The organism is Vibrio scophthalmi LMG 19158, from assembly GCF_000222585.1.
Lineage (GTDB): Bacteria > Pseudomonadota > Gammaproteobacteria > Enterobacterales > Vibrionaceae > Vibrio > Vibrio scophthalmi.
The window spans coordinates 1-57,671 of sequence record NZ_AFWE01000093.1; the positions used below are offsets into that span (position 1 = coordinate 1).

Below are 57,671 nucleotides of genomic sequence, written 5' to 3' on the forward strand. Positions count from 1 at the left end.
ACACAATTACAGTTTTTACAACACAGAGAGGGAGCGCGTGATTGTGTCAAATGACCTCTCTGCTTCAATATTTATTTCTCAATCGTCATTAGAAAAAATAAACAGTACGAATTTAGCGTCATTCTTCCCAGCAATTCCAACTCGGGAGGATTATGAAGAATCTTATCAGCGTCAATTTAAGGATTATCTTGCGTCGTTGAAGCAGGCAGGTCTGTCTCTTGCTGAAGAATAAACATTGTCGAGCACAGTCGTTGATATTGAGAAAATAAAAATGAAAAAAATTATAGTGGTTATGTTGGTCGCGCTTATATCAGTGGGGGGCTTGGCGTATTTGCTAGCAAACTATGGTAAGGAAACGCCTACGACGCGAGAGCAGCAAGTTGACGATATTGTGAAATATCAGGAGTTTACCGATCGTGCTGGCCAGGTTATTTGGGATATTAATATGACAATTCCAGAAAACCCTAGCTTAGAGGCTTGGAATGCGAACCATACAGAGCCACAACAAATGTTTGGTTTTAATAAAAATTATTACATTGCAAATATGGATGGCAGTGACGTTCGTATTTTAGTCTATGGCTTGGAAATTCCCAAGAATACCTACCGTTTAGAAGATGCGAGTATCGTTCGTTCCTATGATGGTCGTTATGTAAAATTAAGACGTAATAATAGTGACTGTTTTATTTTTGACCTAAAAACGCGTGAGAAAATAAAGACGAAATACTGTGGTCACTTTATGCCAAGTCGCAATGAAACCTATATGGAGCTATCAGACCCTCATAGAATGATCGCTAAATATGACCTTGCGACGGGCGAAAAAATTGAATTGGCAAATACATCCACTCTAGAAGGCGTTCCCGTTGCGAAAGGTAAATTTTTTCGCTCAACGGGCAGCATGTTAGTTGATGTAAACAATGATCGACTTTTTTGGCGAGTCTATATATTAAACAATGATGAGAGAGATGCGCCGCTATGGGGCGATGAAGAAAAAGTAACGCTGGAATTCCAATTATCCGATATGACGTATATTGGACGAAATACACGATTGCCTATCAACTGTTTTGAACGAGCGCAAGATGAAGATTATCTTGTTTGCGAGGGTCGTTCTCAAAACAATGGGCACGAAAAGAATGATACGGCTTATTCTTGGCTAGACCCTGAAAAGTCACTTGATGTCTTTCCGCAGGACCACATAAAAGCGTTACAGTTTGGCAAGTGGTATTTCAGTGAGCGTGACGGTGTCACTCGTTTGCGTCAGCCTTATGAACATAGCCAATTTGATCGGATGGAATATCGATATTATGTGATTACTGAGGGCCAAAAACGCAATACATTGGCTTACGAAGACGTCGCAGTGAATTACTACATTGCGCCAGCTTTGCGAGAAGGATTTGACAGCGTTGATTTGCGTCCATTTATGCCAGATATGATCACTCGTCAAGAATATGAACAGTCGGTTCCGAGAGTGAAAGAGAAGCTGCGCATAAGCTGTACACGTAGCGATGATAAATTTGACAGGTGCAGAAGATTCTACGAGTTAAATCGTGTGTTTGATGATGTAAACCAAGTTCGAGAGTATATGAATAAGTAAATTTATCAATGATATAGTGATATTTGAGCATCAACATGCGCAATCACAATTTTAGATTGCGCTAATAACTCTACCTCTAGGGTAAGAGCATGAGCGAAGACTTGAATAACGAAGTATCAACACATTACTTATTACTCAACCTATCAAATTAATTGGGTGTAAGTCGTTTACATTGCAGCACTGCCGAGACGAAACTGGGCAGTGCTTTATTGCTAATTGATAGAGAGTGGGGATAATGCTAACCAATTCCTGTTAACCAATTAAACTTCTCATGCGCCTTGATAAATTCATTTGTAAAAGCACTCAACTGACCAAGCCTCAAGCCCATCAAGCTATTCACCAAGGGGAAGTATGCGTTAACGGTGAAACCCCATTTAATGAAGCGATGCAGGTACATGAGAATAATATCGTTACGCTTAATGGTCTGCGTTTGCTCCCTCGTCCTTTTCGCTACATTTTGATGCATAAACCGGCCGGCACTATTTGCTCAAATATTGATGAGCTTTACCCGTCGTTATTTAATTATGTTGAGGTAGAGAATGTTTCTGAACTGCATATTGTCGGGCGTTTAGATGCCGATACAACCGGCTTGGTACTGATCACTGATGATGGTCGTTGGTCGTACAATATTACGGTTCCAACCAAAGAGTGCGAAAAAGTTTATCGTGTGGGTTTATCCCGCCCAATAGCGGAAGATGTTGAAGACCGCTTTAAACAAGGAATACACCTGCAAGGTGAAACGGAACTGACGCGACCTGCCAAATTAGAAGTTGTTGAGCCAAAAGAGGTGTTACTAACCATTACCGAAGGTAAGTTCCATCAAGTGAAACGGATGTTTTCAGCGGTGGGCAATCGCGTCGTCTCTTTGCATCGGGAGAAAATAGGTAAGATTCAGTTGGATGTTGCCGAAGGGAAATGGCGTTATCTAACCGACGATGAAGTCACGTCGTTCGGTGATAAATAAAGGGCTTTTTAACGTGTAATGTTAACCCCTGCCCAAACCATTGTGGGTTGAGCAGGGTAAAAATTTAGTCTTCGTTTGGATCTACCATAAACGATTCTTCAATTCTTTTTAGCTCTTCTTGCTCTTTGAGTTTGAGTTCTTCTTGTAGAGCCGCTTTACGTTCATTCAGTGCTTTCTTTTCTGACTTAGTCAAAAATTTCACCGCTTTTTTATTCGTAAGCGCATACGCAACGATATCTTCACCTTTTTCGCGACGTTCACTCACTCGTTGTGAAAAACGTTCGTTATCACGCGCTTTGCGTTCAGCTGAACTTAATTTGCTCATGTTTTTATAACCTCATTAGATAATCAAGACAGGACAAATTCACTGCCGTCAGGTAAACAAATGAGATGTCATTTATATAGCTGATGGGGCTATTTTAGCATAAGAGTCGCCCAGAGCGGCTATGCTATCGTATGCCTTGAGTTTTTTGCCTTAAAAAGGAATGTTAGTGGTGACGGGAATCGGGGAGGAAATGCCGAACAGCATAACTCTCTGTTTGGTAGAAGGCGTTTTGGTTAAGATATGTACCAGCCATCTTGCATATGATGATGCAGGTCAATAATTGATGTCGTGAATGTTAATTTGGTGTGCGATAACGGTGGTTTTCAGGTACATTCTAGTGTCTTGAACGGTTGGATTATGCCGCGTAATGTATCGATTAACATTGATTGTGTTTCGAACAGCGCGATTACTAAAGATGAAGTTGAAAAATAGTATTGGAGCACGGATAGCCATCTTGGTTGTATCGCTCACTTTATTTGGCTGTAATAGCTCATATAAAATCACGGAAGATGACGTCACCTTCGATCGACATACTGGCACGATAACGCACTATCATGCTGAATTTAAAAATATCACCATCCCGGATGAGTTGATGGGCGTTGCCGTTAAACGTATTGGCGCGGAAGCCTTTTACAACCGTGAATTAACGGATGTGAATCTTCCTAACACGGTTGTGCACATTGGCGAGCAAGCGTTTCGTCGCAACCGACTAACGAAAATCACAATCCCTCAGTCAGTAACTCGAATAGAAGAGAGTGCATTTTCGAAAAATTTACTCACGCATGTCACCATTCCGTCATCCCTCACGACAATTGAAACAAAAACCTTTGCTTATAATCAGTTAACCAGTGTGATGATTCCAGATTCGGTGAGCGTGATTGGTCCACTCGCGTTTGTGGAAAATAAACTCACTCACGTGGTTATCCCGTCATCCGTTAAAAACATTGAACAAAAAGCGTTTGCTTATAATCGACTAACTAGCTTGGTGATCCCTGATACGGTACAAGTCATTAAGTTGGGTGCTTTTTTGGATAATAAACTCACCAGCTTGACTCTTTCTCGCTCTCTCTTAACGCTACCTACCCGTGCTTTTGCGGAGAATAAGCTCACCTATGTGGCGATTCCCAATTCAGTGACCAGTATTCGCGAGGAAGCGTTTCATGATAATCAGCTGAAAACGATCGTGATTCCTGATGGTGTTGATCGCATTGGTAAAAGGGCTTTTGCTAATAATAAGCTTGAGAATGTAACGCTACCAGATGAAGTGAAAGTCATTGCAAGATCGGCGTTTTCGAATAACCGACTGACTCATGTTGATATTCCGACTTCAGTGGCTCGTATCGAACGCGGTGCATTTTCATGTAATCAACTGACTAAAGTTGCATTGCCGCATGCATTTGATGGCTTAGAACCGCTGGCTTTTGATCAAGGTACTTTACTCGAAAAAAAGGGCTGTAGAAAAACAAACTAAGATAGGAACTTGCCGTACCTATCTTAGCTTGGCGAAAACCTTAATTTGGTGAAAACCTTAGCTTGCCGTAAATGTCGCAAAAACCAGTGATGAAAGGTTGTCACTCTATTTAGTTGAGCAAGCTGATGTTCATCAAGCCAGCTAGTCAAGCAAACTACACAGACCTTGCTCACCAAGGATCTCTACCTCTGAGGGCAGCGCGTAGATGCGGTTTAGCCCGCATTTTACTTGTACCGCTTCTTTGGCATCAACCACTGCATCGGTGTAGTACTCGTGATCTAAGATAAAAGCCACTGAGCCAAAATTAAGGGCAACCGATGCAATTGCGCAGGTAATCACGCTGCTCTTTTTGTGGAAATAACTTGGCCAAGAGCGCCACATTATTTCACTACACCGCACTTTACGATAATAATCTAAACTCGCTAGCATCGAGCAAAGTGCCCCTGGTCCAATCCAGTAAGTCGAATCGGGAATTTGAATTCCGACAAAGAAATCAATCAAGCCTAAAGCCATCGCCCACAACATTGTGAAGGTCAGGATCATCGCGCCTTTGTAATGCATGCCCTTGATGAAGTAATAGATAAATCCGCCAAAGAATGCCCAAAGGTTGCTGGTTATGCTGTATTTCTCGCGCCACGTAAATTGTTTAAAGGTGTCGGTTTTAACAAAGGTGTCGCGGCCTTGGCTATCAGCATTGAGCTTTTCATACAGCTTAAAGCGGCGTTTCCATTTGTCGCTGATATTAAGATCATCGATGTTTTGCGGTTGTTCCGTCATTTCCGTCATAGTCGTTATCTAGCTTTTAGTAGGAGAGTTCAGTTTATTTAGGCGTCTATTACACACTCATATGCAATGGTGGTAATCATGCCACAAAAAAGGTAGTTAGTTGGGATTTTATGATTATTTAAGTGATTGTTTATATTTCAAATATCGATGATGTTAACTTGATCCAATGGTTGTTCTTCTACTGAGCTTCTCTGCTGATAAAAACAACCGCTTCGTTAAATAATGGTTGTCGCTTATGCAACGTTATTAATTTGAATTATTGAAAATCGCTATTGCCTTAACTAGGTTTGATATGAGTTACCTCCATAATATAAGGATGAATTATGCTGCGTTTCACCATTTCGCTCGTGGCGATGGTTATATCGACAGGGGCTTTTTCTACCGAGTCTAAGCCTGCAACTCAAGCGACCATTGAAACCAATCAAGCGTTGTATAAAAGCTTGCCATTCGATGATACCAAAGACTTTGAACGCGCCCAGAAAGGGCTGATTGCCACGCGAGATGTGGTGACGATAAAGAATGAACAGGGCGACGTTGTTTGGGATCTAGAAGAATACAAAAAATTTATTACCTTAGATGCCAAAGCGCCGGACAGTGTTAACCCTAGTTTGTGGCGTAATGCTCAACTTAACGTCATCAATGGTTTGTTTAAGGTCACCGATGGTATCTATCAAGTTAGAGGTTATGACTTATCGAATATTACTTTTGTTGAAGGTAAGACAGGCTGGATTGTTTTTGATCCGTTGATCTCTCAAGAAACCGCGAAAGCAGCATTAGCATTTATCAATGAGCAATTGGGTGAGCGCCCTGTCACTGCCGTGATTTATAGCCACAGTCATATTGACCATTTTGGTGGTGTAAGGGGGATTGTCGATGAGGCGGATGTTGAAGCGGGCAAGGTGGAAATTGTCGCTTCGCATGGTTTTACCGAGCATGCCGTATCTGAAAATGTGATTGCTGGTAACGCGATGGGGCGAAGAGCCATTTATATGTATGGCGCGTTACTGCCCAGAAATGAACAAGGTGGTGTGAATGGCGGGTTAGGGCAAACCACTTCAACAGGTCTGCCTACTTTAATTCGACCAACACTGATCATCGAAAAAACCGGTGAAGAGCATATTATCGATGGCGTGAAAATGGTGTTTCAATACACGCCAGGTACGGAAGCTCCCACGGAAATCAATACTTGGATACCAGAGAAAAAAGCACTGTGGATGGCAGAGAACAGCACCAATACCATGCACAACATTTTGACGCTACGAGGCGCTCAGGTTCGTGATGCATTGAAGTGGTCATCTTATTTGAATGAGACCATCGAAATGTGGGGCAATGACGTTGAAGTGAAATTCCAAAGCCACCATTGGCCAATGTGGGGGCAAGAAGAGATCGTTGAATACTTTAAACGTCAGCGAGATATGTACAAATATACCCATGATCAAACGGTGCGCTTAATGAACCAAGGTTATATCGGGTCTGAAATTTCAGAGATGATCCAATTCCCAGCGGAGATCGAACAAAATTGGAGTACTCGTGGATACTACGGCACGCTTCGCCATAATAGCCGTGCTGTTTATCAGCGTTACATGGGGTGGTATAGCGGCAACCCTTCAGACCTTAATAATTTACCACCAACGGAAGCCGCAATTAAATATGTGCAATATATGGGTGGCGAAGAGGCCGTTTTAGAAAAGGCTAAGCAAGATTTTGCTAAAGGGGAGTATCGTTGGGTTGCGGAAGTGATGAAGCATGCCGTGTTTGCCAATCCAAACAATGAAAAAGCCAAAGCACTACTTGCCGATAGCTATGAGCAGTTAGGTTATCAAGCCGAGTCAGGCCCTTGGCGTTCGGTCTATTTACAAGGTGCCTATGAGTTAAGAAATGGTACGCCGTCAGCAGGGGGAACCAATACGGCCTCTCCAGATATCATCAAAAATATGCCTCCAGAAATGTTGTTTGATTACTTGGCTGTACGACTATTACCTGAAAAAGCGGCGGGTAAAGATTACACCATCAACATCGATTTTAGTGACCTTGATGAGCAATACACGCTCTATATTGAAAACTCAGTACTTAATCACACCACCAAATTGAGCGACGATCCGGATGTCACAATCACTCTAACCAAGCAAGCGCTTGATAATGTTCAATTGGGTGTTATTACCCTTGAAAAAGCGATAGCGGATGGTCAGATCCAGATAAAAGGAGACAAAGAAGTGTTCCAGAATTTTGTTGGTATGCTGGATACGTTTAACTTCTGGTTCAATATTGTGACGCCATAGCGGATGACTAATTACGGTTGTATTCAATATGATTTGAGATGAAGCCATGATGAAATCGAAACTGACTGCAAGGATGTTAAGTCTGATAATCTTGGGAGTAAGCTTAGGCGCAAGTTTTCCTCTGTCTGCTTGCTCCTATGATGGTCAATTTATCAATCCTTTTAGTGAAAGTGTTCCGGGCTCGTTGGACGTCGCGTTTGCGACGTCTTCGGCGTTAAATAGCCAACAGTTAAAACGAGTGGAAACATTAAATGGTCAGCAAGGCTTAAGGCGAGCGAGTTGGTGGCTACAGCTGATGGTTAAGCAGCATAGTGACTCACTTGAGGCGGTTCAATATATATACTTAACCGATAGCCATCTTTGGTCTCGGATTGAGCAAGGAGAAAAGATTGAAGTTCACACTTCTCCTGCAGATGACGCAGAATCCGTATTGCTATTAAGTGAAGCGGCTTTATTCGCGTTAGTGAGTGATCAACTCGATATGAAAACCGCTCTGAATCTTGGCATTGCCAAGAGCTCTCGTTTTACTTTAAATGAGAACTAACGATTTAGGGCTATCCAGCCATCTTTGAGTGTTGTCTTATCGCGCTTAAATGGAATAGCGCTCAAATAAAAAAGTCCGCTCTTTGATAGGCGGACTTTTCTTTTAGAGGCTTTTCTTTTAAAGACTTTGTTGAAGACGCGTTCGTTATAGCGTTATTTCTTCATCATCTTGGCGAGATCAGCAAATGGGTTATGCGTTGCGCCAACATGGTCATCAAGACGTGCAGTTGCTTCGACGCCGTAACGGTCATGATCAAGGTATTTCGAATGCTCATGGTCATGGCAATATAGGCACAAGAGTTCCCAGTTACTGCCATCTTCAGGGTTATTGGTATGGTCATGATCAACATGGTGAACGGTTAGTTCACGTAAGTTTGAGTAGACAAATTCACGAGCACATTTACCACAAACCCAAGGGTAAAGTTTTAACGCTTTTTCACGGTAACCTTGTTCTTGGCGAGCATACGCAGCGCTCGAACCATTGTAATCAGACGACATTTATTAACCTATATCATAGTTGTTCTAATCCAGTTAGCCGCACTTTATCACAAACGATAATCACAGCACTACACGTGTGTCACAGGCTTTATCTTCGTTTGGGAAATTATGGGATTTACCTTGAATGAGAATAAAAGAGAGAGTAGGTAGAAGAGAGTGAAGTGGGTCAATACGCAGAGGTTCAGTATGAGAAAACTCAAACATAATTGAGCCTCTAAGCGAATCAATAGAGGCTCACAAAAGCTAACTGGCAGCGCTATTCGTCGTCAAATAGCGCCATTGCGGTTTGCGATAGCACAAAATAGTTAGCGCCTGATTTCGCATCTACAAAATCCAATAAGCGGTCGTAGTCACCGTTCTCATCGGCGTACATCATTTGACGCAGAGAGGTTTCAATTACATTGGAGTCAGCAGCAAAACCGATAAACATGGTGCCATGTTCGAGGGCATTACCAAAAGGTCGATTCTGACGCAGCATTTTGATCTCTTGATCATCAATCACCACTTTGCTTTTGTTGTTGTGAGCCCATGCAGGTTTCTCATCGTCATCGAGCTCAATATTATCGAACTTGGTACGACCAATGACTTGCTCTTGGTAGTGTTGCGGCTGCTCATGCCAAGACATTTCTCTGTCTACGTAGCGTTGTACGGTGAGGTAGCTACCGCCAAGATGGATTTCAGCTTCATCTTGCACTAAAACAGCATTCACACGCGCTTGGTGTTTTGGATTCTCTGTTCCATCAACAAAATCAATCAAGTCACGGTTGTCTAAATATTTGAAGCCTTGGATATCTTCAACCAGCTCTGCGGAATCTTTAAAGGCCGCTAAAAGATATTTAGCGGCTTGGTAGTTCAAATCAATACGCTCTGATTTGATCATTAGGAAGATGTCACCAGCGGTACTAGGAAAATGGCGCTCGCCATCTTTCATTTCAGTAAATGTAGTGAGGTGTTTAGGCATGACAACATCAGGCAGCGCAGTAGTCCATGCATTTTTAGCAATACCGACGGTAATACTCAAATTTGCACTGGGATCTTTTTGAGCAATGGATTTTTCAATACCAGAGATTTGCGAAAGGGCATCTTGAACCGATTCGGTGTCAGCGGTACTTTTGAGGACAAAAGTAAGGTACTCAGCAAATGTAGAAGGATCCGATAGCACACCCATTTGTGCGCGTTCTGCAATGTTATTTGTCATATAAGAAGCCTTTATAATCATCCGTTCCTAAACATCATTTCATTTCTTTCAAGTTCTTTAAAAGAATGAATCTCTTAAAGAACTATATACCAAACTTCGCAACTGCGTGTTCCTGCATGCTTAATTTGCAACATTGACTTATGCGTTACTCCGGTGTCCATTTTTAAGTGATTAAGGAGTGGGGGAGTACGTGAACAGGGGGGATTATAATGGAAGATAGAAAAAGCGAGCTGTGAGGCTCGCTTAGCGGCGTTGCTGTTTATAGATAAAGCAGATTTAATTACGCTTAGTTGTATTTGATGTTTACCATTGCCATCACCGCCAGATCATCAATATCTTTATCAGCCCAGCTCATCTGCACAGTAAAATCTGTGAATTTGCTCCATTGATATTGTGTGCTGAGATCTAAGAAGGTGGCTTCTAAATCGGTATCACTACCGAGGTTGTGGTCAATATTCATTTGTCCGCCAGCAAATTTAATGTTCCACAGCTCAGAGGCTTGCCAATCGATGCGCGCCGCATAGAGTTGACCATCGTTATTCTCATGACCTAAACCACCAAAGAATTGACGTGAAATAGGATTAGGATCGTTACGGTCATTGTTGTTAATCAGGCCTGAATAGGTATCAAAACCTCGTCCGACTAAACCACCATCTACAAAACCAATGGCTTGTGCTTGTAGCTTCACGGTAGGCGTTAACTGATAGCTTGTTTCAACAAAACCAGCCAAGCCATCTGCCCCCCATGTTGTGTGATAGCCATTTTTATCGGTAGAGTCTGATAAAATAACGTTTGCAGCGGCTTTGACTGAAAAGTCATTCATTACTACGTTGACGAAAGGCGAGATGTTATGGAAGTAATCGATACCATAACCTGCTTGCGGAATACCGGTGGACGAATCACCAATATTACCTTCACCACCGTCAAAGTAGGCCCAAAGCATGCCCCAGTCGACGATGCCGTGGCTACCCACAGCGGCTAGTGCGTACATATGCACATCATCATAAACATCTAGGTCCGTTGCGTATTCACTTTCCGCAAAACGTAAATCATAGATGCCGAGTAAACTAATTTGATCATTGTTGCCATATTGGTAGGATTTCATCGCCAATAAACGATCACGGCGGTCGTTTTCAATATTAAAACCGTAGGCCCAATCGGCACGTTGGCGACCCGCGCGAACCACTAAACCTTGGTCTGCATATTGTACAAAGCCGAGATCGATTGATAGGCCGTCTGAGTTGCTACCATCGGTATAGTTAGTGCCAGCGCCACCGCTGTGTCGACGGTCACCTGACCAATCATAATAACCTTGCCAGCGCGTGTTGATCGACCAACCGTCAGAGAGAATAAGATTGGTTTTTACGCGAAATCGACTGGTATAACCGTTGCTGCTTTCCTCACCTGAGGCATCGATAGCGTGGCCACGCACATAGGCGTCCATTCCCCAGTCTAATTTGATGTCATCATTGAGCTCAACAACAGCGGCGTGGGTAGCAAAAGACGAACAAAGCCCCGCCACCGTTAAAAATAACGTCTGCGCTTTCATATTCATTTCCGTGTAAATAGGGTGCTTACTTCAAGGAGTTACCCACTAGAGGGGCAGAAGTAAGCACCAAGTTATAAGAGGGTACTTATTTGGGTGTGTGCTTAATTTAGGAATGCACTGATTTTTTGGTAAACGGTATCGCACTCTTCTTTGACCAGATCTTCCATATTTAGGAAGGTATGGATCATGTCATTGAAGTGGTAGTGCTCAACATGTGCACCTGCACTTTGTGCCATCTCTGCGTAAGCAATGCCCTCGTCACGCAGTGGGCAGAATTCTGCAGTCATCATCAATGTCGCTGGTAATTGTGCCGACATTGGTTGATACAGTGGTGATGCTTCGCGGCGATCTTCGTTGTTATGGAAGTAATTGTCGAAGTACCAAGCTATCTTACCTTTTTGCAGTAGGTAGCCCGTCGCGTTTTCTTCCATTGACGCACTGTCCATCGTGTAATCGAGGCTAGGGTAAAGCATGACTTGCTTGGCAATGTTCACCTTGTCATCGAATTGTGCTTTAGCACTCACCGTCGCCACTAAAGCGCCACCACCTGAATCACCAGCAATCGATAGCGTTGGCAAGTAGTTCAACTCACGGCCATCTAGCGTTGCCCATAGGTTGCTAACCACTGTGTATGCGTCAATGACGCCGGCAGGGTAAGGGCACTCAGGTGCAAGGCGGTAATCTACAGCAACAACAATGTGTTTGGTTGCGAGCGCTAGCTTACGACAGATAGGGTCGTAAACCGTTACGCTGCCCGCCATATGACCGCCGCCATGGTAATAGACTAATACTGGTAGCGCAGTTTCTGGTTCTGGGTGATAGATACGCACTGGAACGTTGTAAGCTTCACCGATGACCAAGTCATCTTGTACCCATGCGACGGCAGGGATATCAGTCACTAAACCTTTGGTTAAATTCGCTAAACCTTCACGAGCATTGGTCGCTGTTGGTTTAAATCCATTTTCAATTAATTGGCCCACAGCAATGTTAAAGTTCTCTAACCATGCTTGTAATTTGGGACTTACTTGGCGCATAACGCCTCCTTAAGCAGTTTTGGTAGTGTGATTAACAAGCTCTGGCTTTTTACCTGTTTCAGGCAAGAAGAAGCTCGCAAGGAAGAAAGTTGAAGAACAGATAACAGCGAACGTTGCAGCGTAAGCAATGTTGCCAGTCATATCTGCAAGTACACCTGCTAAGAACATCAGTACGGTTTCAATCATGTAAGAGATTGACCAGAACATACCGAAGATCACCGTGATACGAGCAGGTGTCATATTTGGCAGCTCTTGTGGTAGTGTCACCAGTGCCGTCATCGGCATGAACATGAAGAAGCCAGCCATAAACGCAGCTGCGTAAGCGATAGTGGCATTGCTGGTGGTGATCATCACAGCAGCGAACAGCGTCATTGCCAAACCACAGCCACGGATAACAGGTACACGTAGTGGGTAGCGTTTAACAATCATGATGCCGGCAATCGTGCCCACCATACCTGCGCCAATCATGATTGAAGAAAGGTATTTAGCTTCGGCTGCAAATGTTGGGACTAATGGGAAAAGCGCAAAAACAGAGATGTAGCAGAATAGAAGACCAGAATAAGCAATCGGTAGCCACCAGTTTACTGACTCTTTTACGCCATCTTTTAGCGTGTAAGTCACTTGTGGTTTGTCACCTGTCGAGCTTGTAGATAGAGAGAAGTCGTCACTAATGAACCACCACACCACAAGAACTGCGAGGCTGACCGCTGAGATAGCTAAGATAACATTCTGCCAGTTGCCCAAAGTAGAAAGTAGTGAACCGGTGAATAACAAGGCTAGCAGGTTACCCATATTGAAAGCCGCCGCGTTGATACCGTTGATCATTGGGCGCTCTTCAGCATTAAAGTAGTTAATCACGATTGGGTTGAAGTAAACAATGGCAAATGCACCACCAAAACCCATCACCAAACGAGAAACCACATACAGAGAGTAGTTTCCGGCAAATACGCCAGCAGCACCGGCAGCGATTAATAGTGAAGCAATCGCAAAGGCTTTCTTTGGTCCCATTTTAACCAGTAGCCAAGCTGCTGCGAGGTTACCAATAATTTTGGCGATGGTAATAGCATTGTTCATCCATGTAGCGGCGGCCATGCCTTCAATATTGTAGAAGGCCATGATGTTTGGCGTCATCATTGAACCAGCAACCCAAGACATAGCAAAGAGGGCGTAGGTGAGAAATATCGTTATTTCAATAAGATGTTTCTTGTTCATATTATGTACCTTGTAGGGTGATACTTGAATTATTTTTCATCCTTATAATACCCCATTAAAAGTGCGGTATTATCCTGATTTTGCAAGAATGAATTGTGTGAAGTCAGTCGGATGATGTTTTTTAAGTTCTTATAAATCAATTGAATACAAATGAAGCTCTGCCGTAAAGGTAGAGCTTCCATCAATGGCTATGACGTGTTTATGGTGTTAATAATGCCAATTCTTGCATATTGACTGGCGTGGAATAATCCACCTCAGAAAAGCCAAACCCATTCAGTTGCATAAAGTCGAGCTTATAGCCTTGATAATCGCCAATTTGTTGGAAGTTATCATTATCCATTGTCGCCATCATTGCTTTGACTTCAGATTGTGTTTGCTCTTCTAATTCCCAGTCATCGATACGAATGAGACGCGCGTCATCAACAGGTACGGCAGTAAAATTACTGTAAAGACGTTGAGCGAATAAACGTTGCATTTGCTCAATACAACCCTCGTGCGTGCCTTTTTCTTTCATCACTTTAAACAGTGAAAGAATGTAAGGTGAAAATGCAGGAATAAAGACGCTGGCTTTGGTGACAAGCGCTTTACAGACAGAGACATAAGCCTCGCCACCAATGGCGCCGAGTTGCTCATTGAGTGTGTCTGCAGTGTTATGCAGGTGTGCTTTCGCGCGGCCAAGCGTGCCTTGGTGATAAATCGGGTAGGTGACCTCTGGACCAACGTAAGAGTAAGCAACGGTTTTGCATCCTTGAGCTAATACACCCGCATCAGAAAGCATGTTGATCCAACTTTGCCAATCTTCACCGCCCATCACTTTGATGGTCGCATCCAGTTCTGCCTCTGAGGCAGTCTCGACTTGCATGGTTTCAAGCGCATCCATCTCAATGTTGATGGTTGGCCCTGAAACAGGCTCACCGACGGTTTTGATGGATGAGCGCCATAACTCGCCCGTTTCTGGATTGGGACGAACACCAGTTGCTAGGCTATAAACCACCAAGTCGACTGAGCCACCAAATTCATTTTGAATGTAGTCCAAAACATCCTGGCGAGTGTGTGCAGAGAAAGCGTCACCAACAAAGTTTTTAGCAATCAAGCCCTGTTTTTCAGCTTCTTGGCGGAAGTAAATGTTGTTATACCAACCCGCAGTACCCACGCCTTTATCACTTGGGCCACGTTCAAATGATACCCCAATAGTGTCGGCATTTGAGCCGCCAAAAGCGAGGCTAATACGTGAAGCCAAACCAAAACCAGAAGATGCCCCAAGAATCAGTACTTTTTTTGGACCACCTTGGATAGCGGGAGCATTTTTTACGTAGTCGATTTGGTTTAATACCGCTTGACGGCAACCGATAGGGTGAGCTGAACGCGCAACCACACCTTGAACAATAGGTTCAATAATCATAACAATACCTTATATATAGAATTAGTGTTTTGGGGGCATAACGGTGGCGACGCCTTGAATCACGATTTTGTCATGTTGATTCACGCTACGGGTCGCCAACTTTGCGATGTTTTTTTCTGCGTTGATTTCGATCACTTCCACTTCTGCGCGGATGGTATCGCCAATAAAAACTGGAGCAGTAAATTTGAGCTCTTGGCCAAGATAAATCGTTCCCGGCCCCGGTAGCTGCATGCCGAGTACTGCCGATGTCAGGCCTGACACCATGATGCCGTGGGCAACGCGATTACCAAAAATGCTATTTTGACCAGCGATTTGGCTAACATGCACTGGATTGATGTCGCCACTAATGCCGCAAAAAAGCTGAATGTCAGATTCACTGATGGTTTTTTCAAAATGCGCTCGTTGACCAACAACGAGCTGTTCTATGGAGTAACTCATGGTTTCTATCTCTAAAATAACTTTGCGATACAGCCAATGTCGAAAACACGAGTGCTGCTGTATGGCAAAGCAATTTCCCTCTCACACCATTTGCGAGGCGTGAGAGGGCATAGGATTACGCTGCGACGGTTTGCTTTGTTGTCACTTCAGTCGGCATTTGTGATGGTGATGACAGAGTGAGCCCCATCGGTTCATCATGGAAAATGCGTGTATCCATGGTTTTCAAATCACGGCTTATGATCGGGTTAAAGTCCATTCTCGCGAGTATGTCGCGGTCTAAATCGACGCCCGGTGCGATTTCAATCAACTCTAATGTGGTTGCACCCAAACGGAATACCGCGCGCTCAGTGATATAAAGCACGGGTTTGTGGTTACGTCTCGCAATGTCTGCTGAGAAGGTAATTTGCTGCACTTCTTTGATTAGCTTGTTGATGTGGCCATCATTGATAATCGTCAGCTCGCCGTTACCGGTTTCGATTTCAAGTTTACCTGCGGTAAATGTGCCGCAGAAAAACACCTGCTTTGCATTTTGAGTAATGTTGATGAAACCGCCACAACCAGCAATTTTGCTACCAAACTTAGATACATTCAGGTTGCCGTGTTGGTCACATTCCGCTAATCCAAGAAAGGCTTGGTCAATACCGCCGCCATCATAAAAATCGAACATTTGGTCTTGAGTGATCACCGCTTCAGGAAAAGCCGATGCGCCAAAGCTCAAACCGCCTGCTGGTGTACCGCCGATTGCGCCTGGCTCAACCGTTGCGATCATTTGATCGGTAATGCCTTCTTCATCCGTGACCTCTGCGATCACTTCCGGCACGCCAATGCCATAATTAAGAATGGCGCCATGTTGCAGTTCCATCGCTGCGCGACGAGCAATGATTTTTTTTGCATCGAGTGGACGCGCTTTACCCGTTTTTTGTTCGGACTCTTCGCATCCTTTGTCTCCTCGACCGCAGTAGGCCGGGTTCATTGGTTCCGCGAAGGTTTGCATGTGCAATGACTCTTCAGCAATCACAATCGCGTTGACGAAAATGCCCGGGATGCGCACTTGCTGAGGATCCAACTCGCCGTTTTTTACCACGCGTTTTACTTGCACAATTACCTTGCCACCCATGTTGGTGACCAATTGTGCCGCCGCGAGGTTTTCCAAAAACAGACATTCATCTTCCATGGTGACGTTGCCGTTTTCGTCTGCAGTGGTGCCGCGTAAAAGGGCAACCGTTGGGTTAAGGCGTTTGTAAAATAAGAACTCTTCGCCTTCAATTTCCATCACTGAAACACGGTCTTCAGATGTAGAGGTATTGATTTTTCCGCCACCTAAACGAGGATCCACAAAAGTGCCTAAACCAACGTGAGATAGCGTGCCAGGTTTACCAGCCGCTGAATCACGAAGTAGCTGAGCAATCACACCTTGTGGGAAGTTATAACCTTGAATTTGGTTGTCGTTGGCCAATTTTTGTAGGCGAGGAATTAATCCCCAGTGACCGCCACATGCCATGCTGACCATGCCCGGGTGCGCTAAGTGGTTTGTCGCTTTATCAACACCATCACCTTGGCCTGCGGTAAAATAGAGTTCGAGATCATTCGGTTGACCGGTCGCAAGGAAGCGTTCGCCAATGGCACGTTCAATGGCTTCTGGCACGACTGCGCCGATGAAACCGCCTAAGATCACCTTGTCACCATTTTCTATCAAAGCTGCTGCTTGTAGGGCAGTTAACACTTTTGTTTTCATTCTGCTTTCCTTCTGGAAATTTATTGTGGCCTGGGCATCGCTATCCAGAGCTAATGAAAAAAGTGTATTCATTTCTGATTAATGAAAAAATAGACAATAAAAGGAAAGATAATTGCGAATTCGGGATAATAAAAAGAGCAGCTTCAGGCTGCTCTCAATTATATGTGGCTGGGAAAAGGTGGAGGCTATTCTTGGCCAGAGATCTCTCGTACACGGCGAATAAGGTAATCTTTAAAATTGACGCAACGCATGGGCATCTGTCGGCGAGGGCGATAGTAAAGGCTAAATTCAAATTCACTGTTGGTGTATTGCTGTAGCACTTGTACTAGTTGCCCATCATCAAGCTCGTCTTGGATTAGACGCACAGGTAGGTAGCTAATGCCACCGCCATTTAATGCGACGGTTTTAATAAATTGGCTATCTTCTACCTCAACGGTCTGAGAAATATTGACCGTTGTCATTTCACCATCACGTTCAAATACCCATTTGTTTCCACCCACCAAGGTTGAGGCGTATAAGCAGTTGTGACGACGCAGATCCTCGGGGTATTCGGGTTGGCCGTATTTGTTGATGTATTCAGGGGAGCAACATGCCATCAGAGGATATTTCAATAATGAACGTTTCACTAATAAGCTGTCTTTCTCTTGAAAGCCCTGATAAACCGCACTGGCGCGGATAGCAAAGTCGATTTCATCAAGGTGATCCATATCGAAAGCCGTTTCGAGAATACGGAAGGTGACATGAGGGTATTGCTGTAAATATTCTCCGACAATTTGTCCAAGGAAATCGCGTGCAAACAGAGGCGTAGAGGCGATGCGAATAATACCTCGGTCATCATTTCCTAAGTTTTGTATTTCAGTGAAAATGTCATCAATTTCACTGTTTACTTGATTGAAGCGTTCAAATAGTCGTAAACCGGCTTGGGTTGGTACCACTTTGCGTGTCGAACGTTTTAACAGGCTGATGCCCATGCTTTCTTCAAGTTCAATGATCCAGCGACTGCCTGCAGAGGCGGAAATACCGTATTGTTTTGCTGCGAGACTAAATGATCCAGTGCGTACAACATGCAGAAAATAAACAATTTTATCTAACATGATGCATCCTTAATTATTGCAAAATTCGTGTAATCACAGTTATAGCGGAACTGAAATAGAGATTAAACCGAATTTGCTCTGTTTGTTAATGCAGGTCAAAAACTCTCCGTAACATATGAGAAATAGACACTTTTAGTGGTTGATATACAAATTACACCTTCGATAGCAACCTAATATTATCCCGAATTTGCAATAGTGTTTTGTTGTTAAATCAATCTACAACTTGCAAATTAGTCCATAGAATTATTTCACCTACTGCGAAAATTTAAACTATGCCAAGACATAGTTTCGCATCCCTCCTGATTAAGGTGAAAACTATGCTTACTGATAAAATCTGTATCGTTACTGGTGGCGCTCAAGGAATTGGCCGCTGCATCGTAGAAACATTCGCTAAGCAAAATGCGGCGATGGTGTACGCTTGCGACATGAATGCTCAAGCGGCGGAAGATCTGCAAAGCCAATATGACAATGTGCGCGTGAAACAACTAAACGTCTGTGAACGTGCAGGCATTCACGCTCTTGTTGAAGAGATCATTCAAGAACATGGCAAAGTTGACGTGTTGGTTAATAACGCTGGTATTACCCGAGATAATCTACTTGATCGTATGAGCGAAGACGATTGGGACATGGTGATTAACGTCAATCTTAAAGGCGTGTTCAATATGACACAGGCGGTTGCGCCGAGCATGATAGAAAATGGTGTCGGCTCAATCATCACCATGTCTTCGGTTGTCGGTACTGATGGCAACGTAGGCCAAAGTAACTATGGCGCAACCAAAGGTGGTGTGATTGCTATGACCAAAGGTTGGGCGAAAGAGTTTTCGCGTAAAGGCGCACAAGTGCGTGCTAACTGTGTCGCTCCGGGCTTTATCGAAACCCCAATGACGGTCGATTTGCCAGAAAAAGTTCTTGATTACATGAAAACTAAAACGCCACTTGGTCGCATGGGCAAGCCAGAAGATATTGCCAACGGCGTGTTGTTTCTTGCCAGTGATAATGCCTGCTTCATTACTGGGCAAACACTAAAAATCGACGGCGGCTTGGTGATCTAAGGAGTAACTGATGAGCAAAGTTTATATTGTAGGTGCAAAACGTACAGCTTTAGGCGCATTTGGCGGCTCTTTATCATTAGTGCCTGCGTTTGAATTAGGCGGCCATGCCATCAAGGCGGCTTTAGAACAAGCGAGGGTCTCTCCTGATTTACTGGATGAAGTGATTGTCGGTAATGTGCTAACCGCAGGCCAAGGTATGGGGCCGGGGCGTCAGGCTGCAAAATTCGCTGATGTGCCAGATTCGGTGCCTGCTTATACGCTCAATATGATTTGCGGTAGTGGCATGAAAACCGTGATGGAAGCGGCGACGAAGATCAAAGCAGGCGATGCAGACCTTGTTGTGGCGGCTGGCATGGAAAACATGTCAAGTACGCCATATTTGGTTAGTGCGCAGAACCGATTCGGCAGCAAAATGGGCAATCAACAGTTGGTTGATACCATGATCCATGATGGTTTAACGGATGCGTTCAATAGTTATCACATGGGGATGACTGCGGAAAACGTCGCTGAAAAATACCAAATTAATCGTGACAGCCAAGATGCTTTTGCTTTGCGTAGCCAGCAACGCGCCGTTGCCGCGATTGACCAAGGGCGTTTTGTCGATGAAATCGTGCCAGTGGAAGTGCATCAGCGCCGCACCACCTCACTGTTTACGCAAGATGAATACCCACGCGCAGACGCATCACTTGAGAGCCTTGGCAAGCTCAGACCTGCCTTTAAGAAAGAGGGTTCTGTCACGGCGGGTAATGCTTCGGGTATCAATGACGGTGGGGTTGCGTTTGTCGTCGCCTCTGAAAAAGCGGTCAAAGAACATGGCTTAAAACCACTGGCTGAAATTGTCAGTTACGGTCAGGGTGGTTTAGATCCTGCCTTTATGGGGTTAGGGCCTGTACCGGCAATTGAACAAGCCTTGGAAAGAGCGAACATGACGCTAGCTGATGTGCAGTTGCTAGAGCTCAATGAAGCGTTTGCCGCGCAAGCTTTAGGTGTGATGCACGGCCTAAGTGAAAAATATGACCTTCCATTAGATTGGTTCGATGATAAGACCAATGTTAACGGCGGTGCGATTGCACTAGGTCATCCACTTGGCGCATCTGGTGGCCGTATATTGACGACACTGATTTATGAAATGGAGAAGAGAGAAGTTCAATTTGGCCTGGCTTCACTCTGTATTGGCGGTGGGATGGGAACCGCTGTCCTTATCAAAAAGATCTGATTTAAACGTTAGATAAAAGCCCCCCAACAGAAACACAACTGAAATGAGCTGTTAGAGAAAAACAAAGCCACCGTAATGGTGGCTTTGTCATATCAGAACGGTGAATCGCAAGATCAAAGCGTTGCTTGGAACTGCGTTAGAATTGCTTTCTGTTCATCGGTAAGGTTGGTTGGGGTATCAACTTGGATGACCACCAATAAATCACCTGTCACGCCTTTACGGTTGGTCACGCCTTTACCAGTGATTTTAAACTTACGGCCACTTTGTGTACCCGCTGGGATTTTCAGTTTAAAACGGCTATCCAACACATTCACTTCAGTCTCACCACCCAATGCTGCGGTGATCATATCAACATGGTTAGTGCAGATAAGGTTATCTTCATCGCGCTTTAGAAACGCGTGTGAACGGGTGGCAATTACCAGCAGTAAATCACCGGCTGGACCGCCGTTGATACCTGGGCCACCTTTGCCGCCGAAGCGAATTTTTTCACCGTCTTTGATGCCCGCTGGGATCTTAACGTTGATTTTCTTCTGTTCGCCATTAATTGGCAGTTCAACGACCTTTTCGGCGCCTTGTACCGCATCGACAAAATCAACGGTAAAGGTAAATTCACGATCTTGGCCTTTTTGTGGGCGCGCTTGTCGGCCACGACCTTGATTGAAGATGTCTTCAAAGCCGCCAAAGCCGCCACCAAAGCCACCTTGTTGTCTAAAGCCACCGCCAAATATATCTTCAAAACCGCCGTGACCATGTTGAGATTGACCACCAAAACCACCATGGCTGCCATCAAAAGCGGCATGACCAAATTGATCGTATTGGCGACGTTTATCTGCGTCAGTCAGAATTTCGTAGGCTTCTTTAATTTCTTTGAATTTGTCTTCAGCCGTTGCATCACCCGGATTCTTATCTGGGTGGTATTTCATCGCGAGCTTTTTGTACGCTTTCTTAATATCTTTAACGTCGTCTCCTTTAGAGACGCCTAGCACGCTGTAATAATCTCGTTTGGACATGTCAGCCTCTTGCTTTATTCCTGACTAAAACTGGAAAAGGGCGTACGAGAAATCTCTTACGCCCTTAATGCCATTGCTAATATGATATCGCTCAACCACCTAAGATGGTATAGATAGTTGAGCTAAAGCGTTATTTCACTTCTTCAAATTCAGCATCAACCACATCATCATCTTTCGATTGTGAGTCATTGCCTTGAGCTTGTTGCGCTTGAGCTTGCTGTTGAGCAATCTCCATCAGTTTTTGCGCCGCTGCTGCGAGAGCTTGAACCTTGGTATCAATCGCTTCTTTGTCATCGCCCTTACGAGCCACTTCAACCTCATTGATTGCTACTTCAATTTTTGCTTTCTCTTCAGCTGGCAGAGCTTCACCCACTTCTTCGATTTGTTTACGAGTACCGTGAATCATCTGATCCGCTTGGTTACGTGCGGTGGCTAACTCTTCGAACTTTTTGTCCGCGTCTTTGTTTGCTTCCGCTTCTTGTACCATTTTCTCAATCTCAGCATCGCTCAAACCGCCTGACGCTTGGATAGTGATTTTCTGTTCTTTGCCGGTGGTTTTATCCTTAGCAGAGACATTCAAGATACCATCAGCATCTAGGTCGAAAGTCACTTCAATTTGCGCCATACCACGTGGTGCAGGCTGAATACCTTCAAGGTTGAACTGACCAAGAGACTTGTTGAAAGTCGCTTGTTTACGCTCACCTTGCAGAACGTGAATCGTTACTGCACTTTGGTTATCTTCTGCGGTTGAGAACGTTTGGTTCGCCTTGGTTGGAATAGTGGTGTTTTTCTCAACCAATTTGGTCATTACACCGCCCATCGTCTCGATACCGAGAGAGAGTGGGGTAACATCCAATAGCAACACATCTTTTACTTCACCCGCTAGCACACCACCTTGAACGGCTGCACCCATCGCAACTGCTTCGTCAGGGTTAACATCACGGCGTGCTTCTTTACCAAAGAACTCCGCAACTTTCGCTTGTACCATTGGCATACGTGTTTGACCACCGACCAAAATCACATCGGTGATGTCGCTTACTGATAGTTTCGCATCTGCCAGAGCCACTTTAAGTGGTTCAATAGAACGCTGGACAAGATCTTCCACTAACGATTCCAATTTCGCACGAGTCACTTTGACGTTCATGTGCTTAGGACCAGTTGCGTCAGCCGTTACGTATGGCAAGTTAACATCCGTTTGTGTAGTAGAAGAAAGCTCGATTTTTGCTTTTTCTGCTGCTTCTTTTACACGTTGCATCGCCAATGGGTCAACTTTCAGGTCGATACCTTGTTCTTTTTTGAACTCATCGACTAAGTAGTTGATTAAGCGGTTATCAAAGTCTTCACCACCAAGGTGTGTATCACCGTTAGTTGCAAGAACTTCAAAGGTTTGCTCGCCTTCAACTTGGTCGATTTCGATGATCGAGATATCAAAAGTACCACCACCTAAGTCGTAAACCGCGATAGTGCGATCGCCGCCTTTTTTATCTAGGCCGTATGCCAACGCTGCTGCTGTTGGTTCGTTGATGATACGTTTTACTTCCAGACCTGCGATACGACCAGCGTCTTTGGTTGCTTGACGTTGAGCGTCGTTAAAGTAAGCCGGAACCGTAATAACAGCGCCAGTGACTTCTTCACCAAGGAAATCTTCTGCCGTTTTCTTCATTTTTTTCAGAATTTCAGCTGAAACTTGAGGTGCTGCCATTTTTTGGCCTTTCGCTTCTACCCAAGCATCACCATTGTCAGCCTTAACGATTTTGTAAGGCATGATTTCGATGTCACGCTGAACTTCTTTGTCTTCAAAACGACGACCAATCAAACGCTTAATTGCAAATAGCGTGTTGGTTGGGTTGGTTACCGCTTGGCGTTTTGCCGGTTGGCCGACCAATGTTTCCCCATCTGTGTAGGCCACAACGGAAGCTGTGGTGCGTTCACCTTCCGCGTTTTCAATTACGCGTGGTTTGTCGCCATCTAAAACAGAAACACAAGAGTTAGTTGTACCTAAGTCGATACCAATGATTTTACCCATAATAATTACCTCTGTAATTTGCATTAGTTATATTAATGCAAATTAGCTAAATTCGAATGTTGATTTTATAAGAACATAGAATGCATTTTTGCTATCACTATGCTCATTCTCAATGGAATATACTGTTGTCAATAGTGCCGATAAACAGGTGGCATACGTCATCGTATGCGACCAATTTGACTAGGGTATGAGCCCATCTTAGCCAGGGTTAAAGCGATATCTTTTACGCTTTGTCGCATGGTGTTTAACGGCAATACTGATTTATGTTCTACAAGTGTTCACTTATAAATAACTACTTGTTGATTGCGATCTTACGTGGTTGCATTGCTTCTGGTACTTCACGTACAAGATCAATATGTAGCAAACCATTTTCCATACTTGCTGCTGATACAGTAACGTAATCAGCCAGTTGGAATTTTCGTTCAAAGTTGCGTTCAGCAATACCTTGATAAACGTAAGTTGGCTTTGTCTCGGACGCTTTGATTTCGCCGGAAACAATCAGCATATTTTCGTTTTGAGTCAGTGTTAACGCATCTTCAGAGAAACCAGCAACAGCCATAGTAATACGGTAGTTGTGCTCATCTTTCTGTTCGATGTTGTATGGTGGGTAACCAGTTTGAGATGGTTTTTTCGCACTGTTTTCTACAAGGTTAAACAGACGATCAAAACCAATGGCATGGCGGTATAGGGGAGAAATATCTACATTACGCATAATACTATCCTTCAATAATAAGCAATAGTTCTCACCGCATTTTGCGATGAAATTGAAGCCATATTCCTAAGCCTCATTTGGCTTAATAGACATACGGTTCAACAGTGAATAATCAGAAGCTAAAGCACAAACACATCAATGATGGGTAAAGCATCACTTCCAAACTGACAACTTGTTATTCCCTCTATAAGGCGAATCAAGCTGTCTACAAACTCCATCTGGCAGTTCGTGTAATCAATATATGCTTCCGGAAATTTACTGTCAACACTTTCATTAGAAAAATTAACGAATATTTTCTTTTTCTATTGAGGAATGCAGAGCTAACGATTATCTCGCTATAGATGAGTTGCTGGTTTGATGAGATCAGGGGGACCTGTAGTGATTGAGCTGCTTATCGCGAAGATAGCCAAGTGTTGCTTTCAAGCGGTGTCTCAACTTGCCAATGATTAACTCTTTTTATTCAGTGGGTTACCTAGAGAACCAATTTATTCTTCAATTAGTTTTTTATTTTCCTATAAAGAGAGGCGATAACAACGTAGGATCGGCGACAATTATCGACAAAGACGCAGGTCGCACAACCGTGCGCGAACATAAAGAATTATGCAGCTAACCGCCAAACCATTACAGAATAACGCCTTACTTATTTCCATCTGCACACCGCAATTTAAAGGGGTAGAGGCGAAAGAATCTCTCGCTGAATTAGCCCGCCTTGTGACGACATTAGGCTTTAACGTAGTGGGCACTCAGTCACAAAACCTTGCCTCAACTCAAAAACAAAATGTGTTAGGTGTAGGCAAAATGGCGGAGATCGCTCGCTTGACGGGGAACCGAGGCGAGATGGAAGAAGATCTCGACACCGAAGATCTGTTCGATGATGAGGCGTTTGGTGATATGGCGTTTGATGCGCCAATTTATGATGAAATGCGCTTTGACGATTTGCCATCAGAAAATCTGCCGTTGTATTGTGCGGATGTGGTGGTGTTTGATTGTGATTTGAGCCCTTCGCAATTGCGTAATGTTGAAAACCAGTTGGGTGTTGAAGTGTTTGACCGCACTGGCATCATCATTGAGATCTTTAGCCGCCATGCGCGTACGCGTACTGCTCGTCTACAGGTTGAAATTGCCCGCCTGAACTATTTAGCACCGCGCCTACGTGAATCGACCAGCGGTAACAAAGAACGCCAAATGGGTAAAGGTGCTGGTGAAACCACGCTGGAACTCGATCGTCGTAAAGTCCGTGATCAAATCGCAGAACTCAGACGCGAGTTGGTCAGTGTACAACATGAGTTGAAAAACCGTCGTTCTCAACGCTCAGAGCTATTCAGTGTTGCTCTGGTTGGTTACACCAACGCGGGTAAATCTTCGATGATGCGCGCATTGACGGGCAGTGAAGTGCTGGTGGAAAATAAACTGTTTGCCACGCTCGATACCACGGTACGCGCGCTGTACCCAACAACTCAACCACGTATTCTGGTTTCAGATACGGTTGGCTTTATTAAAAAGCTACCCCATGACTTAGTGGCTTCATTCCACTCGACGCTTGCAGAGGCGCATGACGCATCATTACTGCTTTATGTGGTTGATGCCTCGGATGCCACCTTCCGCACACAACTTGATGTGGTGCATGAAGTTCTCGGTGAAGTGGGTGTTGATGATATTAAAAAGCTGTTGGTCTTAAATAAATCGGACCAATTGAGCGAGGAACAGCAAGCTGCGCTAATGGAAGAATTTCCTGATGCGATGATGACCTCGACGCGCAATCCGCTTGATGTGGCGAAGCTGCACCAATACATTGTTGATTCTTCGCAGCAAGATATGATCGAAGAAGAATTCATTATTCAATATGACACTCAAGGTATTATTGGTGAAATCCGCACCAGCATGAGTGTGATTAAAGAAGAGTATGAATATGATCATATTAAGCTAACTGTTCGCTCAAACGCCATTGAACTGGCTCGTTTGAAAAAGCGCATGCAGAAGTAAGGAAAATAAGAGAGCCAGCAATATTGCTGGCTCTTTTTTATCCTCGTTTAAGATTCAAATATTAGTATCAACGCTCTTGAGTTTCAGTCGCTTGAATCTTGAAAAATACAGAATAGAGCAGCGGTACAATGATGAGTGTAAGCAAGGTGGCGAATGTGAGTCCAAACACCAATACGACAGACATTGATTTGAAAAACGCATCAAAATAGAGCGGTATAACGCCCAAGACAGTGGTTAATGCTCCCATCAATACTGGTCTTACACGGCTTGCTGACGCGTCTACTACCGCATCGAACCTTGCTTTACCTTCTGATATTTCGAGATCTATTTGGTCAACTAACACAATCGCATTCTTAATCAACAAACCAGACAAAGACAACAGGCCAAGAATAGCCATAAACTCCATTGGTGTCTGGGTGAGTAATAGTCCTGCGACAACGCCAACAATGGCGAGCGGCACCACCAGCCAAATAACCACAGGTTGACGCACGGTACCAAATAAGACAAATACCACTAGCACCATAGCAAGGAATCCAAGTGGAATTGTCGATGCAAGGTTTTCGTTGGATTCTTTAGAATCGCCATATTCGCCTCCCCAATCGAGTGAGTAGCCATCAGGTAAATCGATTGATTCGATGTGCGGACGTACGCGATTAAATACATCCGATGTCAACACTCCCGGGATCGGATCAGCTTGAACGATTAACTCCCAATCTCGATTTACTCGGCGAACTAAGCCATCACGCCAAACGGTTTTGTAGCCGTCAACAACTTGGTCAATCGGAATGCTTTCACCAGTGATTGAGCTGACCACTAATACGTTGCGAATGTCGTCAATGCGGGTTCGCTCATTTTCGGTTGCACGTGTAATGATCGGGATCAATTCGTCGCCTTCACGATACGCCCCAACGCTTTGACCTGAAAAATTACGTTCGAGCGCGGTGGCTAAGTCTTCGCGAGAAACCCCAATGCGTTGCGCTGCTTTTTCAGCATAAATCGGCTCAATTACTGGCACAGGCTCGCGCCAATTATCTTTGATGGAAAGTGCTTGCCCATCATTAACCATAATTTGCTTTGCTTCTTCAGCTATTGTTCTGAGTACCTTAGGATCTGGGCCGGTGAATTTTGCTTGGATCTTAGAGCCACCGCCAGGACCAAGTACAAATTTCCAAACCTTACCTTGTGCATCGGTAAATTGTTCATCGATGTAGTGTTGAATTTGCGGTAGAAGAGCATCAATTTGTTTATCACTGCCTGTTTTTACCAGTAATTGGCCATAAGATGAGTTGGCTGACTGAGGAGCGTAAACCAGCATAAAGCGTGGAGCACCACCTCCGACTGAGGATTGTATTTCTTCAACACCCTCGAGCGTGGCAACAAATTGATTAAGCTTGGCAATATCCGCTTTTGTTTCGGTAATATCGGTGCCTTCCGGTAGCCAATAATCAACCACAAACAGTGGTGTGGTTGAGGCTGGGAAGAAGCCCGGTTTTACAAAGCTAAAACCCCATACCGAAATGGCAAACAATGCGACAATACAACCAATCACTTGAGTACGTTTTTTCAGCGAGTAGACTAGAACAGACTTATAGCCTTGGCTAAAACGCCCCTCTGGTTGAGTGTTAGCTGATGTGTTTTCTGTAGGCTCTTTGAACAGCCAGTAACAAAATAGGGGCGTTAGCGTAATGGCAAATACCCAGCTATAAAGCAGAGAAATTAAAATAACCCAAAATAAATGCCCGGTGTATTCCGCCGTTGAGCCTGGAGCGAAACCAATAGGGGCAAAGGCTATGATGCCAACTAATGTGCCGCCAAGTAGTGGCCATATCGAACGTTCAACAATTTTCTTCGCAATGGCGAGTTTCGAGAAACCATTTTTGATGCCAACGAGAATCCCTTCAGTCACGACAATGGCGTTGTCCACCATCATCCCTAACGCAATGATTAATGCACCTAAAGAGATGCGGTGCATCGGAATAGAAACATAGTTCATGGTTGCTAAGGTGGCAGATATTGTCAGTAATAGAATTGCGCCAATGACCGTTGCTGATTTCATACCCATAAAAATGAACAAGGTGATGATCACAATGGCTAACGCCGCGGCGACGTTAAGAACGAAATTTTGTACAGAAGCATCAACAATCTTTGATTGGTGATAAAACTCGTGTAGTTCCATGCCGAGCGGGCGAAGGTTTAAATTGTCATCAATTGCTTGATCTATCCCTGCACCAATCTTGACAATATTGCTGCCTAAAACTCCGGAGATACCAATCGCAAGCGCTGGTTGACCATTGTAGTTGTAGATTTTCTCATCCGGCTCTTGATAGCCGCGATAAATGTGCGCAATATCTTTAAGGTAGACCAACTTGCCATTCGGCTCTGCTGCAACCAATAAATTCTTAATGGCATCAACAGAATCGATCGCATCTGTAGGGTCAATAAACAGCCGCTTAGTGCCTACTTTTACGTTACCGGCAGAAGCCATGGCATTTTGTTGTGATAGAACGTTAAGAACGTTATTGAAAGAGAGTCCCAACCGCTTGATATCACTACGAGAAAGCTCAACGTAAATGACTTCTTTCTTCGCCCCTTCAATAGTGACACGAGCAACGCCATCAACTTTTAAAATGGTACTTTGAAGTGAATCTGCGTATTTCTTTAATTCTGCATTGTCATATCCTTCGCCGGTTAGGAAATACAATAGGCCGAATACATCACCAAAATCGTCTGCTACATAAGGTTCGCCAGCACCTGGAGGCAACGAACGCTCAGCATCGCTAACCTTGTTGCGTAACTTATTCCATACCAGCTGAAGGTCTGCTCTTGTTTTAGACGCTTCGTATTTTACTTCGACGGTAATTTCAGATTTACCATGAGTTGAAACCGAGCGAATTTTCTTAACTTCTGCGAGTTGTTGAATCGATTTTTCCAATGGCTCAGTTACTTCTAACGCCACCTCATGAGGAGAAGCTCCGGGGTATTGCGTTATAACGACCGCTTCGCGAATAGTAAATTCAGGATCTTCAAATCGCGCCATGTTTTGATAGGCGTTCCAACCGCCTAATAACGTGATAAAAATGACGATAATACTGAGTATCGTCTTTTTTATCGTGAACTCTGCAATGTTCATATTAGTTACCTGCTTGTCTAACGTGGCTGCCGTTTATTTCCATTCTCTAACTGTAATGCCTTCAGAAAGTTGGCTTACACCAGCACTCACGATGGTATCGCCTTTGCTCAGTCCTTCAAGCACGGCAATAGACTCACCAATTTGCTCTTTTAAGGTAACGTGTTGTTTGGAGACCATCATAGAATCTGTATCTACCAACCATACAAAAGTGCCTTCACTGTCACTACCGACGGCATCGATTGGGATGCTGAGGTACTGTATTGACTCATTTCCGGTGACAGTAATATCCACAGAAACAGTCATGCCGGGCAGAATAAGAATGTCCGTTGTTGCCTTGAAAGCAAACGTCAGGCCGTAAGTTTGAGTGGTTGGATCTGCCACAAGCGTTGCTTCTTTAAACTCCGCAGGAAAACGTTGCGAGGGAAGGGAATCAAGAGATATCCAACTTTGTGATGGCTGCCCTTCAATCATTGAATTTTGATGCAATAGAGCTAGGAACTTTCCAGGGACGTCGATTGAGGCTTCGAGTTCGCCTTCACCAATCAGTATCGCTACCGTTTGCCCGCTGGAAATCACTTGGTCTTTTTCAATAAAGGTTTGTGCGATGATTCCGTCAATCGGGGCAAAAAGGGTGGAATCATTTAGTGCTTGCTGAGCACTATCGAGTTGTACGCGCGCTAAATCACGTTCCGTTTGTTTCGCTTGTAATGAGCTTTTTGATACCGCGCCTGTTTTTGCGAGTTTTGCAATTCTTTGGTACTCATCAGAAGCGATTTGATATTGAGACTTGGCTTTACTCAATGCATTTTTAAGTTCACGTTGGTCTAGTCTAGCAATAACATCGCCTGCTTTTACAAGCATGGCTTCTTTGATTGGGAATTCGGTTACTCTTCCGGTTGTCGTGAAGCTGATTTCTTTGAGATTTTTACTTTGAATAATACCGGGAAAGGAAGCGGTAACATTCGCTTGTTGCTCAGTGACATTAAACAGTTTTACAGGACGAATAGAATTGACGTTACTATCGATTGGCGGCTCTTCGCTACAACCTTGAATCATACCGAGTGTCGCGAGAAGTAATAAATGCGCTCTCATTAAAATATTCCTTATTTAGTCAGCGAAATCCATCTTTGATATGAACGGCATTTTTGATCGTGAGTAGATTGCGATCACAATCGGATTGGTCCATAAAAATAATAGCTGACGTAGCATGAATGCATTAGTGTTGAATTATTGACTAACTATATAATAATCATGACTTATATGTAGCTTCCGGTGGAGATAGTGTGAGTGAATCGTGACATTTTTGTGTGCATGTGCATGTGCATGTGCAAATGAAAAATGAAGCGATGAATACCGATGCATCGAGTATTCATAAGTCCAAGTATGACGTTTATTGCATTTTGCACAGTAAAGTTCATCCGACGTCAATGGCACTCTAAATTTGCATTTATAGATTGAGTTTTCAGTAAGGCACAAAGCTTTTTGATAGGCGTACTATGCTTAGAGAGCATTTAATCGTCCTAGCAAGGAGTCACTTATGCAAAGTGATGGCGGTAATCTTCTTTTCCATATTGTTTCTGTGTTTAGCAATATGGTGTGGCAAATCTTTTGGCCGCTGGCATTTGGCCTAATGCTATCTTCATTTATTCGTCACCTTTTGCCCGTTGAAACGGTGGCGAAACATCTTGGTAAAACGAATCTAAAAAGCCTTTCGTATTCGACAGTACTTGGCATGGTCTCCTCATCCTGCTCCTATGCTGCAGCTTCTCTATCACATACCTTATTGAGTAAAAAATCGACTTTAGCCAATGCGACGGCATTTTTGGTCGCGAGCACTAATTTGATTGTTGAAATGTTTATCGTGCTGGTGGCTTTATTAGGCTGGACATTCCTATGGGGCGAAGTGCTGGGTGGACTTATTTTGATCGTGACAGTCGCCGTTCTTTTTCAGCGCTTCTATCCGAAAGAGGTTGAGACCGAGTTACGCCAACATATCGCAGCAGAGCAACCGAAAAAATCCGCAATGGCAGACTGCGGCATGGATATGTCTTCGATGAAGCATGAAGAAAGCGACTGCGGCATGGACATGTCATCGATGAAGCATGAAGAAAGTGACTGCGGTATGGATATGCATTCGATGCCGAAGAAAGAGATGCACATGGAACCACAAGCTGCGGCGTCTCCCATGATGGAAAAAATCACCAAATCAGCAGGCTTTTTCCAAATGGATTTGTCGATGATTGGCAAAGAGATCCTGATTGGTGTTGTGGTGTCATCCCTGTTAATTGCGATAGTACCGATAGAAGGTTGGCGCATGCTATTTATTAGTAATGACGTTAATTTACCGGTGTGGTTACATTCCTTCCTTGATGTGATTATCGGTATTTTTGTCGCGGTGATTGCCTATGTTTGTTCGGTCGGTAATTTGCTGCTAGCGGCTGCACTCTGGCATGGCGGTATCTCATTTGGGGGCGTAATTGGGTTTATTCTCGCCGATGTTTTAACCATTCCAATGATGCGAGTTTACCAAAAATACTATGGTCAACGACCAGCAAGATGGATGGTAGGCTTACTGTTTGTTGCGATTCTATTTACCGGGCTGTGTGTCGATCTCATTTTTAATGGGCTTAATATTGATGCAACGGCGCAAGGCTTACGCACCATCAATCAAGACGGATTTGGTTGGAACTTTACCACCATCATGAATTTGATTTTTATCCCGCTTTCTATTTGGTATTACCGCTTAGGTAAAAGCGCCAATGCAGGCATGGGAATGAATATGTAGCCTCGTTGCTAGCACATAATCGACCAATTATGGCTCAACGATATTGAGTGAGGAATTTGTATGTCATCAGTGATCAATAATAATCAAAACCAAAATGAATTCGACAATAAAATTGCTTTGGTATTGGCAGGAGCACAAGGCATAGGCCGTGCTTGTAGTCTGCTTTTAGCCGCGAAAGGTGCCAAGGTTTATGTTGCAGACTGGGATTTAGATTTAGCCAGTGCAACAGCGCGTGAAATCAATACGCGCAGTCGTAATGATGGTGAAAGTGGGCGTGCGGTTGGAGTATTTTTTAATGCTTTTGAGAATGATACTTACGCGAGCTTAATTGATTCTATTCTCGAACAAGAGGGGAGAATTGATGTTTTGATCAATAACTTTGGTGGTGTTGATTTGCGCCAAGATAGGGATTTAGCACATACCGAAGTGATCAGCTGGGAGAAGAACATTCTCGCCAATATCAACAGCGTGTTTATTCCTTCAAAAGCCGTGATCCCAACCATGGTGAAGCAGGGGGGCGGTGCGATTGTTAATATCTCTTCGCTCTCTTCATTAAGCGCTGAAATGTCGAGTATTGCTTACGGTACTTCGAAAAACGCGATTAATCACATGACGCGGCAAATCGCGATTCAATATGCGAGTTTTGGTATTCGCTGCAATGCGGTATTGCCGGGTATGATTGCGACCGATGCGGTAAAGAAAAATCTCACCACCGAGTACATTGATCACTTCCTCGCCACACAACCGATTAAACGCATGGGTGAGCCGGATGATATCGCTAATGCCGTGAGTTTTTTAGCCAGTGATAAAGCGAGCTTTATTACTGGGGTTTGCTTACCGGTAACCGGGGGAATGGATATCGCAACGTCACGCTATTATTTTGATGCCGATAAAGTTCAGTTCTAGCGATTACGTTTGACGAGAGAAAACAAAAAGAGCTCGATGAGAGCTCTTTTTTATTCATTGATTACCGGATCAACCACCACAAAAATCGTTTAGTGGTGCTCGGTTTTGATTAACTTGCCGAATTGATCGTAATAAACCCAATCTCCAGATTGTCGGTTACTGATGTAGCTGCCTTCACTGCGTTTTTCACCATTTGGCCAATAGCTGAGCCAAAGTCCTTCTTTGCGTTCACGTAGATAACGGCCTTTTTCTGCCAGTTTTCCGTTGGTATGAAAGTAGCTCGCTTCGCCTTCTTTTTGTCCTTTTAACCATTGCTCTTGGTATTCTTGTTTGCCCGTTTGGTAATACTGAGTAAGCAGGCCGTTGAGTTTGCCTTTCTCAAATTGAGCGTGCTGTTTGAGTTGACCATTAGCGTAATACTCACGATGTTCACCATGTCGCTGGCCGGCTAATAATTCACTACTAAATGATTGCATGCCGTCTTCAAACCAACCTTGCCACAGGCCAGTTTGTACATTTTTAATCATTTCGCCTTGGCGCTTTAATTGGCCATTGGCGACATAGTATTCCGCGTAAGGTCCGGTTTGAACGCCTTTTACGTAACTTTCACTACGATAACGGAGCTGTTTAAAGTCAAAATACTCACGTTTTCCGTGTAACTTATTGTTGGCATATTCACTGGTACGGAGAATATTGCCTTCCGCGATAGTGCCAAAGGTAGGATCGCTTTCTTGGTAGCGATAGCCTGTCCAGACGCCGGTTTTCATATTGTCTTGATAGAGACCGGTCACGCGGCGGCGGCCGTTATAATACTCGGCGTATTCGCCATTTAACTTGCCGTCTAGGTAGGTTTGTTTACGAGTTACTAGCCCTTGATTGTACGCCAGCCATTCGCCAGTTTTTTTGCCTTCAATGTATTCACCGGTTTCACTCGGGTCTCCGTTGCCAAACCAGCGAGCATAATGACCATGAAATTTCGCTCGATAGGTGTTCTCATCGACCGTTGAAGCATAGTGAATCACTTCACGTGGCAAGCCTGTTTCATAGAAAGATTCATATTTGCCTATCCAAACACTATTGAGACGCGTACCGCGCTCTTTCAGCGTACCGTCGGCAAAGTAGCTTTCAGAGCGACCAGTCTGTTTACCGTGTTCGTAATGATCAATGCTGCGCAGTTTATCGGTCGCATAGTAGCGAGTTTGCTTACCGTGGCGTTCACCTGCGAGCCAGTTTTCCTCACTCTCCATTTCTCCTTGGCGATAGCGAGTGAATAAACCATCTTTAACACCTTGCTTGAAATTGCCTTTTTCCACCAATCGGCCTTCAGAATCATACTGCTCTTGAATGCCGTGGAGTGGATATTGACCGTTATCGGCCAGTATGGTGGTGTGGTAATTTGTCAGTTGTTTTAGCTTTCCGTCGTCAAAATAGCTCTTTTGTTCCCCGGCCAGTGTGCCCAGTTTGAAATTGCTCTCAGCGATAACCACCTGATCCGCATTATAGATAACTTGTAGACCATCAAGCTGTCCATCTTGGTAGTGCTCTTTTTCATAGAGGTGACCGTTTTCGTGATAGCGTAGTGATTCGCCATCCAGGTGGTTGTTCTTATAGGTTGCCTGCTGAGCAAGTTGTCCATTAGGAAAGTAGGAGAGTGCTTTGCCGTTGTGTATGCCAGCTTCAAAATGAATTTCACTATTCGGAGTGCCGTCATCATAGAAGCTTCGCCAAGCCCCTTGTCGTTCGCCTTGGGTATTGTATTCGCCTTCAACGATAATTTTCCCGGCGCTATTTTGCTCAAGGTAACGGCCTGAAAGATGGTTGTTGGCGTACTCTTGACGTAAGGCGACCGTACCGTTTTCATGGTAGGTTTCCCACACGCCGTGGCGAAGATTATCCAAATAGGTTTCTATTGCTTGTCGTTTACCACTGGTAAAAAAACGTTCTACTTGTACTTTTTGCCCCTCTTTATAGAGGGTTGTTTGATCGATAGTACCTTGAAGATTGTATTGCTCCCAAACGCCATCGGGCACCCCTTGACGGTAGTGCTGCTTTTCACTTAGGTTGCCACTGCTATCAAACAACTGCCATTGACCATCTTGATAACCTTGCACATATTGCCCATCCAGCAGTTTTTGGTTATTAGGTAGAAATACCTGCCAGCGACCATTGGGCACACCTTGGGAAAATTGGCCTACGGTGTAGCCTTGGTTATCTCGGACAATCGTGACGTCGCCGTTTAATGTCATTCCGTTGGCGATACTGTAGTAGAAGCTCATTCCATCTTGTTGACGGATTTCTATCATCAAAGATGAGATGTTTTGTGAGGCCTGCGCGCTAACGCTGGTTAAAGAGGCGCTGGTCAGCGCGGCAGTCGTTATGATTGCTTGATAAAAATGCATGCAGATCCTTGGATGCGATGTAGGCAATAACTGGTGGCGATCAGATCTCGCAAGTGATTGTTCATTAACGATTCGTTAATAGCCATCTGTTTTGTAGGTGTAACTTAATTGAAGGCTTATTTAGCGGATATCGACATTGCTTTCCAGCATTGCTTGTAGGGTTTGAGACTTTGATCATCTATCCGTCCTCAATCCTGAATTGATGACCGTCATTAAACGTGGCAAGCGATATGTAATTGATTCTTACTCAGTGAGATTGGTTATTTGCGCAAACGATTGCTTTTGTCGTTTACCAAGGTATACTCCGCGCCGCATCACAGTTTGGTGATGCGTATTATATGTTCAGGATCAGTATGTTTAAGAAATCATTGGCCGCAATGCTTGCTGTTTGCGCATTGCCTTCGGCGGCATCAACCATTGGTATTGTTGGCGCTATGGATGTTGAAGTAGAAGCGCTATTGCCAAAAATTGAAAATCAACAAGTAAAACAGATTGGTAGCCATACTTTTTATACCGGAGAAATCGAAGGTAAAGAGGTCATTGTGACTAAATCTGGAGTTGGCAAAGTCAACGCGGCGATGACCACCACCTTGCTCATTCAATCGTTTGGTGTTGAGCAACTGATTTTTACCGGCATTGCAGGTGCAAGCGAGCCAAAACTTGATCCGCTTGATGTCGTGATCTCAACCAGCCTTGTGCAGCACGATGTCGACTTAACCATGTTTGGCAAGCCTAAAGGTGAGTTGCCAGAGTATGAAGACCGCCTGTTCTACGCGGATAAAAACCTACAAAAATATGCGTTTGATGCAGCGGTAGACGTGTTAGGTAAAGAGAGTGTCTATCAAGGTATTATTGCTTCGGGTGACCAGTTCATAGCTAACAAAGAGATTGTGACAGGGATTTACAAAGAATTTAATGCCATGGCAGTAGAGATGGAAGGTGCTGCGTTGGGGCAGGTGGCGGATGCGTTTAACGTTCCTTACGTGGTCATTCGTACCATCTCCGATAAAGCGGATGGCTCAGCCGAAGTGGTTTACAGCGATTTGAAAAAAGCGACGGCCGATAACTCAGCCAAGATTACATTGAATATGCTCAAACGTATGTAATTGAACTTCAAATGAATGCACTGCTTGAGTGCATTCATTTATCGCGTTCGTTAGGCCTACAGATGACTTATTTATCGGTTAGATGACAGGTAAGTCTGTAGGTAAGCTTTTGATAAAATTATGATATTTGAACTTGTGTCGTAGGCTCTGTCCATATAGCTGTTCAATTAACGGTAGTGTGTGTTGAGTATGGAAGCGGCCAAACTGAGCAATATCAATGATGTTTAAATATCGGTTCACTAATGGTAAATAGCGGATGTTATGCGCCGCTAAACTCAAAACCATATCAGATAGCGCGGCTTTATTTTCACTACTTATTAATGTGGATGCGTACGGATAAGCGCAGAAATTCTCGATTATTTGCCCCATCATGTTAGCCGCACCTGAGAGTTTTATCGCCATAGCGCAAAAATCAGCTTCTGAGCGCTGGCTACCATCTTGATCTTCAATCAGCCACTCAAGACGAATACCTTTGACGTGATCTTCTAAGCAAGCGGTTCGTTGTTGCATTTCTTGAAGCCCCTCTAACACGCACTCGGGCAAGGCGAGATAGTCAATTTCAATGACGTTAATGCCATCACGGGTATAGGACATTCTGAATGCATCACTCATCTCTACTTCAGCTTGTTTCGCTTTTTGATAGGTGACAGTTTGTTGTGCCAGCTCGTTATCGCTAGGTTTAACTTCAGCAATATCAACAATCTTGATATCACAGTTGATGACAGCTAATTGATGATGGTTTAACAGCTGTAAGTGATAATTATATTGGTTAAACGCCACTTGATTGAGCGGATTTGGTTGTTCAGACTCCTCACTTTCTTGCGTCGGCATGACTAGGGGAGACATGCCGATCAACTGATAATCTTGTTGGCGAGGACTAAAATAAAGCTTACGTAAAGTGCCATCAGTCCAGCACGACCAGCACGCATCCTCTTGATCACTAAAGCGAATGCCTTTCAGCGTTTCCACCCATTCTTCAAGGGCATCCTCTACGTCATCATCATCGAGCTCCTCGTCAGCATAATAATCTTGGAGAGTTTGACGTACTTCATCATCCAGTATCTGCTCAGTGTCATTGCCAAACCAACGAACAGTTTTAATCCACAGTGTATTAAAGTTGTTTAAATCGACCAGTTGCAACTGAAAACCCAGTTGGAGATCCCCTTTATTTTCTTGGCATGGCAGTGTGTCGAAGAAAGGAAGCAGGGCAATATCGCGCTCAGGACAGAGCGCAAGCATATTGCGAGTTTGATACATTCCCGCCGCAGGGAGGGAGTCGAGGAGGTGATGGTTAGCTTCTCCAGTGACAGGGTTAATAACCCAAAATCCTTGTGTTCTTTTGTGTAGTTTGTCGCTGCATTCTTGATAGAACAAAAAGCTGCCATCACGACGGCGATGCAGTTGCTGTATATCAAGATATTCTGGCAATTGAACTTGCGCAATAAGTTGCCAATTTTTTAGGTTCCAACCATACAATCGGTCGCCCTGCTCATCGTCTATTTTTGCTGCAGCGGCATACCAGAACTCTTGTTTCGTTTTATCTAGCCAACCTTTGCCGCCGTGAATACCCATTACAGGTAAAGTGGTTACTAGAGTCAAATCACCCTGAATAGAACCTTTATGAATCCGTCCAGTTGTCGTTGCGACGACAAACTCATCATCGTTATAAAATTCGGCTAGGCTGATATTGCTTTCACGCTGTAATTCACCCAGATCACGTTGCCAATGCAACTCATTACGTCCGTCTGGCAAAGGAGAAAGCAGTTGTAGTTCAAGGCGATGTGGTTCACTTGAGATATTCAGTATATAAGGCGTTGTCATCAATCATTCCATGCAATCGGTAGCAAATAATTTTAACCACTGAAATAGACATGAGTGTTTCATTGAATGCAGTGGTGGTTGGGTTTTTGTTGTTATGAATGGATTATATCAACCATAAGGACTAATTGGATTGTCCAAGGCGATGTTTTATAAAGAAAAGGGCGAGAATTACTTTAACATTCTCGCCCTTTGTTGGTGACTAAAGGTATTGGATATTTTGGGGCCAGTTAAACCATCTCAGTCTGCAGCGTTTCTACGCGCACCGCGGCCACTTTGAACTCCGGTATTTTCGCATGCGGATCGGTCGCGGTAGAGGTTAAGCGGTTGACCGGCGATTCAACAAAGTGGAACGGGATAAAGACTAATCCCTTTTGGATTCGCTTGGTGACAAAGGCGTCAATTTCAATGCTGCCACGTCGTGTCGAGACCTTGAGTCGCTGGCCATTGCTAATGCCCAGTGCTTCGGCATCTTCCACGCTGATCATCGCTCTTGGCCCGGCAAGATTGTCTAACCCCTTGGTTTTGCGCGTCATGGTTCCCGTGTGGAACTGCTCCAATACGCGCCCGGTGGTGAGCACTAATGGGTACTCATCATCAGGAAGCTCTGCCGCATAGCGGAACGGAATCCCCACCATTTGCCCTTTACCACGGGTAAATTGGGTTTGGTGCATAATGCGCGTGCCATGTGGATTGTTCTTGTTACTTGGCCATTGAACGCCGTTTGGTGGGATGTTTTCCCATTGCAAACCGACGTATTGCGGCGTCACTCGAGCGATCTCACTGGTGATGTTGGCGACATTTTGATAGTGCCAGTCGCTACCCATGGCATTGGCAATTTGTTGAATGATCCACCAATCTTCTTTTGCTTCACCCGGCGCGTTAACCGCTTTATTAACGCGCTGGACACGACGTTCGGTATTGGTGAAGTGACCAGACTTCTCGGCAAATGAGCAAGATGGTAGCACCACATCAGCATATTGAGCGGTTTCAGTGAGGAAGATATCTTGCACCACTAAGAAATCCAATGCCTCCAAGCCCTCAATAACGTGCGCTTGGTTAGGATCGCTCAGTACAGGGTTTTCACCCATGATGTACAAACCACGCACATCACGATGGCAAGCAGCGTCGATAATTTCAGTTAACGTCAAGCCGTGTTCATCAGGCAAGTTTGGCGCATTCCATTCAATGGCAAACTTCTGACGTACCATTGGGTTATACACCTTTTGATAGCCAGGGTAGCAGTTTGGCAATGCGCCCATGTCACACGCGCCTTGCACGTTCGATTGGCCGCGTAGTGGGTTAATACCACCACCTTCAATACCAATGTTGCCACACAGCAATTGCAGGTTGGCGATTGAGCGTACGTTGTCGTGCCCAGTGGTGTGCTGAGTAATGCCCATGGAGTAGTAGACCGCAGTTCGTTCTGCTGTACCAATCATACGCGCCATGGCAAAGATATCTTGAGCTTTAACGCCGGTAACCAGTTCGACTTTATCCAAGCTATAGGCCGGTGACATGACTTCTTGCAGTAAGGTATCAAAGCCATCTACACGCTCTTCGATGTATTCTTGATCGTACCAGCCATTTTTGATGATTTGTTGCATCACGCCGTTAAGGAGCATCACATCCGTACCAGGGCGGTGTGCTAAATAGAGTTCAGCGTGATCGGCCATATCAACTCGTTTTGGATCGGCGACCACTAAACGCGCACCGTGATGACGAATCGCCTGTTTAATGTGTGAAGCGATGATTGGGTGGGCTGATGTGGTGTCAGAGCCAATAATAAAAATCACGTCCGAGTGTTGGATACTTGGGATGTCATTGGTCATTGCTCCGCTGCCGAGTGAGGCTTCTAAGCCTGTCACACTTGATGCGTGGCATAAACGTGCGCAGTGATCGACGTTGTTAGTGCCGAGCTCGCGACGGATAAACTTCTGGAATGCGTAGTTATCTTCGTTGGTGGTTTTTGCCGAAGAGAAGCCCGCGAGTGCATTGCTACCAAAGTCTTGTTTAATACCGCTTAACTTGTTGGCGACCAATTGAATCGCTTCTTCCCAGCTGGCGGGTTGGAGCCAACCATCTTTACGAATCAATGGGGTGGTTAAGCGCTCTTCGCTGCTAATAAAGTCAAAACCGAAACGACCTTTCACGCACAGCATGCCTTGGTTAACCGGGGAGTCCCCCCCTTTGACGTAGCGAATGCGGTTACTGGCTTCATCGACCATCATGGTCAGTTTGCAACCCACACCACAGTAGGTACAGATAGTATCTAATGCTTTTAGGTGCTCATCACGACCTTGTGAGCGATCGCGGCTATCAACCATTGCACCGGTTGGACATGCCTGCACACATGCGCCGCATTGCACGCAGTTTGAATCTCCCATCAGGGTTAAACTGTCGCAGCTCGTATTGGCTGCCGAGCCATGGTTAACGCCATGCGCATCTTTGTTGTTGATGGCAAAACGTGGGCGATCATCTGGCCTCAAGGCTGGACGACCGTTTTTGTCGCACATAAAGCTTAAGACGCCATGTACCGCTGTTTCACGACAAGCTTGAATACACTGGCCGCAGCTAATGCATCGGTTAGCATCAAACTCAATGAATTCAGAGCTACGGTCCACGCTGTATTTGTGGCGAGGATCTTTGGATCGTAGGTCGAGCCAATCTTGGTGATCCACGACACTCGTCGCTTTGAGTGCAATAGAAGATCCGGCAAGTGAATGGTCAAAGTTTTGCTCAGCATGGTACTCGGTAGAATAGTCTCGCAGCGCGCAATCGGTGTTTGCTTGGCAGCCACACTCTAAGCAGCGTGCGGCTTCACGCATTGCTTCTTCGTTATCAAAGCCCAATTCCACTTCGGCAAAGCTTTGTTCACGCTGTGCTGGCGTCAGCTCTGGCATGATTGAGCGTGAAACCTTTAAGATATTTTCAAAATGCAGTGGATCGACTTGAGCCAGTTTCTTCTCTTTGCGCGAATTAAATGCAGGTGTTGGCATGTCAGCCATATCGCCATTGAGAAATAGGTCGATGGCTTTGGCTGCTACTCGGCCATCGCCGACAGCTTCAACGGCGGTGGCAGGGCCGCGACGGAAATCACCAATACTAAAAATGTTGCCCGTGCCAGTATGCATGGTTAGATCATCGGCGTCAGCCGTATTCCAGCGCGTCAGTGGGATGGTTAGCGAGTCATTGTCTAAAAAGCTCAAATCGGGCTTTTGCGAAACGGCGGCAATGACAGTATCAAACGCTTCGGTAAAGAATTCACCAGTGGCTTTTGGGCTGCGACGACCAGAGGCATCGGCTTCGCCCAGCGCCATGCGCTCAAGGCGAATCGCACTAACGCGACCTTTGTCATCAGCAATGTTTTCGGCTGGATTAGTTAAGAAATGGAATTTTACACCTTCGTGTTCAGCTTCAACGATTTCGTAATCTTCCGCAGGCATCTCATCGCGAGTACGACGATAAATCAAGGTGGTATCTGCACCAGCACGTCGCGCAGTTCGCGCACAGTCAATCGCGGTATTGCCACCGCCAATCACTGCAACTTTTTGTCCAGTGACGTAGTGCTGATCAGTAACATAATCTTTGAGGTAGTCGACACCTAAATAGCAGCCATCTAAATCACTGCCAGTGTAATTCATTTCAACCGCTTGCGAAGCGCCGACCGCCAAACAGACGGCATCGTACTCTTGGCTCAATTGCGACAAGGTGAAATCTTGACCAAGTTTCTGATTAGTCTCAATTTTCATACCGTTGCGACACATCAACTCGATCTCTTTGTCGAGAATGTCTTTTGGTAAGCGGTATTCAGGAATGCCGTAACGTAGCCAGCCACCAGCTTTAGGCATCGATTCAAATACGGTGACCTTATAGCCTTCGTTCGAGAGGTAATAGCCGGCGGTTAAGCCACCCGGGCCACCACCCACAATCGCGATACTATGTTGTTTGTCTTCTTTCTTTGCTGGCGTGTAGGCTTCGTGTGCGGCTAAATCTGCATCGGCGGCGTGACGCTTAAGTTGACGAATCGCAATCGGCTCATCGACCAAAGCGCGACGACATTCACTTTCACAGAATGCAGGGCAAACACGACCGATAGAGAGCGGCATCGGTAAGGTGCGTTTAATCACCTCGATCGCTTTTTGATGGTCGTTTTGCGCGATATGGTAAAGGTAAGATTGGATGTCGACGCCAGCAGGGCAGGCGGTTTTACACGGCGCCTCACAATCGGCATAGTGATCGGTCATGATGCGGTTGAGCGCTTGTTTACGGTGAGCACTTAATTGCTCTGATTGGGTGACAACATTGAGGCCGTGATAAACTTCAAGTTCACACGCGCGCTTTAGCTCAGTTGGTTGTAAGCGGTTGTTTGCTTGCTCAGATGATGGTTGGTCGTTGTTGTTTGTTATTTCCACCATACACAAGTCACAGGGCACTTTTTCATTGCTTTTGTTCATGCCGCATAATGAAGGGATATCAACACCACACACTTTGGCCACTTCTAATAGGGTGCGGCCCTTTTCTACAATTCGATATTTTCCATCAATGACGATTTCTATCATGCAACCCTCGGAGTCGTACAAGCTAAGCCAAAACGGCTTATGTAATCCGTACATTCTATAAGGATAATCGGGGGTAAAACAAATCCGACCTAGCAGAAAATCATTTTAATAAGTAAATTTTGCCTGCGAAATAAGCGATATATTCTAAAGTTAGGTATTAAATGTTGATGCTAAGTTCATAATTTACCTAAATAAGTTTGCGAGTGACTACACGCAATTGGGATGAAGCCCAAAGAAAAAAGCCGCCAATACAAAAGTATAAACGGCGGAGTATTTTGCGCTACTGTGGTTCAGTTTAGTGGTTTTGCCGTGCAGAGAACTGTTTTAGGGTCATGCCGTAGTATACTTTGTCGTCAAAGCCTTGCTCTGTCTTAAAGTAATCAAGCTGACGACCTTCGAGCACAAAACCGCATTTTTCCATTGTCTTGTAAGAACCAGTGTTTGATGCGTAACAATCTGCGCTGATTTTATGCGCTTCTAGCTCAGTAAAGCCAATCTCAGTCATCATTTGGCAAGCGCGAGTGGCAATGCCTTGTCCCCAAGCATGAGCCGGTAATTGGTAGCCAACCTCATAGTTACCTTGTAGGAACATCACCGGTGTTACGGCGGTCATGCCCATATATCGGCCGTGCTGATCACGAATAATGAACGTCGGTGTTTCCGGCCAAATACCGTCTTTGATCGCTTGGGCGGTGTTTTCAATGATTGGGCCAAAGAATCCTTCGTATAAGCTGTTGTCTGCTGGGGCAAAGAACAGGTATTGGTTGACCTTGTCATCGTTAAGCATTTCGATGATCTCGGCTAAGTCAGTAGCTTGGATTAGTGCAATGGTTAAGGTGTCGTTAAAAGGAATTGCGCCACCTTGTTTAAGTATTGAATATTGGTTTTGTTTTGAATTAGACATGGTTTACCTCGTTATCTGTAGCGCATCTTAGCCCACGTTAAGCGAGAGGAATTGGATATTTGCGACAAGTTTGATTTTCCGTTTCGTTGGCCTGAGAGACTTATTCAAAATCACCGTAAATGTCGATAGTGAGATCTCGCTGTTTGAGATACTTCGATGGCGTCTGTTTGAGCTGTTGTTTGAGCGTACGAATCAAATGCGATTGATCGCTAAAACCAAATTGTTGAGAAAAGCGGGTCCAATCAACATCATGTTCTTGCTGATACAACGCGAGGATCATCTGCTCTAAACGCATCATTTGCAGGTATTGCTTAACACTCAAGCCCAGCACTTGTTTAAAACTGCGTTCTAATGTTCGGCGAGAGCAAGCTGCCGCACGGGCAAGGTTTTCGATATCCATTGCGGCATCAGTAGGCGCTTGCTCAAGCTGCGATGCTTCTAACGCGGCCGTAGCTTTCTGCGCGACAATATAGGCATTATTGCGGCTTGGTTGCAGTTGGAGCTTATCAAGATGTTGGCGAATATGCTGGATCAATTGAGTTTGGCTGGTGGTGTGCTGCCACAGCCCTTGTTGGAACTGATCATCAAAGAGCAAGCTTAACCAATCAAACCACTCGCATTGGTTGATGTTGGACACTGAGTTTGTGTTGAGTACATACAAGCTCTCAGGGCGAAAGGTAATGCCGATGCGTTTGAGTGGGGCATGATCGTCGAGTAGCAGTAAGTTTTCGTTGGCGGTTAACAGGTGACTGCCTTGGCCAGATAAGCATTGTTCACCGTTATCGTAGCTATAGCTTTGTTCGGCAGGTGTAAATAACAGATGCGCGCGGGCATTAGGAATAAGGTGAGGTTTTGGGCTTATCTCTTCACCTGCTTTCACTTCTAGATACCAGATTTGATGGATGAGCCATTCATATCCCGCTAGTGACTGTTTCCACGCGATCATTGGTTACCTTACATTGTCTAAATTACTTTAAGTCATTGTTAGTGTAACTCACTTTATTATTTGTCAAACAACGTCTCTGATATCAATCACAAAGAAACGGCGATAATTGCAGCAGCTGAATTAGAACCCTTATCTAGATCAACAGTTAGTCGAGCCGAGTTAACGACAGGGTGCTAAAAAGGCGGTATGCTTTTTGGTAAATAAAATAAGTAATTGGCGAACAATACTATGAGAATTTCTGTTGATGGCGGCTCATTCAAAGTCGCAATTGAAACTGAGTTTGAAGGGCTAGTTGCAGAAGCGACAGATATCTTCCACACCACGCGTGTGCAAGCGCAAACTAATGATCGTGCGATTCTGCGTTTTCTACAAATCATCCTTGATCACAGTGAAGACGACGATGCAATTGGCTATGCGGTACTTGGTTTACTTGGTTGGTATAATGAAGTGATCAATCCCGTCACCGATAACGACATTGAACTAAATTTGCCGAAAATACTGCCGCACCTGCTTAACCCTGCGGGTGATATCACCGCCAATAGTGCCAACGATGTGAATACGTTTAAGCATTAATTCCGCACTATTCGTATTTGTAATAGCTATGGCTCACTTAAGCCTCTAATGATTGTCATTAGAGGTTTTTTTGTTTTTGTATCACGCTAAACGGTGGCGTATTTGGTCAAATTGGCGTAATTGGCTCATAAGCTGTCGCTATATGTCGAGTTGTAATACAAAGTTTTTCGTAATCTATGTTCATCGGTTGGACTTATCTAGAGCGAAAAACAATGAACAATAATCTAAAGCGTCGTGATTTTTTTAAAGTAATGGGTAAAGGGGCTGTCTCTGCCGCGGCTTTGACGATTCCCGCTTCTTTCGCAGCGGCGACATCGACAGCGTCAACAAAGCAACAAGGTGTCCCTGCTGATTTTAGAACACCGGATATGCCGTTAGATGCGACAGCGATGGCTGAGCTGGTTAGGCACAAAAAAGCCACACCAAAAGAGTTGGTTCAAGAAGCGATCTACAAAATTAAACAAACCAACGGTGAGGTGAATGCAGTCGTCGCGGAATGTTATGACATCGCGTTGCAACGTGCTGAAACAATAAACCCAAACTCACCGTTTGCCGGCGTGCCGTTTCTCGCCAAAGATTGCGTCGATATTGAGGGGTTAGATAGCACTTTGGGGGCAATTTTGAATAAAGGCCGCAAACCTGAACACACCTCATGGTTTATTCAAGCCGCGCACAATGCTGGACTGAATACCATTGGCATGACCAATATTCCAGAAATGATGACATTAGGCTGTACGCAAAATCCGCTTTATGGCGCGACGCGTAACCCTTGGGATTTACGTAAAGGTGTGCACTCGTCAACTGGCGGCGGTGCGGCTGCGGTAGCGGCGGGTTATACGCCAATTGTCCATTCAACCGATGGCGGTGGTTCATCCAGAATGCCAGCATCCGCAACCGGTATCTTTGGTTATAAGCCAAGCCGTGAGCAGTTGATTACCGGGCTGACTAATGGCTCAACGATGGAAGATTTTACGCATCAATCGTTTATGTCACGCACCGTGCGAGACACAGCATTAGCCATCTCAGTAACTGAAAATCACACTAAAGACAGTTTTAATACTGCTTATCCAAGAACGCCGATCGGCATGGTACACACAGCGTTAAATCGCCCGATCCGAGTTGGCGTTACGATGCGTGATATTTATGGCCGCTTGCCCGATGAACCAACTCAAGCAGCGATTCAATCGACCGTAAAGCTGCTTGAACAACTGGGCCACATCGTACTAGAAGTGGATATGCCAGTGAAAGATGGTGAAGCGTTCATGAATAGTTACATGGGTGTGTTTGGCAATAAGATGGCACAGTTTGCCGCTCAGTTTGATGCTTTGGGCGCACCCCTAGAATCGATGCCTGAAAAAGTGAGTGAGAATGTCACTTATCTAGCACGCACTATGCAATCTCGACTACAGAAAAATCCGAATCTATACCAAGAATCCAAAGGGCAGTGTGAAATATTTGCGGCAAAACATAATCGTGAATTCTTCAATAACATCGATGTGTGGCTAACTCCTTGCGCCCAGCATTCACCACAAGATATTAGCTATTTTGATCAGAAAACGCTGTCGGGAGAAGAGATCTGGAAACGCTCAGAAAAGTTGATGTCTTACACGCCAGTGGAAAATGTCGCGGGCAACCCTGCAATGTCAGTTCCGCTCTATTGGACGGCCGATAACATGCCCGTTGGCAGCCATTTTTCTGCGGCTCGTGGTAATGATCGCTTGCTATTTGAATTGGCATATCAGCTTGAAGTGGCCCGCCCATGGGCGAATAAAAGAGCCCCGATATTTGTTTAATAAATGACGTTCGCTACAGCAGAAGTTTCACTACCACGAATTAAGAGTTAATGACTATGAAAACCATTTATCCTGTCCTTTTTTGTTCTGTATTCGCCGCGGCGCCTGCATTGGCCGCTTTAGCGCCAGAGCCGGGTTTTAGTGGCAACGTGACTGTGCTCACCGCAGTGACATCCAACACCAGTAATTTGCATATTGATCAAGACAAAACGCAAAGCGTCGGCGACTTAAACTCAAAGGGCAGTGGTGAGGTAAGCGTGACACCGGGCGTGCTGGGATCACTGCAATACACCTTTGGCGATGATCTCAATAAACAACTGTTTATGGGGACGTCTCGAGACGATATCGTGACTGGCTCGCTAGCGTTTGAAATAGGTTACCGCCAACAGTTTGCTAGTGGCATGGTGTTTGATATCTCAGCGCTGCCCACCTTGATTTCGGGTGAGGTGTGGGATGACCCGTACGCCATTGATGAAGCTCGCAATAAAACCGATTTAACCGGTAATGTTATCCGTATGCAATTGTCGCAAATTGCAGGTTCAAACTTTAGTGTCGATATGGCGGCAGGCGAATCAGATGTGGATGACGAGCGTTCAGGTACTAAAGGCTTAGATCTATCACCGGAAGAGCAAGTGCACTTAACGCGAGAGCGAAACTATTTTTATCTAAAAACGGGGTACCGTTACTTCTTGCCAGAACAGCAAGCAATACTGCAGCCGTCACTTCATGTCACCAGTTCACGCCCCAAAGGTGAAGCGCTTTCGTTTGTTAGCTATGGTGGTGAACTGAGCTATGCACGTAAGATCGAGAGGCACGCTTTTGTGTTAACGGCGAGCGCCGCTTTGCGAGATTACGATGCACAAAATCCAGTTTTTAGTCAGACGCGTAAAGACAAAGATTACGGCTTATTCCTCGCATACGAATATACCGATATTCTTGGCTACCAAGATTGGGCGCTGGTCTCTTTTGTAGGTGCAAAAACCACTCAGTCGAATATTGATTACTACACTTCAGAGCAATACGTTGTTTCGGTTGGTTTAGATTACAAGTTTTAGTGCTAGGCGGTAAGCTTGTTGCTTGAAGAAGTAAGGCACTCTTTAGATGAGTGCGATAAGAACGATAAGAGCGAAGAGGGTGTCGATACGCAGTTTGCACCCTCATTCTAAACAATAAGCTTATAAGTAAGCCTTACTTGATTCGCTGCTCATTTGATGTGGGGGATTATCGCAAATTACTGAAGAAGGCGATGTCTTTTCGCTGACGGTTAGATACAATTTCGGGTTCTTCATGCACTAGCAAGGAGATAACAACGGAAGTGTAATCTAGCGAGTAATTATGGTGAGCGATTTTAGTACCCAACTGCCGATATTTTGGTTCAACTGTCTTGATGCAGCAATCAAGGAACGAACAGAAGAGAGCGCTGACATTTGGGGAGGAGAGCAGCAATATCTTCAGCTGTGTAGTAGCGATTCTGTTTCTGCGTATCAGTTAGAATATGCCGTGGCTGAGCTTTATCAGCGCCATGGTGATGAGCTGATTGAATTGTTTAGCCAAACCGCTAACCATTTCGATGAACTTGAGCAGGGCGCTCCTGTGCTCGCCATGCTTACTGCGCCCACTTTGCATGCTTTTTGTGATTTATTGTCTCACTACTCATTCCATATTCACCCACTGTTAAAAATCATTTGCCGTGAGACCGAACATGGCGAGCTTGAATTGTGGACGATCACTCAAGAGTACGTTGATGAGATTACCTTAATGTCTCATTTGAGCTTAGGGCTCTATATGAGCGTGATTTTAAAACTGATCCGTCGTTATCTCAAAGCGCCGGATCTGCGTTTACCTATTCACATCAATCGCATTACGATTGCTGGTGATGTTACGCCTTTGCTCGAGCGAGTGTTTAATATCGAAGTGAAATCAGGCTACGCGGCTCGTTATTTTTTGTTTAACCCTCAATTGGTCGATAAAGCCCACCGCCGTTACGATCCTGAATTGCATGAGCACCTAAAGGTGTTAGCAGAGCAGCAAAGCACACAAAGCCGAGAGCACAGTATCATTTGTAAAGTAAACGATGTGTTTAAGCGCAAAGAAGTGGTCGACATTACTCTTGATAGTATTGCGCAAGAATTACATATGAGCGGCCGAACGCTCAATCGCAAGCTACAACAAGAGGGGGTGAGCTTTCGTCGCTTGTATGATAAATACCGCTTAGAGCAAAGCTTAAATCTGCTCAATCAAGCTAACGTGAATATTACCCAAGTTGCTCTTGAACTGGGCTTTTCAGATTCGAGTGCGTTTACACGCGCCTTCAAACGATGGACTGGTGAGACGCCGACAAAGCGAGGTTAACGTACATTCCTTTCTCTAAAGGTTACTAGCACTCATCAGTCAGGTCTTTTCCATCATCGAATAAACAAAAAACACCCGCTGGTTTTCACCAGCGGGTGTTTTTATTTATGGCTATGAGGCACAAGCGAAATCAGAACTGTAGCTAAATCGCATGATGCATATAGCCTGACGCTAATCGCTCTGTGGCGAGTTGCCAGAGAGATTATTGCGGGTTAAGACCTAGCTGTTTAAGCACTAGCTTAAAGTTCTCACGGCGCTCTTTCACATTGTGAACATCACCAGTTGAACAGGTTAGATCTGGACAGCCACGGTTAACGATACCAGAAACGTCATCAATGAACTGAGAGCCTTGTAGGCCACTGTCCACGTACTTTTTCAGTTCGTTGTGGTAGTTCCAATCACCGTATTGACCGCCTTCATCGTTGTACGCTTGTACTGACGTTACCCAGTAGAACAGACCTGCAATCCACTTAATTTCACGGTTCTCTTCAGAGCTACAAATTAGGCCTGGGTTTGAACAGAAATCAAGCTCAGCGTACAGTGGGTTCGCTGGTGGCGCTTCAACAGTTACACCATCAATGGTTTGACCAATGGTTGATGGATCAACGTGTGAACGACCTAGGTAATGGTTAAGCGTACCGAAGTTTTGGCGACCCGTCGTTTGGATTACACCACGACCCCACCAACCACAACCTTCAACACTTTCTTGGCTGCTGCCGTCCCAAATAAAGCTACCCGCTTTTTGGCCAACGTATGTTTTACATTCGTCACGTTCCCAAACTTGCTTAGAGGTATCTACTTTTTCAGGTACATCGTTACAGTGACCGTTGTTGGTCCAACGACCCACCGCACCATTAACCAATAGACCACGTTCTTCAAGTACGGCATCAGGTGCTGCAAAGACAGGAGCTGGCGCGCCGTACCATTTAGCATGAGTCAGTGCGCTCACTTCCATCTTGTTATCACGAGGACAAGAGTAAGCGTAGTCTAGGCCTGAAACTGGGTTTACACCGTAATCTGCGTACTTCTGACCAAGTTGGCCACAGCTTGCGGTCATTGGGTAATCCGTCGGAGCGCCGTATTTCACTTCTGACCAGTTGTTCTCATCACACGCGTTGTAACGGATAGTCTCTTGCATACTTTGTGCTAGGAACGCGGCAATCGCGACTTTTGCATAAGTCATGTTAGTTTGATCATCAGCTTCATCGCTGAGTAGCCAGAACTTGTTACCTGCTACACCAATGTTGTGCATTGCGTTTAGGCCATCAAGGAAATCAGCCCATTTGTATACTGTTGAAGGTTCCCACTGTGATTGCGGAGTCTCGTAAAGGAACGCTTGATTGTTCATTACGTCTTCAGCATCGGCCAGTTGTTGGTTAAGCGCTTCAATACGAGTTAGTGAACCTTTTTCCAGTTCAGCACCCACGTAGTAAAGAGGCACTTTTGCATCTTGGTAACGTTCGATCTTAGCGGTTAGCTCGGAATCATTCTTATCGAATAGAACCGCGAATACGTTGCTAAATGCTGCTTTGCGAAGTTTTTGCTCACTTGTGGTGTTACCCATGAAGTAAGTAGCCGTTTGCTCTGTTGGCATGTTTGCCAGCATGACAGGGGTCTTAACGTAGTCAGAAACTTGTTTTACGTACTCTAGTGCGTTGTGCCATTGCTCGCTTGATAACGCATCAGTAGCGTTAGATTTAGTGAAGGCAATGAAGTCCGCTTTAGTCACTGAATCTGCTTTGTACAGTTCAAACTTGTCTAGCATTTCTGCAGAGTAGTTCGATGCTGCATCCCATACCGACTGACGGCCTGAATGCGTGTCAAAAGCGAAATCGCCAATGCTTAGCGTCCAACCGTAACTGGCTTCAGGTGCAAGCGTGGTGATGATTAGGTTATGCGCTTGTGCCCAACCTTTCGCATCGTTGGTTAGTGCATTGATATCATCAACATCAATACGGCTACCAGTGATATCAACCGCGTTGATTAGCGCTTCTTTCACCGAGATAGCACCAAAAGATTGGCCTTTATCTTGCGTCGCGTTATCAAGTACGTCGCTGTTGATAATGATCGAAGTTGAACCGGCTTGAGAAGCTGCTTCAATTACAGCCACAAAGCTGTTAGTTAGCGCATCGAAATCCGCCAGATCAGCGCTGTTGATTGCATCGATGGTCACGTTGGTAGGTGCTGATATAGTTGCTGGACTTGCAACAACCAAAGTATTTGGCCAACCTGCAACTTCCAGACGAACAGGGTCCATCGGGTTTGGTAGTGATAGCAGTGGTGCAGTGCCTGGTTCTGAACCGTCACAGTTAAGGTGTAGAGACCATGAAGCATCGCTACCTGGAATTGACTGTGTCCAGTAAATTGCAGAGTAAGCGATATTGTTGTGTACCATGATGTCACCGCCAGTCGCGTGTGTACCTTGCGTCCAGTCTGGGTAAACATTGAAATCAGCACACAAACCACCTGGTGGTGTTACGGGTGGCGGCTCAACGGCTTCTTCTTCAACGGTGATTTTTACGTTCACGCTTGAAGAGAGGTTTTGTGCATCGGTAGCGATCGCTTTCAGCGTTACGTTACCCGCTTGAGTCGGTAGCCAGTTACATGCAAATGCATCCGTTGTTGCTGCATCAAAGCTACAGATTTGCTTGTTGTTTGCTTTCACAACTAGCGTAGATAGGTCATTGTCTGCATCGGTTGCGTTTACTGAAATAGCAACAGAGTCTGTTACTTTAATCGTTGTGCCATTAGAAGGGGTTACGAATGAAACGACAGGCGCGACGAAATCTTCATTAACATCTGCTTCTACAGTGACATTAACTGATTGCTGTTCTAGCGTTTGGTTTTTGCTGTCTAATACCAGAACTTTAACAGTTCTATTGCCAGCGTCTTTCGGTGTCCAAGTGTGCGAGTAAAGCGTTTGGCTTTGATCAATCGCTTTTTCAGCTAGTTTGGTGCTGTTTACCCAAAACTCAACTTTAGCTGCAAGTTCGCCGTCAACACTTGCTTTAATCGCAATAGGTTGATCCGTTTTTAACACTTGGCCTGCAACAGGAGAAAGAACGGATAGCTCCGTTGGTTCAGGTTCGCCAGTTCCCGGCTCGTCAGAACATTCGGTTAGCTGCCAAAACCAAGAACTTGCACTTGGTGTTTCCCAAACGCCAGGGTTGTTTTGAGCAATGAAGCACTGACCATCAAAAGAGACTATATCGCCATTGCTAACTTGAGTCTTACCCGGAACAAAAGGAATAACATCGCCTAAATCTGGGTCAGGAGTCGGATCAGGATCTGGTGTTGGGTCTGGATCCGGTTCAGGCTCTGGCTCACCAGAACAGACTGCAGCATCCCAAAACCATGAGCTAGCGTTCGGCGTTTCCCAAACACCTGGGTTATTTTTAGCAATGAAACACTCGCCATTATAAGTAACCATATCGCCATTTTGTACTTTGGTTTCACCAGGAACAAAATTGATGACGCCGGATGTAACACTTGCGTCAGCGGCGTATAAATAGCCACTGAACATAACACTGGCAAGCGCAGCTGTTATTTTGTTTATTTTTCTCACGGTTTAGTTCTTCTTTGATTTATTTATCCATGCAGATAAATGTATTAATGATTAGAGGTGAATGATGTCTCAATAACCGCTAATTCGGGAATTTGACGTTATTAAAGGGTGGTTAACCTATAAAATTGAGTATAAATGAACGTTTAGATTTTTATCCACACCTTCGTTTGTCAGGTCTTTCCTACGTAGCGTCGCACCTTACCAATAAGGGAAGGCTCTGATATTGTTGAATATACTTGAACATTTGGGTCAAACCCAGTTGCCATCAGTGTTCAGGCATGGCAATGGGGAAACTGACCGCTTTTGAATAAGTATAAGAAAACAACAGTTTCATCAAAAACCAGTTATATTAAAGAATAAGTAAAAATGTTTAATTAACACCGTAGTTTATACGTGAAATGAATTAAGTTATTTAACCACAAACATTCCGTCATATATTGAAATTATATGTTAACAAATAAACCTATTTTCCCTGCAAAACTTTATTAGGTTTTATGACGTTAATTCCAACTATTGTTAGGTTGGAATAAATATCACACAATGTTGAATGGGGAAGAAATTGCCATTGCTGTTGTTTATTTGTGCACTAAAAACAGTGGTATTTCATCGATAAAAATCGATAAAATATCGCAGTAGTAGAGGAGTCGATCTTGATGGTGAGATCGCTGATGTGATTGGCATAAGCCGCTTGTTTGAGCAGATGCTCGTATCGCGTGTGATCGGCTGACATGTCAAAATGGATGATTTTTCTTCGTAAAACGGAAGATTTGATATAGGATGCGCCACCGAATTTTATTTGAGCATCTGACATTGGGTACTATTCCTTCAAACGCCCTTTATACCGACCTTTCTGGTTACTACGATTTGATGTGTGCTGACATCGATTACCAAGCGCAAAGCCGCTATGTACGTCGACTGCACCAACTGTTTGGTAACGAAGGTAAACAACATCTCGATTTGGCATGTGGCACTGGCCCACATATTCGACATTTCCTTGATTTTGGCTACCAAAGTAGCGGTTTGGATTTGAATCAACCAATGCTCGATTTGGCAAAAATTCGCTGTCCTGAAGCAGAGTTCATGTTGCACAACATGTGTAATTTTACGGTAGAACAACCGCTGGACCTGATTACCTGCTTCTTATACTCGATCCACTATAGTGATGGCATCGAAAACTTAAAGCAGTGTATTGCGCATGCGCATGCGGCATTAGCAGAAGGTGGCATGTTCTGTTTTAACTCGGTTAACCGCAACAAGATCGATAACCGTTCATTTGTGCGTCATAGTGCGATGCATGATGAAAGTGAATTTATTTTTAGCTCAGGCTGGAAGTACAGCGGTGAAGGTGAACAGCAGTTCCTCACGCTAAGCATTGAAAAACACACCGATCTGGAAAAGCAATTGTGGAACGACGAACACCCAATGGTCGCCGTCAACTACGAAGAGTTAAGCGCTTTGCTTGAACCGTATTTTGAAGTGCATATTTTTGAGCACGACTACGAGAAGATCTTACCGTGGGATGGTCAATCAGGTAATGCATTCTTTGCCTGTGTAAAACGCTAATAAAAGCGCACCGATACCAAATTGAGAAGCCAGCCTTAAACCGCTGGCTTTTGTTTTTTTACCGGCACAAAATTGAATGCAATGTGAAATCGACTTAGCGCATGAGACAAATGCGCGTAACAAAAGCATGGCATTTAAAATAGTGCCTCTCATAACGACTCATTTAGGTCGGTAAATCCTCGCTCAACCATTCACCTCTATGACGCCTTTGCCCAAGATGAAATTAACAAGGCAAAACAGAGTAGAGGAAGCGATATGCCAACACGCGATCACACAGCCGTTGAAATTTCACCATATCAGCCACACGCTCACGACAAGCAAACTGTCAAAGCTGTCTCACCGTATAAAACGGGTTTAGATGCTGGCAATGCCTATTGGATGGCGCGGTTAGCCAAAGAAGTCTACGTCAGTGACTCTGAACACAACTCCTCGCCAGATGAAGAACGCATTCTGGCCAACTTGAAAGAAGACGACAAAGGATTTGTGAGTGTGTTTGGTGTGAGCTGCAACAGTGCACAAGCCGCACTGATAGAGCACCAAAACTATCTCTGTATTGCCTTTCGCGGCACCGATGAGCTCGCCGATTGGCTAGACAATCTCAACGCGTTTTCAACCAACGATCTGTTTGGCGCATTCCATCGTGGCTTTTGGCAATCGTTAGAAGATGTATGGCCGTCGCTGAATGAGCGATTTCGTTACTTACAGCAACATAAACCACGGCCACTGTTTATCACCGGGCACAGCTTAGGTGGTGCAATGGCCACCATCGCGGCCGCTAAATTGGTGCACGAAGATAAACCCTTCACCAGCGTTTATACCTTTGGTCAACCACGTGCAGTCACCCGAGAAACTGCGCGTATTTTCAATGCCGAATGCAAATCTCGCTACTTTCGCTTTCATAACAACAACGACATTGTCACTCGAGCGCCCGCTCGTTTGATGGGGTATAGCCATATCGGCAGTTATCTATACATTTCGTCTGAGCAGCAAGTTCACCAAGAAGCCGGCTTGTGGTTTAAGTTTATCGATTATGTCGATGGCGCGGTGTCTGCGTTATTGGAAGAGGGCATCGATCTGGTAGAAGATCACGATATCGATAACTACTTAGCGGCAGTAGAGAAATGGGATTTTGTCGGGTGAGCGTATAAAGATGCGCGAGTCTAAGAAGCGCAACCTCGCTATTCTCGTTTTGTCCCCACATCAGTCCATTCCCGCGTAGGTCGGAATCTCTTTTTATATTCGTTTTAAATCTAGCGTTCATTTTGAACACAATAAAAGCAAAAGCGAGATTCCCTTTTCCAAGGGAATGACCGAGTGGTGTTGTGAGCTCTAATGTCTACAGAGACCATTCATCTAGAGGCAAGAAACTCTGCCCTTACGTCATTCCCGCGAAGGCGGGAATCTAATGAATAAAAACTAAGTATGTTAGTTGTTGGCTGACTCGTTTTTGCCCCATTCCTTGTTTCGACTGATTCAGCACATCCACCACCAAAGCTTCATCTGACTTACTTTTCCTAATCCAACTATGTGACCAAATTCACTGTGCCACTACAGAATTTCAAGAAGGCCTATTATGCCTTCAGCTTCGATACACCAAACCTGATTGATTTCTAACATTTTTTTGCAGGAAGCTCACACAAAAGCATTTTGTAGGAATTATCCTGCTTTAGCTTTGCATTATACTCTTTAAAATTAATTACTTATTAGACATTGAAACACACTGCACAATAAGTATGTTCATTAGCTGCAACCCACCAAGTGTTTAATACTAGCCAAAAGAAATACCAACAATACCAATAAAAAAGGATATTCCATGAATAAAACATTAGGGGCAGCAATGCTTCTTGTCGCTGGGTTTACTTTAAGCCCTATTGCCTCAGCTATTGCTGCTGAACATGTAAATATTGACATTTCAGCAAATGAAAGTCAGTGGTGGAGCACTTATAGCGTTGAAATTCAAAATACTTCAAATCAAGTTATTGATATGAAAGAATCTACGGTAGAGTTTCTACTACCTAATGCTATCAACGATGTTAGTTTTGTATCTTCAGCGCTCTCATATCCGAGCTGGACTATTGAACATGAATTCACATCTGAAGGTGTTTATCACACTATCACTTATAAATTTGATGACGGTGTATGGGTTAAAAATACACTTCCTCGTGATGGATCATTCAATTTCTCCTTTGGGCTAAATAGCCAACTTCCAGATTTCCAATCGTTTGAAAACTCAATTAAATTCAATGGTTCAGGTGGTGGACAACCGCCTACACCAGAGCCAGAATTAGAATTGTCAATTCTTTCTCCTGTTGATGGACAAAAATTGACATCCAATGAAGCAACCGATATTACGATTTCTATTGCTGGTGAAACCGCGTCTAAAATCGAGTTTTGGGTCGACGGCAGTAAAATTGCTGAGCAAAATGTCGAGCAAGATAAAACAGATTATGCGCAATCTTGGACACCAAGTGAACTCGGTTTGGCAACAATCAACGTGCTTGTGTTTGATGAGAAAAACCAACAACTCAAACAGCAATCTGTCACAGTTGAAGTGGAATCGGATCACGATTTCTCAGCACCAGAAGTTCGTTTCATTACACCAGAAAATGGCGCCACTTTTAATAAAACAGAAACAGTATCGATCTCTGTTGATGCGTTCGATTCTGATGATGACTTAACCTCTGTTGTCATCAAAGCTAACAACGCTCAAATTTGTGAGTTTGACGCTAAGCAAACCGATCAATTTGCTTGTGATTGGCAGCCATCACAAGCCGGCTCTGTGACACTGAGCGCCATTGCCACCGATGAACAGAACCTAACGAGCACGACAAGTGTACAAATTACCGTTACTGAATCAAGCAACAGCTGTGGTGATGTTGCACCTTATCAAGACGGGATCAGCTACCAAGTTGGCGATCGTGTTTCGAATATTGGTGAAGTATTCTCATGTACAGTATCTGGCTGGTGTGGTAACCCAGTATGGGCACCAGGAACTGGACATCCTAGCTACCCTGATGCTTGGAAAGATGCTTGGCAATCAGAGGGAGAATGTGATCCAAACGCGTTACCTGAAATTGGTTTAGAAACGCCTTCTAACGGTGACCGCCTATCTCCGAATAAACCTTTTGACGTCATTGTCTATGCGACTGAT

General features: G+C 44.6%; 41 protein-coding genes (1 of these 41 running past the window's edge). 19 read left to right on the forward strand and 22 right to left on the reverse strand.

Translation table 11 applies throughout. The features are described from left to right. The 3 genes from RH88_RS08120 to RH88_RS08130 form a co-directional block, all read left to right on the forward strand. The coding region (locus RH88_RS08120; RefSeq protein ID WP_005594884.1) for a hypothetical protein at window positions 1–232 on the forward strand (232 nt) is incomplete at its 5' end. A gap of 39 nt (window positions 233–271) precedes the next feature. Then, window positions 272–1,591: a hypothetical protein gene (locus RH88_RS08125; RefSeq protein WP_005594885.1), complete on the forward strand. Its 1,320-nt coding sequence runs from the start codon at window positions 272–274 to the stop codon at window positions 1,589–1,591. Window positions 1,592–1,862: 271 nt separating this feature from the next. After that, window positions 1,863–2,555: a pseudouridine synthase gene (locus RH88_RS08130; RefSeq protein WP_005594886.1), complete on the forward strand. Its 693-nt coding sequence runs from the start codon at window positions 1,863–1,865 to the stop codon at window positions 2,553–2,555. Window positions 2,556–2,619: 64 nt separating this feature from the next. Here RH88_RS08130 and RH88_RS08135 read toward each other — a convergent pair whose 3' ends face one another. Beyond that, window positions 2,620–2,880 carry a hypothetical protein gene (locus RH88_RS08135; protein ID WP_005594887.1) on the reverse strand — a complete coding sequence of 87 codons (261 nt, stop codon included), beginning with the start codon at window positions 2,878–2,880 and terminating at the stop codon, window positions 2,620–2,622. Window positions 2,881–3,295: 415 nt separating this feature from the next. On the opposite strand from RH88_RS08135, the gene RH88_RS08140 reads away from it, so the two are divergent. Beyond that, window positions 3,296–4,351, forward strand: a complete 1,056-nt coding sequence (locus tag RH88_RS08140) for a leucine-rich repeat domain-containing protein (protein ID WP_040757893.1) — start codon at window positions 3,296–3,298, stop codon at window positions 4,349–4,351. A gap of 141 nt (window positions 4,352–4,492) precedes the next feature. On the opposite strand, the gene RH88_RS08145 is transcribed toward RH88_RS08140, so the two are convergent. Then, window positions 4,493–5,137, reverse strand: coding sequence for a DUF2628 domain-containing protein (locus RH88_RS08145; RefSeq protein WP_005594890.1), 645 nt, complete (start codon window positions 5,135–5,137; stop codon window positions 4,493–4,495). 323 nt (window positions 5,138–5,460) lie between these two features. On the opposite strand from RH88_RS08145, the gene RH88_RS08150 reads away from it, so the two are divergent. Both RH88_RS08150 and RH88_RS08155 read left to right on the forward strand, forming a co-directional pair. Beyond that, window positions 5,461–7,416: an alkyl/aryl-sulfatase gene (locus RH88_RS08150; protein ID WP_005594892.1), complete on the forward strand. Its 1,956-nt coding sequence runs from the start codon at window positions 5,461–5,463 to the stop codon at window positions 7,414–7,416. Between the two features lie 49 nt (window positions 7,417–7,465). Continuing rightward, entirely contained in the window at window positions 7,466–7,960 is a 495-nt protein-coding gene (locus RH88_RS08155) for a hypothetical protein (RefSeq protein WP_005594894.1), read from the forward strand. Between the two features lie 152 nt (window positions 7,961–8,112). Here the strand turns inward: RH88_RS08155 and RH88_RS08160 are convergent, their stop codons facing one another. From RH88_RS08160 to RH88_RS08200, 9 genes are all read right to left on the reverse strand, one after another. Continuing rightward, the gene (locus tag RH88_RS08160) at window positions 8,113–8,457 is read right to left on the reverse strand and encodes a YajD family HNH nuclease (protein WP_005594896.1); all 345 of its coding nucleotides are present in this window, start codon (window positions 8,455–8,457) and stop codon (window positions 8,113–8,115) included. Between the two features lie 256 nt (window positions 8,458–8,713). Beyond that, window positions 8,714–9,655, reverse strand: coding sequence for a Dyp-type peroxidase (locus tag RH88_RS08165; protein WP_005594898.1), 942 nt, complete (start codon window positions 9,653–9,655; stop codon window positions 8,714–8,716). Between the two features lie 286 nt (window positions 9,656–9,941). Then, window positions 9,942–11,204, reverse strand: a complete 1,263-nt coding sequence (locus RH88_RS08170; RefSeq protein ID WP_005594900.1) for a hypothetical protein — start codon at window positions 11,202–11,204, stop codon at window positions 9,942–9,944. A 101-nt stretch (window positions 11,205–11,305) separates the two neighbouring features. Then, a complete protein-coding gene (locus tag RH88_RS08175; RefSeq protein ID WP_005594902.1) occupies window positions 11,306–12,238 on the reverse strand; it encodes an alpha/beta hydrolase in 933 nt (310 codons plus the stop codon). A 9-nt stretch (window positions 12,239–12,247) separates the two neighbouring features. Next, on the reverse strand, window positions 12,248–13,450 hold the full coding sequence (locus RH88_RS08180; protein ID WP_005594903.1) for an MFS transporter: 1,203 nt from the start codon (window positions 13,448–13,450) through the stop codon (window positions 12,248–12,250). 199 nt (window positions 13,451–13,649) lie between these two features. Then, the gene (gene fabV, locus RH88_RS08185) at window positions 13,650–14,852 is read right to left on the reverse strand and encodes an enoyl-ACP reductase FabV (RefSeq protein ID WP_005594904.1); all 1,203 of its coding nucleotides are present in this window, start codon (window positions 14,850–14,852) and stop codon (window positions 13,650–13,652) included. Window positions 14,853–14,873: 21 nt separating this feature from the next. Continuing rightward, window positions 14,874–15,290 (reverse strand): MaoC family dehydratase, encoded by a 417-nt coding sequence (locus tag RH88_RS08190; protein ID WP_005594905.1) that lies wholly within the window; start codon window positions 15,288–15,290, stop codon window positions 14,874–14,876. Between the two features lie 115 nt (window positions 15,291–15,405). Next, window positions 15,406–17,025 (reverse strand): acyl CoA:acetate/3-ketoacid CoA transferase, encoded by a 1,620-nt coding sequence (locus RH88_RS08195; protein ID WP_005594906.1) that lies wholly within the window; start codon window positions 17,023–17,025, stop codon window positions 15,406–15,408. Window positions 17,026–17,210: 185 nt separating this feature from the next. Beyond that, window positions 17,211–18,119: a LysR family transcriptional regulator gene (locus tag RH88_RS08200; RefSeq protein ID WP_005594907.1), complete on the reverse strand. Its 909-nt coding sequence runs from the start codon at window positions 18,117–18,119 to the stop codon at window positions 17,211–17,213. A 317-nt stretch (window positions 18,120–18,436) separates the two neighbouring features. Between RH88_RS08200 and RH88_RS08205 the strand changes: the two genes are divergently transcribed. Together RH88_RS08205 and RH88_RS08210 are read left to right on the forward strand one after the other, a co-directional pair. Beyond that, a complete protein-coding gene (locus tag RH88_RS08205) occupies window positions 18,437–19,171 on the forward strand; it encodes a beta-ketoacyl-ACP reductase (protein WP_005594908.1) in 735 nt (244 codons plus the stop codon). A gap of 10 nt (window positions 19,172–19,181) precedes the next feature. Further along, on the forward strand, window positions 19,182–20,387 hold the full coding sequence (locus RH88_RS08210) for an acetyl-CoA C-acetyltransferase (RefSeq protein WP_005594909.1): 1,206 nt from the start codon (window positions 19,182–19,184) through the stop codon (window positions 20,385–20,387). A gap of 113 nt (window positions 20,388–20,500) precedes the next feature. On the opposite strand, the gene RH88_RS08215 is transcribed toward RH88_RS08210, so the two are convergent. The 3 genes from RH88_RS08215 to RH88_RS08225 all read right to left on the reverse strand — a co-directional run bounded on the left by RH88_RS08215 (window position 20,501) and on the right by RH88_RS08225 (window position 24,135). Continuing rightward, window positions 20,501–21,397, reverse strand: a complete 897-nt coding sequence (locus RH88_RS08215; protein WP_005594910.1) for a DnaJ C-terminal domain-containing protein — start codon at window positions 21,395–21,397, stop codon at window positions 20,501–20,503. A gap of 130 nt (window positions 21,398–21,527) precedes the next feature. Beyond that, window positions 21,528–23,423, reverse strand: a complete 1,896-nt coding sequence (gene dnaK, locus RH88_RS08220) for a molecular chaperone DnaK (protein ID WP_005594912.1) — start codon at window positions 23,421–23,423, stop codon at window positions 21,528–21,530. Window positions 23,424–23,715: 292 nt separating this feature from the next. Continuing rightward, window positions 23,716–24,135: an Hsp20 family protein gene (locus RH88_RS08225; protein WP_005594913.1), complete on the reverse strand. Its 420-nt coding sequence runs from the start codon at window positions 24,133–24,135 to the stop codon at window positions 23,716–23,718. Window positions 24,136–24,735: 600 nt separating this feature from the next. Here RH88_RS08225 and hflX point away from each other — a divergent pair. Continuing rightward, entirely contained in the window at window positions 24,736–26,118 is a 1,383-nt protein-coding gene (hflX, locus tag RH88_RS08230; protein WP_005594914.1) for a GTPase HflX, read from the forward strand. 67 nt (window positions 26,119–26,185) lie between these two features. On the opposite strand, the gene RH88_RS08235 is transcribed toward hflX, so the two are convergent. Then, window positions 26,186–29,248 carry an efflux RND transporter permease subunit gene (locus RH88_RS08235; protein ID WP_005594916.1) on the reverse strand — a complete coding sequence of 1,021 codons (3,063 nt, stop codon included), beginning with the start codon at window positions 29,246–29,248 and terminating at the stop codon, window positions 26,186–26,188. Window positions 29,249–29,281: 33 nt separating this feature from the next. After that, window positions 29,282–30,340: an efflux RND transporter periplasmic adaptor subunit gene (locus tag RH88_RS08240; protein ID WP_005594917.1), complete on the reverse strand. Its 1,059-nt coding sequence runs from the start codon at window positions 30,338–30,340 to the stop codon at window positions 29,282–29,284. Between the two features lie 445 nt (window positions 30,341–30,785). On the opposite strand from RH88_RS08240, the gene RH88_RS08245 reads away from it, so the two are divergent. Together RH88_RS08245 and RH88_RS08250 are read left to right on the forward strand one after the other, a co-directional pair. Next, complete coding sequence (locus RH88_RS08245; protein ID WP_005594919.1) at window positions 30,786–32,033, forward strand: permease; 1,248 nt, start codon at window positions 30,786–30,788, stop codon at window positions 32,031–32,033. Window positions 32,034–32,093: 60 nt separating this feature from the next. Then, window positions 32,094–32,939: an SDR family NAD(P)-dependent oxidoreductase gene (locus RH88_RS08250; protein WP_005594920.1), complete on the forward strand. Its 846-nt coding sequence runs from the start codon at window positions 32,094–32,096 to the stop codon at window positions 32,937–32,939. Between the two features lie 89 nt (window positions 32,940–33,028). Here the strand turns inward: RH88_RS08250 and RH88_RS08255 are convergent, their stop codons facing one another. Beyond that, a complete protein-coding gene (locus RH88_RS08255; RefSeq protein ID WP_005594922.1) occupies window positions 33,029–35,338 on the reverse strand; it encodes a toxin-antitoxin system YwqK family antitoxin in 2,310 nt (769 codons plus the stop codon). A 353-nt stretch (window positions 35,339–35,691) separates the two neighbouring features. On the opposite strand from RH88_RS08255, the gene RH88_RS08260 reads away from it, so the two are divergent. Then, window positions 35,692–36,444 carry a 5'-methylthioadenosine/adenosylhomocysteine nucleosidase gene (locus RH88_RS08260; RefSeq protein ID WP_005594924.1) on the forward strand — a complete coding sequence of 251 codons (753 nt, stop codon included), beginning with the start codon at window positions 35,692–35,694 and terminating at the stop codon, window positions 36,442–36,444. A gap of 78 nt (window positions 36,445–36,522) precedes the next feature. Here the strand turns inward: RH88_RS08260 and RH88_RS08265 are convergent, their stop codons facing one another. The 4 genes from RH88_RS08265 to RH88_RS08280 form a co-directional block, all read right to left on the reverse strand. Further along, window positions 36,523–38,265 (reverse strand): hypothetical protein, encoded by a 1,743-nt coding sequence (locus tag RH88_RS08265; RefSeq protein ID WP_005594925.1) that lies wholly within the window; start codon window positions 38,263–38,265, stop codon window positions 36,523–36,525. 227 nt (window positions 38,266–38,492) lie between these two features. After that, window positions 38,493–42,824, reverse strand: coding sequence for a formate dehydrogenase subunit alpha (gene fdhF, locus RH88_RS08270; protein ID WP_005594927.1), 4,332 nt, complete (start codon window positions 42,822–42,824; stop codon window positions 38,493–38,495). 295 nt (window positions 42,825–43,119) lie between these two features. Beyond that, window positions 43,120–43,728, reverse strand: a complete 609-nt coding sequence (locus RH88_RS08275) for a GNAT family N-acetyltransferase (RefSeq protein ID WP_005594928.1) — start codon at window positions 43,726–43,728, stop codon at window positions 43,120–43,122. Window positions 43,729–43,828: 100 nt separating this feature from the next. Continuing rightward, on the reverse strand, window positions 43,829–44,674 hold the full coding sequence (locus tag RH88_RS08280; RefSeq protein ID WP_005594930.1) for a helix-turn-helix domain-containing protein: 846 nt from the start codon (window positions 44,672–44,674) through the stop codon (window positions 43,829–43,831). Between the two features lie 228 nt (window positions 44,675–44,902). On the opposite strand from RH88_RS08280, the gene RH88_RS08285 reads away from it, so the two are divergent. The 4 genes from RH88_RS08285 to RH88_RS08300 all read left to right on the forward strand — a co-directional run bounded on the left by RH88_RS08285 (window position 44,903) and on the right by RH88_RS08300 (window position 49,392). Further along, window positions 44,903–45,247: a hypothetical protein gene (locus tag RH88_RS08285; protein ID WP_005594931.1), complete on the forward strand. Its 345-nt coding sequence runs from the start codon at window positions 44,903–44,905 to the stop codon at window positions 45,245–45,247. 176 nt (window positions 45,248–45,423) lie between these two features. Next, complete coding sequence (locus tag RH88_RS08290) at window positions 45,424–47,040, forward strand: amidase (RefSeq protein ID WP_005594933.1); 1,617 nt, start codon at window positions 45,424–45,426, stop codon at window positions 47,038–47,040. A 56-nt stretch (window positions 47,041–47,096) separates the two neighbouring features. After that, entirely contained in the window at window positions 47,097–48,095 is a 999-nt protein-coding gene (locus RH88_RS08295) for a DUF2860 domain-containing protein (RefSeq protein WP_005594934.1), read from the forward strand. 280 nt (window positions 48,096–48,375) lie between these two features. Continuing rightward, window positions 48,376–49,392, forward strand: coding sequence for a helix-turn-helix transcriptional regulator (locus RH88_RS08300; RefSeq protein ID WP_005594936.1), 1,017 nt, complete (start codon window positions 48,376–48,378; stop codon window positions 49,390–49,392). 202 nt (window positions 49,393–49,594) lie between these two features. Here RH88_RS08300 and RH88_RS08305 read toward each other — a convergent pair whose 3' ends face one another. Continuing rightward, entirely contained in the window at window positions 49,595–52,957 is a 3,363-nt protein-coding gene (locus RH88_RS08305) for an Ig-like domain-containing protein (protein ID WP_005594938.1), read from the reverse strand. Between the two features lie 777 nt (window positions 52,958–53,734). Between RH88_RS08305 and RH88_RS08310 the strand changes: the two genes are divergently transcribed. The 3 genes from RH88_RS08310 to RH88_RS08320 form a co-directional block, all read left to right on the forward strand. Then, window positions 53,735–54,520 carry a class I SAM-dependent DNA methyltransferase gene (locus RH88_RS08310; RefSeq protein ID WP_005594940.1) on the forward strand — a complete coding sequence of 262 codons (786 nt, stop codon included), beginning with the start codon at window positions 53,735–53,737 and terminating at the stop codon, window positions 54,518–54,520. 255 nt (window positions 54,521–54,775) lie between these two features. Continuing rightward, on the forward strand, window positions 54,776–55,660 hold the full coding sequence (locus RH88_RS08315; protein ID WP_005594941.1) for a lipase family protein: 885 nt from the start codon (window positions 54,776–54,778) through the stop codon (window positions 55,658–55,660). Between the two features lie 673 nt (window positions 55,661–56,333). Then, window positions 56,334–57,671: the start of an Ig-like domain-containing protein gene (locus RH88_RS08320; RefSeq protein WP_005594942.1), read on the forward strand. Its footprint extends 1,512 nt past the window's final position; only the first 1,338 of its 2,850 coding nucleotides appear in the window; the start codon lies at window positions 56,334–56,336; its stop codon lies off the right edge, out of view.

Coding starts and splice junctions, on each gene's coding strand:
- RH88_RS08125 (WP_005594885.1), top strand. CDS start 272: ATGAAAAAAATTATAGTGGTTATGTTGGTCGCGCTTATATCAGTGGGG.
- RH88_RS08130 (WP_005594886.1), top strand. CDS start 1,863: ATGCGCCTTGATAAATTCATTTGTAAAAGCACTCAACTGACCAAGCCT.
- RH88_RS08135 (WP_005594887.1), bottom strand. CDS start 2,880: ATGAGCAAATTAAGTTCAGCTGAACGCAAAGCGCGTGATAACGAACGT.
- RH88_RS08140 (WP_040757893.1), top strand. CDS start 3,296: ATGAAGTTGAAAAATAGTATTGGAGCACGGATAGCCATCTTGGTTGTA.
- RH88_RS08145 (WP_005594890.1), bottom strand. CDS start 5,137: ATGACGGAAATGACGGAACAACCGCAAAACATCGATGATCTTAATATC.
- RH88_RS08150 (WP_005594892.1), top strand. CDS start 5,461: ATGCTGCGTTTCACCATTTCGCTCGTGGCGATGGTTATATCGACAGGG.
- RH88_RS08155 (WP_005594894.1), top strand. CDS start 7,466: ATGAAATCGAAACTGACTGCAAGGATGTTAAGTCTGATAATCTTGGGA.
- RH88_RS08160 (WP_005594896.1), bottom strand. CDS start 8,457: ATGTCGTCTGATTACAATGGTTCGAGCGCTGCGTATGCTCGCCAAGAA.
- RH88_RS08165 (WP_005594898.1), bottom strand. CDS start 9,655: ATGACAAATAACATTGCAGAACGCGCACAAATGGGTGTGCTATCGGAT.
- RH88_RS08170 (WP_005594900.1), bottom strand. CDS start 11,204: ATGAAAGCGCAGACGTTATTTTTAACGGTGGCGGGGCTTTGTTCGTCT.
- RH88_RS08175 (WP_005594902.1), bottom strand. CDS start 12,238: ATGCGCCAAGTAAGTCCCAAATTACAAGCATGGTTAGAGAACTTTAAC.
- RH88_RS08180 (WP_005594903.1), bottom strand. CDS start 13,450: ATGAACAAGAAACATCTTATTGAAATAACGATATTTCTCACCTACGCC.
- fabV (WP_005594904.1), bottom strand. CDS start 14,852: ATGATTATTGAACCTATTGTTCAAGGTGTGGTTGCGCGTTCAGCTCAC.
- RH88_RS08190 (WP_005594905.1), bottom strand. CDS start 15,290: ATGAGTTACTCCATAGAACAGCTCGTTGTTGGTCAACGAGCGCATTTT.
- RH88_RS08195 (WP_005594906.1), bottom strand. CDS start 17,025: ATGAAAACAAAAGTGTTAACTGCCCTACAAGCAGCAGCTTTGATAGAA.
- RH88_RS08200 (WP_005594907.1), bottom strand. CDS start 18,119: ATGTTAGATAAAATTGTTTATTTTCTGCATGTTGTACGCACTGGATCA.
- RH88_RS08205 (WP_005594908.1), top strand. CDS start 18,437: ATGCTTACTGATAAAATCTGTATCGTTACTGGTGGCGCTCAAGGAATT.
- RH88_RS08210 (WP_005594909.1), top strand. CDS start 19,182: ATGAGCAAAGTTTATATTGTAGGTGCAAAACGTACAGCTTTAGGCGCA.
- RH88_RS08215 (WP_005594910.1), bottom strand. CDS start 21,397: ATGTCCAAACGAGATTATTACAGCGTGCTAGGCGTCTCTAAAGGAGAC.
- dnaK (WP_005594912.1), bottom strand. CDS start 23,423: ATGGGTAAAATCATTGGTATCGACTTAGGTACAACTAACTCTTGTGTT.
- RH88_RS08225 (WP_005594913.1), bottom strand. CDS start 24,135: ATGCGTAATGTAGATATTTCTCCCCTATACCGCCATGCCATTGGTTTT.
- hflX (WP_005594914.1), top strand. CDS start 24,736: ATGCAGCTAACCGCCAAACCATTACAGAATAACGCCTTACTTATTTCC.
- RH88_RS08235 (WP_005594916.1), bottom strand. CDS start 29,248: ATGAACATTGCAGAGTTCACGATAAAAAAGACGATACTCAGTATTATC.
- RH88_RS08240 (WP_005594917.1), bottom strand. CDS start 30,340: ATGAGAGCGCATTTATTACTTCTCGCGACACTCGGTATGATTCAAGGT.
- RH88_RS08245 (WP_005594919.1), top strand. CDS start 30,786: ATGCAAAGTGATGGCGGTAATCTTCTTTTCCATATTGTTTCTGTGTTT.
- RH88_RS08250 (WP_005594920.1), top strand. CDS start 32,094: ATGTCATCAGTGATCAATAATAATCAAAACCAAAATGAATTCGACAAT.
- RH88_RS08255 (WP_005594922.1), bottom strand. CDS start 35,338: ATGCATTTTTATCAAGCAATCATAACGACTGCCGCGCTGACCAGCGCC.
- RH88_RS08260 (WP_005594924.1), top strand. CDS start 35,692: ATGTTTAAGAAATCATTGGCCGCAATGCTTGCTGTTTGCGCATTGCCT.
- RH88_RS08265 (WP_005594925.1), bottom strand. CDS start 38,265: ATGACAACGCCTTATATACTGAATATCTCAAGTGAACCACATCGCCTT.
- fdhF (WP_005594927.1), bottom strand. CDS start 42,824: ATGATAGAAATCGTCATTGATGGAAAATATCGAATTGTAGAAAAGGGC.
- RH88_RS08275 (WP_005594928.1), bottom strand. CDS start 43,728: ATGTCTAATTCAAAACAAAACCAATATTCAATACTTAAACAAGGTGGC.
- RH88_RS08280 (WP_005594930.1), bottom strand. CDS start 44,674: ATGATCGCGTGGAAACAGTCACTAGCGGGATATGAATGGCTCATCCAT.
- RH88_RS08285 (WP_005594931.1), top strand. CDS start 44,903: ATGAGAATTTCTGTTGATGGCGGCTCATTCAAAGTCGCAATTGAAACT.
- RH88_RS08290 (WP_005594933.1), top strand. CDS start 45,424: ATGTTCATCGGTTGGACTTATCTAGAGCGAAAAACAATGAACAATAAT.
- RH88_RS08295 (WP_005594934.1), top strand. CDS start 47,097: ATGAAAACCATTTATCCTGTCCTTTTTTGTTCTGTATTCGCCGCGGCG.
- RH88_RS08300 (WP_005594936.1), top strand. CDS start 48,376: ATGGTGAGCGATTTTAGTACCCAACTGCCGATATTTTGGTTCAACTGT.
- RH88_RS08310 (WP_005594940.1), top strand. CDS start 53,735: ATGCGCCACCGAATTTTATTTGAGCATCTGACATTGGGTACTATTCCT.
- RH88_RS08315 (WP_005594941.1), top strand. CDS start 54,776: ATGCCAACACGCGATCACACAGCCGTTGAAATTTCACCATATCAGCCA.